Source organism: Burkholderia pseudomultivorans (assembly GCF_902499075.1).
Classification (GTDB): domain Bacteria; phylum Pseudomonadota; class Gammaproteobacteria; order Burkholderiales; family Burkholderiaceae; genus Burkholderia; species Burkholderia pseudomultivorans.
In genome coordinates this window covers 1-56,445 of record NZ_CABVPP010000047.1, presented here as the reverse complement: position 1 = coordinate 56,445, position 56,445 = coordinate 1, and the positions used below count along the sequence as shown (strand labels likewise).

General features: G+C 68.3%; 53 protein-coding genes, 1 tRNA gene and 1 riboswitch (1 of these 55 only partly in view). Of the genes, 28 read left to right on the top strand and 26 right to left on the bottom strand.

The features are described from left to right. From paaE to BST28156_RS25320, 4 genes are all read left to right on the top strand, one after another. Nucleotides 1–1,037, top strand: partial view of a 1,2-phenylacetyl-CoA epoxidase subunit PaaE gene (gene paaE / locus BST28156_RS25335; protein WP_174903650.1) — the 3' portion only. 52 nt of this gene lie to the left of the window's left edge; 1,037 of the gene's 1,089 nt are visible here — the last part of the coding sequence; its start codon lies beyond the left edge, outside the window; it ends in the stop codon at nt 1,035–1,037. A gap of 132 nt (nt 1,038–1,169) precedes the next feature. Then, nucleotides 1,170–1,985 (top strand): DUF1835 domain-containing protein, encoded by an 816-nt coding sequence (locus BST28156_RS25330; RefSeq protein ID WP_174903649.1) that lies wholly within the window; start codon nt 1,170–1,172, stop codon nt 1,983–1,985. A gap of 16 nt (nt 1,986–2,001) precedes the next feature. Further along, the gene (locus BST28156_RS25325) at nt 2,002–2,607 is read left to right on the top strand and encodes a TetR/AcrR family transcriptional regulator (RefSeq protein WP_060246023.1); all 606 of its coding nucleotides are present in this window, start codon (nt 2,002–2,004) and stop codon (nt 2,605–2,607) included. A 222-nt stretch (nt 2,608–2,829) separates the two neighbouring features. After that, entirely contained in the window at nt 2,830–3,477 is a 648-nt protein-coding gene (locus tag BST28156_RS25320; RefSeq protein WP_060246022.1) for a GNAT family N-acetyltransferase, read from the top strand. A 53-nt stretch (nt 3,478–3,530) separates the two neighbouring features. On the opposite strand, the gene BST28156_RS25315 is transcribed toward BST28156_RS25320, so the two are convergent. Continuing rightward, the gene (locus BST28156_RS25315) at nt 3,531–4,055 is read right to left on the bottom strand and encodes an Lrp/AsnC family transcriptional regulator (protein WP_060246021.1); all 525 of its coding nucleotides are present in this window, start codon (nt 4,053–4,055) and stop codon (nt 3,531–3,533) included. Nucleotides 4,056–4,255: 200 nt separating this feature from the next. On the opposite strand from BST28156_RS25315, the gene hppD reads away from it, so the two are divergent. Next, the gene (hppD, locus tag BST28156_RS25310) at nt 4,256–5,353 is read left to right on the top strand and encodes a 4-hydroxyphenylpyruvate dioxygenase (RefSeq protein ID WP_009691328.1); all 1,098 of its coding nucleotides are present in this window, start codon (nt 4,256–4,258) and stop codon (nt 5,351–5,353) included. A gap of 107 nt (nt 5,354–5,460) precedes the next feature. On the opposite strand, the gene BST28156_RS25305 is transcribed toward hppD, so the two are convergent. Further along, nucleotides 5,461–5,655, bottom strand: coding sequence for a hypothetical protein (locus BST28156_RS25305; protein WP_009691327.1), 195 nt, complete (start codon nt 5,653–5,655; stop codon nt 5,461–5,463). Between the two features lie 321 nt (nt 5,656–5,976). Between BST28156_RS25305 and BST28156_RS25300 the strand changes: the two genes are divergently transcribed. Then, nucleotides 5,977–9,564, top strand: a complete 3,588-nt coding sequence (locus BST28156_RS25300; protein ID WP_174903648.1) for an indolepyruvate ferredoxin oxidoreductase family protein — start codon at nt 5,977–5,979, stop codon at nt 9,562–9,564. A gap of 141 nt (nt 9,565–9,705) precedes the next feature. Here BST28156_RS25300 and BST28156_RS25295 read toward each other — a convergent pair whose 3' ends face one another. Next, nucleotides 9,706–11,976 (bottom strand): NADP-dependent malic enzyme, encoded by a 2,271-nt coding sequence (locus BST28156_RS25295; protein ID WP_174903647.1) that lies wholly within the window; start codon nt 11,974–11,976, stop codon nt 9,706–9,708. A gap of 456 nt (nt 11,977–12,432) precedes the next feature. On the opposite strand from BST28156_RS25295, the gene BST28156_RS25290 reads away from it, so the two are divergent. The 6 genes from BST28156_RS25290 (at nt 12,433) to BST28156_RS25265 (ending at nt 19,225) form a co-directional block, all read left to right on the top strand. Then, complete coding sequence (locus tag BST28156_RS25290) at nt 12,433–13,119, top strand: orotate phosphoribosyltransferase (RefSeq protein ID WP_009691322.1); 687 nt, start codon at nt 12,433–12,435, stop codon at nt 13,117–13,119. Between the two features lie 250 nt (nt 13,120–13,369). Further along, nucleotides 13,370–13,963: a YbhB/YbcL family Raf kinase inhibitor-like protein gene (locus tag BST28156_RS25285; protein WP_174903646.1), complete on the top strand. Its 594-nt coding sequence runs from the start codon at nt 13,370–13,372 to the stop codon at nt 13,961–13,963. A gap of 228 nt (nt 13,964–14,191) precedes the next feature. Then, complete coding sequence (gene argC / locus BST28156_RS25280; protein WP_060246017.1) at nt 14,192–15,142, top strand: N-acetyl-gamma-glutamyl-phosphate reductase; 951 nt, start codon at nt 14,192–14,194, stop codon at nt 15,140–15,142. A 427-nt stretch (nt 15,143–15,569) separates the two neighbouring features. After that, a complete protein-coding gene (locus BST28156_RS25275) occupies nt 15,570–16,994 on the top strand; it encodes a DUF2957 domain-containing protein (RefSeq protein ID WP_174903645.1) in 1,425 nt (474 codons plus the stop codon). A 139-nt stretch (nt 16,995–17,133) separates the two neighbouring features. After that, a complete protein-coding gene (locus BST28156_RS25270; RefSeq protein WP_060246015.1) occupies nt 17,134–18,375 on the top strand; it encodes a DUF2957 domain-containing protein in 1,242 nt (413 codons plus the stop codon). A 16-nt stretch (nt 18,376–18,391) separates the two neighbouring features. Beyond that, nucleotides 18,392–19,225, top strand: coding sequence for an OmpW/AlkL family protein (locus BST28156_RS25265; protein ID WP_009691315.1), 834 nt, complete (start codon nt 18,392–18,394; stop codon nt 19,223–19,225). A 184-nt stretch (nt 19,226–19,409) separates the two neighbouring features. On the opposite strand, the gene BST28156_RS25260 is transcribed toward BST28156_RS25265, so the two are convergent. After that, nucleotides 19,410–20,336, bottom strand: coding sequence for a LysR family transcriptional regulator (locus BST28156_RS25260; protein ID WP_174903644.1), 927 nt, complete (start codon nt 20,334–20,336; stop codon nt 19,410–19,412). Nucleotides 20,337–20,433: 97 nt separating this feature from the next. On the opposite strand from BST28156_RS25260, the gene BST28156_RS25255 reads away from it, so the two are divergent. After that, nucleotides 20,434–21,741: an MFS transporter gene (locus BST28156_RS25255; protein WP_174903643.1), complete on the top strand. Its 1,308-nt coding sequence runs from the start codon at nt 20,434–20,436 to the stop codon at nt 21,739–21,741. Between the two features lie 69 nt (nt 21,742–21,810). Here the strand turns inward: BST28156_RS25255 and BST28156_RS25250 are convergent, their stop codons facing one another. Both BST28156_RS25250 and BST28156_RS25245 read right to left on the bottom strand, forming a co-directional pair. Next, the gene (locus BST28156_RS25250) at nt 21,811–22,452 is read right to left on the bottom strand and encodes a LysE family translocator (RefSeq protein WP_060246012.1); all 642 of its coding nucleotides are present in this window, start codon (nt 22,450–22,452) and stop codon (nt 21,811–21,813) included. Between the two features lie 73 nt (nt 22,453–22,525). Continuing rightward, a complete protein-coding gene (locus tag BST28156_RS25245; protein WP_060246011.1) occupies nt 22,526–23,395 on the bottom strand; it encodes an NAD(P)-dependent oxidoreductase in 870 nt (289 codons plus the stop codon). A gap of 85 nt (nt 23,396–23,480) precedes the next feature. On the opposite strand from BST28156_RS25245, the gene BST28156_RS25240 reads away from it, so the two are divergent. Further along, the gene (locus BST28156_RS25240; protein ID WP_174903642.1) at nt 23,481–24,239 is read left to right on the top strand and encodes a Mut7-C RNAse domain-containing protein; all 759 of its coding nucleotides are present in this window, start codon (nt 23,481–23,483) and stop codon (nt 24,237–24,239) included. Between the two features lie 78 nt (nt 24,240–24,317). On the opposite strand, the gene BST28156_RS25235 is transcribed toward BST28156_RS25240, so the two are convergent. Continuing rightward, a complete protein-coding gene (locus BST28156_RS25235; RefSeq protein ID WP_060246009.1) occupies nt 24,318–24,551 on the bottom strand; it encodes a hypothetical protein in 234 nt (77 codons plus the stop codon). Between the two features lie 381 nt (nt 24,552–24,932). Between BST28156_RS25235 and BST28156_RS25230 the strand changes: the two genes are divergently transcribed. From BST28156_RS25230 to BST28156_RS25215, 4 genes are read left to right on the top strand one after another with little or no spacing between them, the layout of a single operon-like run. Continuing rightward, nucleotides 24,933–26,138: an efflux RND transporter periplasmic adaptor subunit gene (locus tag BST28156_RS25230; protein ID WP_174903641.1), complete on the top strand. Its 1,206-nt coding sequence runs from the start codon at nt 24,933–24,935 to the stop codon at nt 26,136–26,138. A gap of 10 nt (nt 26,139–26,148) precedes the next feature. Then, nucleotides 26,149–26,847, top strand: a complete 699-nt coding sequence (locus tag BST28156_RS25225) for an ABC transporter ATP-binding protein (RefSeq protein WP_060246007.1) — start codon at nt 26,149–26,151, stop codon at nt 26,845–26,847. Nucleotides 26,848–26,868: 21 nt separating this feature from the next. Further along, complete coding sequence (locus BST28156_RS25220; RefSeq protein ID WP_174903640.1) at nt 26,869–28,023, top strand: ABC transporter permease; 1,155 nt, start codon at nt 26,869–26,871, stop codon at nt 28,021–28,023. Between the two features lie 9 nt (nt 28,024–28,032). After that, nucleotides 28,033–29,199: an ABC transporter permease gene (locus BST28156_RS25215; protein WP_060246005.1), complete on the top strand. Its 1,167-nt coding sequence runs from the start codon at nt 28,033–28,035 to the stop codon at nt 29,197–29,199. Between the two features lie 16 nt (nt 29,200–29,215). Here BST28156_RS25215 and BST28156_RS25210 read toward each other — a convergent pair whose 3' ends face one another. Continuing rightward, entirely contained in the window at nt 29,216–30,547 is a 1,332-nt protein-coding gene (locus BST28156_RS25210) for a carotenoid oxygenase family protein (RefSeq protein WP_174903639.1), read from the bottom strand. Nucleotides 30,548–30,563: 16 nt separating this feature from the next. Continuing rightward, complete coding sequence (locus tag BST28156_RS25205; protein ID WP_174903638.1) at nt 30,564–31,193, bottom strand: DUF2239 family protein; 630 nt, start codon at nt 31,191–31,193, stop codon at nt 30,564–30,566. 314 nt (nt 31,194–31,507) lie between these two features. On the opposite strand from BST28156_RS25205, the gene BST28156_RS25200 reads away from it, so the two are divergent. Continuing rightward, nucleotides 31,508–32,848, top strand: coding sequence for an MFS transporter (locus BST28156_RS25200; protein ID WP_174903637.1), 1,341 nt, complete (start codon nt 31,508–31,510; stop codon nt 32,846–32,848). A 60-nt stretch (nt 32,849–32,908) separates the two neighbouring features. Further along, nucleotides 32,909–34,318: an enolase C-terminal domain-like protein gene (locus tag BST28156_RS25195; protein WP_174903636.1), complete on the top strand. Its 1,410-nt coding sequence runs from the start codon at nt 32,909–32,911 to the stop codon at nt 34,316–34,318. A 119-nt stretch (nt 34,319–34,437) separates the two neighbouring features. Here BST28156_RS25195 and BST28156_RS25190 read toward each other — a convergent pair. The 5 genes from BST28156_RS25190 to BST28156_RS25170 all read right to left on the bottom strand — a co-directional run bounded on the left by BST28156_RS25190 (nt 34,438) and on the right by BST28156_RS25170 (nt 36,923). Further along, nucleotides 34,438–34,513: transfer RNA gene (locus BST28156_RS25190), tRNA-Ala, on the bottom strand. Between the two features lie 99 nt (nt 34,514–34,612). Further along, entirely contained in the window at nt 34,613–34,954 is a 342-nt protein-coding gene (locus BST28156_RS25185; RefSeq protein WP_174903655.1) for a c-type cytochrome, read from the bottom strand. An 11-nt stretch (nt 34,955–34,965) separates the two neighbouring features. Continuing rightward, nucleotides 34,966–35,766: a BON domain-containing protein gene (locus tag BST28156_RS25180; protein ID WP_060246033.1), complete on the bottom strand. Its 801-nt coding sequence runs from the start codon at nt 35,764–35,766 to the stop codon at nt 34,966–34,968. A 17-nt stretch (nt 35,767–35,783) separates the two neighbouring features. Then, nucleotides 35,784–36,368 carry an SIS domain-containing protein gene (locus BST28156_RS25175; protein ID WP_060245995.1) on the bottom strand — a complete coding sequence of 195 codons (585 nt, stop codon included), beginning with the start codon at nt 36,366–36,368 and terminating at the stop codon, nt 35,784–35,786. 126 nt (nt 36,369–36,494) lie between these two features. Further along, the gene (locus tag BST28156_RS25170) at nt 36,495–36,923 is read right to left on the bottom strand and encodes a YraN family protein (protein ID WP_174903654.1); all 429 of its coding nucleotides are present in this window, start codon (nt 36,921–36,923) and stop codon (nt 36,495–36,497) included. 46 nt (nt 36,924–36,969) lie between these two features. Here BST28156_RS25170 and rsmI point away from each other — a divergent pair, with 46 nt between their 5' ends. Further along, nucleotides 36,970–37,848, top strand: coding sequence for a 16S rRNA (cytidine(1402)-2'-O)-methyltransferase (gene rsmI, locus BST28156_RS25165; RefSeq protein ID WP_174903635.1), 879 nt, complete (start codon nt 36,970–36,972; stop codon nt 37,846–37,848). 105 nt (nt 37,849–37,953) lie between these two features. Here rsmI and BST28156_RS25160 read toward each other — a convergent pair whose 3' ends face one another. Beyond that, the gene (locus BST28156_RS25160) at nt 37,954–38,562 is read right to left on the bottom strand and encodes a septal ring lytic transglycosylase RlpA family protein (protein WP_060245992.1); all 609 of its coding nucleotides are present in this window, start codon (nt 38,560–38,562) and stop codon (nt 37,954–37,956) included. Here BST28156_RS25160 and BST28156_RS34850 point away from each other — a divergent pair. From BST28156_RS34850 to BST28156_RS25140, 4 genes are all read left to right on the top strand, one after another. Beyond that, the gene (locus BST28156_RS34850) at nt 38,444–38,758 is read left to right on the top strand and encodes a hypothetical protein (RefSeq protein WP_230960561.1); all 315 of its coding nucleotides are present in this window, start codon (nt 38,444–38,446) and stop codon (nt 38,756–38,758) included. The genes BST28156_RS25160 and BST28156_RS34850 overlap by 119 nt on opposite strands. A gap of 463 nt (nt 38,759–39,221) precedes the next feature. Next, nucleotides 39,222–39,866, top strand: coding sequence for an MBL fold metallo-hydrolase (locus BST28156_RS25150; RefSeq protein ID WP_060245991.1), 645 nt, complete (start codon nt 39,222–39,224; stop codon nt 39,864–39,866). After that, nucleotides 39,863–40,522, top strand: a complete 660-nt coding sequence (locus BST28156_RS25145) for a 3'-5' exonuclease family protein (RefSeq protein WP_060245990.1) — start codon at nt 39,863–39,865, stop codon at nt 40,520–40,522. The genes BST28156_RS25150 and BST28156_RS25145 overlap by 4 nt, the downstream gene beginning before the upstream one ends. A gap of 80 nt (nt 40,523–40,602) precedes the next feature. Then, nucleotides 40,603–41,073 (top strand): Lrp/AsnC family transcriptional regulator, encoded by a 471-nt coding sequence (locus tag BST28156_RS25140; protein WP_011882933.1) that lies wholly within the window; start codon nt 40,603–40,605, stop codon nt 41,071–41,073. Nucleotides 41,074–41,097: 24 nt separating this feature from the next. Here the strand turns inward: BST28156_RS25140 and BST28156_RS25135 are convergent, their stop codons facing one another. The 3 genes from BST28156_RS25135 to BST28156_RS25125 form a co-directional block, all read right to left on the bottom strand. Beyond that, on the bottom strand, nt 41,098–42,246 hold the full coding sequence (locus tag BST28156_RS25135) for a cation diffusion facilitator family transporter (protein WP_174903634.1): 1,149 nt from the start codon (nt 42,244–42,246) through the stop codon (nt 41,098–41,100). Nucleotides 42,247–42,505: 259 nt separating this feature from the next. Further along, on the bottom strand, nt 42,506–42,799 hold the full coding sequence (locus tag BST28156_RS25130) for an H-NS histone family protein (protein ID WP_060245988.1): 294 nt from the start codon (nt 42,797–42,799) through the stop codon (nt 42,506–42,508). A gap of 358 nt (nt 42,800–43,157) precedes the next feature. Further along, on the bottom strand, nt 43,158–43,817 hold the full coding sequence (locus BST28156_RS25125) for a HugZ family pyridoxamine 5'-phosphate oxidase (protein WP_174903633.1): 660 nt from the start codon (nt 43,815–43,817) through the stop codon (nt 43,158–43,160). Between the two features lie 283 nt (nt 43,818–44,100). On the opposite strand from BST28156_RS25125, the gene BST28156_RS25120 reads away from it, so the two are divergent. Beyond that, a complete protein-coding gene (locus BST28156_RS25120; RefSeq protein ID WP_174903632.1) occupies nt 44,101–45,303 on the top strand; it encodes an MFS transporter in 1,203 nt (400 codons plus the stop codon). 129 nt (nt 45,304–45,432) lie between these two features. Here BST28156_RS25120 and BST28156_RS25115 read toward each other — a convergent pair whose 3' ends face one another. Then, the gene (locus BST28156_RS25115; RefSeq protein ID WP_060245985.1) at nt 45,433–46,575 is read right to left on the bottom strand and encodes a branched-chain amino acid ABC transporter substrate-binding protein; all 1,143 of its coding nucleotides are present in this window, start codon (nt 46,573–46,575) and stop codon (nt 45,433–45,435) included. Nucleotides 46,576–46,992: 417 nt separating this feature from the next. After that, nucleotides 46,993–48,072, bottom strand: a complete 1,080-nt coding sequence (locus BST28156_RS25110; RefSeq protein ID WP_060245984.1) for an NAD(P)H-dependent flavin oxidoreductase — start codon at nt 48,070–48,072, stop codon at nt 46,993–46,995. A 262-nt stretch (nt 48,073–48,334) separates the two neighbouring features. On the opposite strand from BST28156_RS25110, the gene BST28156_RS25105 reads away from it, so the two are divergent. Together BST28156_RS25105 and BST28156_RS25100 are read left to right on the top strand one after the other, a co-directional pair. Continuing rightward, the gene (locus BST28156_RS25105; RefSeq protein ID WP_174903631.1) at nt 48,335–49,027 is read left to right on the top strand and encodes a dienelactone hydrolase family protein; all 693 of its coding nucleotides are present in this window, start codon (nt 48,335–48,337) and stop codon (nt 49,025–49,027) included. Between the two features lie 80 nt (nt 49,028–49,107). After that, entirely contained in the window at nt 49,108–50,580 is a 1,473-nt protein-coding gene (locus BST28156_RS25100; protein ID WP_174903630.1) for an amidase, read from the top strand. Between the two features lie 84 nt (nt 50,581–50,664). Here the strand turns inward: BST28156_RS25100 and metF are convergent, their stop codons facing one another. The 6 genes from metF to flhF form a co-directional block, all read right to left on the bottom strand. Continuing rightward, nucleotides 50,665–51,495: a methylenetetrahydrofolate reductase [NAD(P)H] gene (gene metF / locus BST28156_RS25095; protein WP_060245981.1), complete on the bottom strand. Its 831-nt coding sequence runs from the start codon at nt 51,493–51,495 to the stop codon at nt 50,665–50,667. A 19-nt stretch (nt 51,496–51,514) separates the two neighbouring features. After that, nucleotides 51,515–51,868, bottom strand: coding sequence for a phage holin family protein (locus tag BST28156_RS25090; RefSeq protein ID WP_009688873.1), 354 nt, complete (start codon nt 51,866–51,868; stop codon nt 51,515–51,517). Nucleotides 51,869–52,026: 158 nt separating this feature from the next. Then, complete coding sequence (gene ahcY / locus BST28156_RS25085) at nt 52,027–53,445, bottom strand: adenosylhomocysteinase (RefSeq protein ID WP_060245980.1); 1,419 nt, start codon at nt 53,443–53,445, stop codon at nt 52,027–52,029. Between the two features lie 34 nt (nt 53,446–53,479). Beyond that, nucleotides 53,480–53,594, bottom strand: a riboswitch (S-adenosyl-L-homocysteine riboswitch). A gap of 76 nt (nt 53,595–53,670) precedes the next feature. Then, complete coding sequence (locus BST28156_RS25080) at nt 53,671–54,405, bottom strand: RNA polymerase sigma factor FliA (protein WP_040126439.1); 735 nt, start codon at nt 54,403–54,405, stop codon at nt 53,671–53,673. A gap of 22 nt (nt 54,406–54,427) precedes the next feature. Further along, nucleotides 54,428–55,246, bottom strand: coding sequence for a MinD/ParA family ATP-binding protein (locus BST28156_RS25075; protein WP_060245979.1), 819 nt, complete (start codon nt 55,244–55,246; stop codon nt 54,428–54,430). Then, nucleotides 55,239–56,445 (bottom strand): flagellar biosynthesis GTPase FlhF (gene flhF, locus BST28156_RS25070; RefSeq protein ID WP_174903629.1); only part of this gene is annotated, 1,207 nt, incomplete at its 5' end. The genes BST28156_RS25075 and flhF, both read right to left, overlap by 8 nt.

Below are 56,445 nucleotides of genomic sequence, written 5' to 3'. Positions count from 1 at the left end.
CCGCCGACGCCGTGACCGTCTCGTTCGACGTGCCGCCCGAGCTGCGCGACGCGTACCGCTTCACGCAGGGCCAGTTCGTCACGCTGAAGACCCACATCGACGGCGAGGAGACGCGCCGTTCGTATTCGATCTGCGTCGGCACGACCGACTACGACCGCGACGGCGAGCTGCGCATCGGCATCAAGCGCGTGCGCGGCGGCCGCTTCTCGAACTTCGCGTTCGACACGCTGAAGCCGGGCCACACGATCGACGTGATGACGCCGGACGGCCGCTTCTTCACGCACCTGAACGCCGATCACGGCAAGCAGTACGTCGCGTTCTCCGGCGGCTCGGGGATCACGCCGGTGCTCGCGATCGTGAAGACGACGCTCGAACTCGAGCCGCGCAGCACGTTCACGCTGATCTACGGCAACCGCAGCGTCGACGCGATCATGTTCGCGGAGGAGCTGGAGGACCTGAAGAACCGCTACATGAACCGCTTCGTCCTGTATCACGTGCTGTCGGACGACCTGCAGGACGTCGAGCTGTTCAACGGCGTGCTCGACGAGGCGAAGTGCGCGGCCTTCCTCGCCACGCTGGTGCCGGCCGACACGATCGACGAGGCGTTCATCTGCGGCCCCGCGCCGATGATGGACGCGGCCGAAGCCGCGCTGAAGGCGGCCGGCGTGCCGCCGGCGAAGGTGCACGTCGAGCGCTTCGGCTCGCCGCTGCCGCAGGCCGGCGTGCCGGTCGTCGAGATCACCGAGCAGACGCCCGCTGCCGAGCTCGAAATCGTGCTCGACGGCAAGAAGCGCAAGCTGCGCCTGCCGTACGAGGGCGTGAGCCTGCTCGATGTGGGCCTGCGCGCGGGCCTCGCGCTGCCTTACGCGTGCAAGGGCGGCGTGTGCTGCACGTGCCGCGCGAAGGTCGTCGAAGGCGAAGTCCGGATGGAAAAGAACTACACGCTGGAGGAGCAGGAAGTGAAGGACGGTTTCGTGCTCACCTGCCAGTGCCATCCGGTCAGCGACAAGGTGGTCGTGAGCTTCGACGAGCGTTGACCGGCGTCGCGTCGCGGCGCCGGACGGTTTCTCGTCGTCACACATCTCGCTTACACTAGGGGCCGCCGGCCGACTGGACGCGTCTCGCAGCGTCCAGTCCGCCGGCGGTTTTCTTTTGTTGACGACAGGCCGATGAGTACCATTCACGTGATTCAGGGCGGCACCGCCGCCGCGTCGCTGCGCGAGGCACTCGCGCAAGCCGGACGCGACGAGCGCGTCGTCGGGTTGCTCGACGATCTCGGCGTCGGGCCGCTGAAGGGCGCCGACGAGGCGTCCGACACGCGCGCGACGTTCTGGCAGCGCGTGCTCGGCGACCAGATTCCCGACTGGAAGGCGGAAGTCGAACAGGAATTCGCGCGCCTCGACCAGCTCGCGATGGACACCGGCCAGGTGGTCGTGTGGCATGCGCCGAGCGTCGGCGACAAGCTGCTGCTGCGCCGCGTCGCCTATCACCTGCGCAACGTGCCGCAGCGCCTGAACGAAGTGCGGCTGTCCGCCGCCGACCTCGACGCGCCGCAGCGCGCGTCGCTCTCGCGCGCCGACCAGGCCTGCTCGACCGGCATGTTCTCGCCCGCGCAGCTGGGCCGGAAGCGGCCGGCGGCCGCGCCGATCTCGGTGCTGCGCATCGGCCGCCTCGCGCTCGAATGGCAGGAAGCGAAACACCTGAACGCCGAGCTGCGCTACTGGGTCAGCAACACGATCAAGAGCGGCCACTACGCCGATCTCGACGCGCTGATCCTCGCGCGCGCGGAAGCCGGCTGGCGGCCCGCGCGCCACCTCGTCGGCAGCATCATGGCCGACGCCGACCGCGGCGGCCTGTTCGTCAGCGACTCGATCGCCTGGTGGCGCTGCCGCGAACTCGCGGCGGCCGGCCGGCTCGAGCTGCAGGACGACGCGCCCGCCGCCCTCCCCACCACGCAGCTGCGCGCGGCAAGCGCGCACCGCTGATCTTCCGCATTCGACCATGGCCCGTACCCGAGCGCCCGACCACGAATCCCAGCGCGAGCAGATCCTCGATCTCGCCGCCGACAAATTCGCGCAGACGAGCTACCCGAGCACGTCGATGTCCGATCTCGCGACCGCGAGCGGCACGTCGAAGGCTCGCCTCTATCACTATTACGAGAGCAAGGAAGCGATCCTGTTCGACCTGCTCGACCGCTACACGAAGCGGCTGATGCTGATCATCGCGGAGGTCGAAGGCGCGAGCCAGCGGCGCGGGCTGACCGAGCGCGAGGCGTTCGCGGCGCTGGTGCGCGCGTTCCTCGCCGAATACGAGACGTCGCACAGCCGCCATGTCGCGCTGCTCAACGACGTGAAATACCTCGAGGACGCGCAGCGCGAAATCGTGCTCGACCGCCAGCGCGACATCGTCGCGGCATTCTCGCGCCAGCTCGCGCGTGCGTATCCGGACCGCATTTCGAAGGAAAACCAGACGTCGGTCACGATGATGGTGTTCGGGATGATCAACTGGACCTTCACGTGGCTGAAACCGGGCGGCCGCCTCGGCTACCGCGACTTCGCCGAACAGGTGATCGACATGATCGAGCGCGGGCTGTCGAGCGCGGGCTGATTGCCGCGCAGCAACAAGCGTTGCGCGGCGGGTACACTGCGACAGCCCGCCGCGAATTTCATATGATGAATTATAAATTCGTTAAAAATCAAATAGATATTGCATTAACTAAGCGGATTTAGAATTCATCCTCAGTGGGAGGTACGGGTTTTCCCTGATCCAAGGACCTCCGGTCGGGTAAAATGCTGCTGCATTGCACAACCCGCTACTGAGGAACCCACGATGAACACGCAATTCGACGGCTCGGCCGATGTTCTCGGCACGGCCGGCAGTGCGCCGGTTCTCGTCAGGGAACTGGCTTCCAAAGATCGTGAGCGCATGCTCACCCACTTTCTCTCGCTCGACGAAGAGGACCGCCTGCTGCGCTTCGGCCAGATGGTGCCCGACCACGTGATCGAGAACTATGTCCGCACGATCGATTTCGGCCGCGACACCGTGTTCGGCGTATTCGACCATGCCCTCGAACTGGTCGGCGTCGGCCACCTGGCCTACCTGCCGGCCGAAGGCGACAAGCGCACGGCCGAGTTCGGCGTGTCGGTGCTCGAAAGCGCGCGCGGCCGCGGCGTCGGCACGAAGCTGTTCGAGCGCGCGGCGATCCGCAGCCGCAACACGCACGTGACGATGCTGTACATGCACTGCCTGTCGCGCAACGCAACGATGATGCACATCGCGAAGAAGTCCGGGATGCGGATCGAATACGCGTACGGCGAGGCCGATGCGTACCTGTCGCTGCCGCCGGCCGATCACTCGACGATCATCGCCGAGATGCTGCAGGAACAGGCTGCGGTGTTCGACTACGCGCTCAAGCGCCAGGCGCACCGCACGTCGAAGTTCATCGAATCGCTGATGCCCGCCGCGCTGACGGCGTAATGTCGGCCAGCCGGACGCCCCGAAGGCGTCCGGCCTCTCCCCCCGCCTCCCCGCTAGCGCACCGACCGGATCGGCAGCGCCGTCGTCTCCTTGAAGCATTCGAGCGAAAAGCTCGTCTTCACGTCGATCACCGACGGATGGTGCAGCAGATGCTCCTGCACGAAGCGGGAGAAATGCGCCATGTCCTCGACCTGCACGCGCAGCAGATAATCCATGTCGCCCGTCATCGCGTGGCACGCGACCACCTCCGGCCACGCCTGCACGGCCGCGCGAAACAGTTCCGCATGGGTCGCGCCCGCGCGCGCCGAGGTTTCGTCGACGCGCACCGGCACGACGCCGCCACGCTTTTCGAGCCGCACGCTCACGTATGCGAGCAGGTCGAGCCCGAGCTTCTGCGGGTTCAGCAGCGCGACGTAACCGGTGATCACGCCGATCTCCTCGAGCCGCCGGATCCGCCGCAGGCACGGGCTCGGCGACAGGTTCACGCGCTCGGCGATCTCCTGGTTCGACAGGCGGCCGTTCTCCTGAAGAATCGCCAGGATCCGCCGGTCAATGGCATCCAATTCGGCTTGCGCCATCTTCTGCCCTCATAAGGTTGTTTCAAGGCTGGAAATTGCGCCATCGTAGGCACGGACGATCAAATTCGCAAGTTTCCGCTCACCGTCGCCCGCTACACTTTGTCGCACGGACTCATTCGTTGCGCGCGTCGCCGCGCATCACCCTCGACATGGGACCGGCGGCGTTTTCGCCTCGCCCCGGCCGACTCAGGAGACAGAGCATGCAGATCCCCAACTGGGACAATCCCGTCGGCACCGACGGCTTCGAATTCATCGAATACACGGCGCCGGACCCGAAAGCGCTCGGACAATTGTTCGAACGGATGGGTTTCACCGCGATCGCGCGCCACCGCCACAAGGACGTGACGGTCTACCGCCAGGGCGACATCAACTTCATCATCAACGCCGAACCCGATTCGTTCGCGCAGCGCTTCGCGCGGCTGCACGGCCCGTCGATCTGCGCGATCGCGTTCCGCGTGCAGGACGCCGCGAAAGCGTACAAGCACGCGCTCGAACTCGGCGCGTGGGGCTTCGACAACAAGACCGGCCCGATGGAGCTGAACATCCCGGCGATCAAGGGCATCGGCGATTCGCTGATCTACTTCGTCGACCGCTGGCGCGGCAAGAACGGCGCGCAGCCGGGCGCGATCGGCGACATCAGCATCTACGACGTCGACTTCGAGCCGATCCCGGGCGCGAATCCGAACCCGGCCGGCCACGGCCTCACCTACATCGACCACCTGACGCACAACGTGCATCGCGGCCGCATGCAGGAATGGGCTGAGTTCTACGAGCGCCTGTTCAACTTCCGCGAAGTGCGCTACTTCGACATCGAAGGCAAGGTCACGGGCGTGAAGTCGAAGGCGATGACGTCGCCGTGCGGCAAGATCCGCATCCCGATCAACGAGGAAGGCTCGGACACGGCCGGCCAGATCCAGGAATACCTCGACGCATACCACGGCGAAGGGATCCAGCACATCGCGCTCGGCACGAACGACATCTACGGTGCGGTCGACGGCCTGCGCAGCAAGGAAGTGAAACTGCTCGACACGATCGACACCTATTACGAGCTGGTCGACCGCCGCGTGCCGAACCACGGCGAATCGCTGGAAGAACTGAAGAAGCGCAAGATCCTGATCGACGGCGCGCGCGACGACCTGCTGCTGCAGATCTTCACCGAGAACCAGATCGGGCCGATCTTCTTCGAGATCATTCAGCGCAAGGGCAACCAGGGCTTCGGCGAAGGCAACTTCAAGGCGCTGTTCGAATCGATCGAACTCGACCAGATCCGCCGCGGCGTCGTGCAGGACAAGGCCTGACGCATCGCGGGCGTTCGCCGCGTCGACGGCACAAAGAAAAAGGGCGGGAATCGCAGGATTCCCGCCCTTTTGTCATTTCGGCGCGACCGGCCGGCCGCGCGACCGGATCAACGCACGTTCGCCTTCGGCGCGGCGACGCGCGCGACGGACGGCTGCGCGTCGGCGTCCTGTGCCGCCGCGATCTGGCGCATCTGCGAGCCGGCTGCCGCCAGGGCGCTCGCGCCTTGCGCGCGCACCGGGCCGGTCATCGAGAAAAACGCCGCGGACACGATCAGGAAACTCTGGATATGGCGTGTGTTCATTGCACCTCCTGTAAAACTGCCGGCGCCTCCCCGGCCGCGTCGAAACAAATCGATACGATCGGGCACCTCCGGCAGGCCGACAAGATTAACGGCATTTGCTAGCAGATGGGGCCAGCTTTACATGCTTTTACATGCTGTAACGCGCCGCCCCTGGCGCCTGCGGTGCTGCACCGCAGTAATTTTGTCCGCACGCGGCGGGTTTATCCCAGTGCTACCATCACTGAAAACCGGCCAATATGCCGGCCACTGCCGACGCGTCCACAAGATGCCGAAGCAATCGAAGTTTTGGTGATCCCAAACTGTGGGTGGAGGAGACTGTTAATGAATGCCCCGCTAGACGCAGGCCAACGCGCATCGCTCGAAGCCGCGCTGAAGTCCGTCACGCTTGACGACAAATACACGCTCGAACGCGGCCGCGCGTACATGAGCGGCATCCAGGCCCTCGTGCGCCTGCCGATGCTCCAGCAGGAACGCGACCGCGCCGCCGGCCTCAACACGGCCGGCTTCATCTCCGGCTATCGCGGCTCGCCGCTCGGCGGCCTCGACCTGTCGCTGTGGAAGGCCAAGCAGCACCTGGCCGCCCATCAGATCGTCTTCCAGCCCGGCCTCAACGAAGATCTCGCCGCGACCGCCGTGTGGGGCTCGCAGCAGGTGAACCTGTATCCCGGCGCGAAGTACGACGGCGTGTTCGGCATGTGGTACGGCAAGGGCCCGGGCGTCGATCGCACCGGCGACGTCTTCAAGCACGCGAATTCGGCCGGCTCGTCGAAGCACGGCGGCGTGCTGGTGCTCGCCGGCGACGACCACGCGGCGAAATCGTCGACGCTCGCGCACCAGTCCGAGCACATCTTCAAGGCCTGCGGGCTGCCGGTGCTGTTCCCGTCCAACGTGCAGGAATATCTCGATTTCGGCCTGCATGGCTGGGCGATGAGCCGCTATTCGGGCCTGTGGGTCGCGCTCAAGTGCGTGACCGACGTCGTCGAATCGTCGGCATCGGTCGATATCGACCCGCATCGCACCGAGATCGTGCTGCCGACCGATTTCGTCCTGCCTGAAGGCGGCCTGAACATCCGCTGGCCCGACCCGCCGCTCGTGCAGGAAGCACGGCTGCTCGACTACAAGTGGTACGCGGCGCTCGCCTACGTGCGCGCGAACAAGCTCGACCGCATCGAGATCGATTCGCCGAACGCGCGCTTCGGGATCATGACGGGCGGCAAGGCGTACCTCGACGTGCGCCAGGCGCTGACCGACCTCGGCCTCGACGACGAGACCTGCGCGCGGATCGGCATCCGGCTCTACAAGGTCGGCTGCGTCTGGCCGCTCGAAGCGCAGGGCGCGCAGGCGTTCGCACGCGGCCTCGACGAAATCCTGGTCGTCGAGGAAAAGCGCCAGATCCTCGAATACGCGATCAAGGAAGAGCTGTACAACTGGCCGGACGCGCAGCGCCCGCGCGTGTACGGCAAGTTCGACGAGAAGGACGGCGCCGGCGGCGAATGGTCGGTGCCGATGGGCAACTGGCTGCTGCCCGCGCACTACGAGCTGTCGCCCGCGATCATCGCGAAGGCGATCGCGACGCGCCTCGACAAGTTCGAGCTGCCGTCGGACGTTCGCGCGCGCATCGCCGCGCGCATCGCCGTGATCAACGCGAAGGAAATGGCGCTCGCGAAGCCGCACGTGCAGACCGAGCGCAAGCCGTGGTTCTGCTCGGGCTGCCCGCACAACACCTCGACCAATGTGCCGGAAGGCTCGCGCGCGATCGCCGGCATCGGCTGCCACTACATGACCGTGTGGATGGACCGCAACACGAGCACCTTCAGCCAGATGGGCGGCGAAGGCGTGCCGTGGATCGGCCAGGCGCCGTTCACCGACGAAAAGCACGTGTTCGCGAACCTCGGCGACGGCACCTACTTCCACTCGGGCCTGCTGGCGGTGCGCGCGGCGATCTCGTCGAAGGCGAACATCACGTACAAGATCCTGTACAACGATGCGGTCGCGATGACGGGCGGCCAGCCGGTCGACGGCGTGCTGACCGTGCCGCAGATCACGCACCAGCTCGCGTCCGAAGGCGCGAAAAAAATCGTGATCGTCACCGACGAGCCCGAAAAATACGACGACAAGAAGGCGCTGCTCGCGCCGGGCGTGACGATCCATCATCGCGACCAGCTCGACGACGTGCAGCGCGAGCTGCGCGAGATCGAAGGCACGACGATCCTGATCTACGACCAGACCTGCGCGACCGAAAAGCGCCGCCGCCGCAAGCGCGGCGCGTATCCGGACCCGGCCAAGCGCGTCGTGATCAACGATGCGGTGTGCGAAGGCTGCGGCGACTGCTCGGTGCAGTCGAACTGCCTGTCGGTCGAGCCGCTGGAAACCGAATTCGGCACGAAGCGCCAGATCAACCAGTCGAGCTGCAACAAGGACTTCTCGTGCGTGAAGGGCTTCTGTCCGAGCTTCGTCACGGTCGAAGGCGGCCAGTTGAAGAAGCCGAAGGCGGTTTCGGTCGACGGCAGCGCACTGCCGCCGATCCCCGAGCCGATGCTGCCGGCAATCGAACGCGCGTACGGCGTGCTCGTCACCGGCGTCGGCGGCACCGGCGTCGTGACGATCGGCGCGCTGCTCGGGATGGCCGCCCACCTGGAAAACAAGGGCGTGACCGTGCTCGACGTGACCGGCCTCGCGCAGAAGGGCGGCGCCGTGATGAGCCACGTGCAGATCTCGCATGCGCCGACCGACATCCACGCGACGCGGATCGCGATGGGCGAAGCGGATCTCGTGATCGGCTGCGACGCGATCGTCACGGCCGGCGACGAGTGCACGTCGCGGATGCGGCACGACGCGACGCGCGTGGTCGTCAACAGCGCGCAGACGCCGACCGCCGAGTTCATCAAGAACCCGAACTGGGCGTTCCCGGGCTCGTCCGCCGAACGCGACATCCGCGCGGCGGCCGGCGACCGCGTCGACTTCGTCGATGCGAACCGCTTCGCGGTCGCACTGCTCGGCGACGCGATCTACACGAACCCGTTCGTGCTCGGCTACGCGTGGCAAAAGGGCTGGCTGCCGCTGACGCTCGCGTCGCTCGAACGCGCGATCGAGCTGAACGCGGTGTCGGTGGAAAAGAACCGCGCCGCGTTCGACTGGGGCCGTCGCGCCGCACACGATCTCGCGAGCGTGCAGCAGGCCGCGGCCGGCGACGCGCGTCCCGCGCAGGGCGCGACGGTGATCGCGCTGCACACGAAGAAGGCGGTCGATGCGCTGATCGCGAAGCGTGTCGAATTCCTGACCGCGTACCAAAACGCCGCGTACGCGGCGCGCTATGCGGCATTCGTCGACAAGGTGCGCGCGGCCGAGCGCGCGCTGTCGGACGGCGACATGCAGGAGCCGCTGACCGAGGCGGTCGCGCGCAACTTGTTCAAGCTGATGGCATACAAGGACGAATACGAGGTCGCACGGCTGCAGTCCGACCCGGCGTTCCTCGCGCGCCTGTCCGCGCAGTTCGAAGGCGACTGGAAGCTGAAGTTCCACCTCGCGCCGCCGCTGCTCGCGAAGAAGGACGCGCACGGCCATCTGGTGAAGAAGGCGTACGGCCCGTGGATGATGCCGGCGTTCCGGCTGCTCGCGAAAGCGAAGTTCCTGCGCGGCACCGGCCTCGATCCGTTCGGCCGCACCGAGGAGCGTCGCACCGAGCGCGCGCTGATCGGCGAGTACCAGGCGCTGATCGACGAGGTGCTGGCGAAGCTGAACGCAGCCAACCGCCCGCTCGCGCTCGAACTGGCGGCGCTGCCGGACGGCATCCGCGGCTACGGCCACGTGAAGGAGAACAACCTGCGCGCGGTACGCGTGAAGTGGAACACGCTGCTCGCGCAATGGCGTTCGCCGACGGGCGGCCAGACGCGCCAGCAGGTCGCGTAGCCGCGACGCGCGGCGGGCGCTCTCGGTCCGGACGTCCGCCCTGCTTGCCGTACTGACGCATCGCGATAAAAAAAGCCACGGAACCCAGGGTTCCGTGGCTTTTTTGTTGCGCCGCGCAGAGAGCGCGGCACACGCGGACGCTTACTTCGTGTTCACGTTCGCGGCGGCAACGGCCGTCATGTTGATGATCCGGCGCACGGTCGCGGCCGGCGTCAGGATGTGGACCGGCTTGGCCGCGCCGAGCAGGAACGGGCCGACCGTCACGCCTTCGCCGCCGACCATCTTCAGCAGGTTGTACGCGATGTTCGCCGCTTCGACGTTCGGCATGATCAGCAGGTTCGCTTCGCCCGACAGCGTGGTGCCCGGGAACGCGGCCTTGCGGACCGCTTCGGACAGCGCCGCGTCGCCGTGCATTTCGCCGTCGACTTCCAGCTCCGGTGCGCGCTCGACGATCAGCTTGCGGGCGTCGGCCATCCGGCGCGACGACGCCGACGGCGCGCTGCCGAAGTTCGAGTTCGACAGCAGCGCGGCCTTCGGCACGATGCCGAAGCGCTCGATCTCGGCCGCGGCCTGGATCGTCATGTCGGCGAGCTGTTCGGCGCTCGGCAGTTCGTTCACGTACGTGTCGCACACGAACAGGTTGCGGCCCGGCAGCATCAGCAGGTTCATCGCCGCGAAGTGCTCGGCGCCCTTCGCGCGGCCCAGCACCTGCTCGATGAACTTCAGGTGGCTGTGGTACGTGTCGATCATCCCGCAGATCATCCCGTCCGCGTCGCCCAGGTGCACGAGCATCGCGCCGATCAGCGTGTTGAACTTGCGCAGCGCGGCCTTCGCGACTTCCGGCGTCACGCCGTCGCGCGCACCGATCTCGTGGTACGCCTGCCAGTAGCGGTGGTAGCGCGTGTCGTCTTCCGGATTGACGATCTCGAAATCGACGCCGGCCTTCAGCTTCGAGCCGATCTTCGCGAGACGCATCTCGACGACCGACGGACGGCCGATGATGATCGGCTTCGCGATCTTCTCGAGCAGCACGAACTGCGCGGCGCGCAGCACGCGCTCGTCCTCGCCCTCGGCGAACACGATGCGGGCTTCGGCCTTCTTCGCGGTCGCGAACACCGGGCGCATCACCATGCCGGTGCGGTAGACGGTCGCGCCGAGCTGCTCGCGGTACGCGTCCATGTCCTGGATCGGACGCGTGGCGACGCCCGAATCCATTGCGGCCTGGGCCACGGCCGGCGCGATCTTGATGATCAGGCGCGGATCGAACGGCTTCGGAATCAGGTATTCCGGCCCGAATTCGAGCGAGTGGCCTTCATAGGCCTTGGCGACCTCCTCGCTCTGGTCGGTTTCCTCGGCCAGCTCGGCGATCGCGCGCACGCAGGCGAGCTTCATCTCTTCGGTGATCGTCGTCGCGCCGACGTCGAGCGCACCGCGGAAGATGAACGGGAAGCACAGCACGTTGTTGACCTGGTTCGGGTAGTCCGAACGTCCGGTCGCGACGATCGCGTCCGGGCGCACGGCCTTCGCGTCTTCCGGGCGGATTTCCGGTTCCGGGTTCGCGAGCGCCAGGATCAGCGGCTTGTCGGCCATCGTCTTGACCATGTCCTGCTTCAGCACGCCCGCGCTCGAGCAGCCGAGGAACACGTCGGCCCCGTGGATCGCGTCGGCCAGCGAGCGCGCGTCGGTGGTCGCCGCGTAGCGCTGCTTCGACGGGTCGAGATTGCCGCGGCCTTCGTAGATCACGCCCTTCGAATCGGCGACGAGGATGTTCGACTTCGTCAGGCCGAGGTTCACCAGCAGGTCCAGGCACGCGATCGCCGCGGCGCCGGCGCCCGAGCACACGAGCTTCACGTCGGACAGCTTCTTGCCGACCACCTTCAGGCCGTTCAGGATCGCGGCCGACGCGATGATCGCGGTGCCGTGCTGGTCGTCGTGGAAGACGGGGATCTTCATGCGCTCGCGCAGCTTCTGCTCGATGTAGAAGCACTCCGGCGCCTTGATGTCCTCGAGGTTGATGCCGCCGAGCGTCGGCTCGAGCATCGCGATCGCCTCGACGAGCTTGTCGGGGTCGGACTCCGACAGTTCGATGTCGAACACGTCGATGCCCGCGAACTTCTTGAACAGGCAGCCCTTGCCTTCCATCACCGGCTTCGCGGCGAGCGGGCCGATGTTGCCGAGGCCGAGCACGGCGGTGCCGTTGGTCACGACGCCGACGAGGTTGCCGCGCGACGTGTACTTCTGCGCGTCGAGCGGATCGGCGTGGATCGCCTCGCACGCGGCCGCGACGCCGGGCGAATACGCGAGCGACAGATCGAGCTGGTTCGACAGCGGCTTGGTCGGCGTGACCGAAATCTTGCCGGGTTTCGGGTTCTGGTGATAGGCGAGTGCGGCCTGTTTCAGTTGTTCGTCCATGATTGACCTGCGAGCGACTTACGGAATTGTGACGACCCGGTACACAGCACCTCGAGCCGCGTCTGCTTGAATCGAACGGATAATCGACTGCGAGACGGCCGCGACGCGCCGGATCGGCACGCCATCGAACCTTGGCGGGTGGCAAGAAGGAGATGCAAAGTACGGAACGATTTCTAAGGGTCGCTTAGTGTACACCCCCGTGGATGACGCGCGTTGCTGCGGCACGGCATGCCCGCCATCAGCCTGCCGGCGCAGGCGGCCCGCTTGTTTCACCGGTGGCGAGCGGCCGGGCGAACCTGCGCGAATTCCGCCGAAAACCGCCCTGAATCGGGTAAAATTGCGGGCTACGCGCGCAGCGATGCAATCGGCCCGCCGATCGCACCCCGCCCCCTGGCGGGCTCCCCTGCTGCGCCACCGGGCCGCGCCCGCTCCTCGCTCATCACCCAAGGAATGCCCATGACAGGCTACGATCGTCAGTCGATCTCGGATACGACCGCCAAAATCCTGCTCGAAGTGCAGGCGGTGCACTTCAACGCCGAAAAACCGTTCATCTTCACGTCCGGCTGGGCGAGCCCCGTCTATATCGACTGCCGCAAGCTGATTTCGTATCCGCGCGTGCGCCGTGCGCTGATGGAAATGGCTGAAACGACGATCATGCGCGACGTCGGCTTCGAGCAGATCGACTCGGTGGCGGGCGGCGAGACGGCCGGCATCCCGTTCGCGGCATGGCTCGCGGACCGCATGATGGTGCCGATGCAGTACGTGCGCAAGAAGCCGAAGGGTTTCGGCCGCAACGCGCAGATCGAAGGCCATCTGGAAGAAGGCTCGCGCGTGCTGCTGGTCGAAGACCTGACGACCGACAGCCGCAGCAAGATCAACTTCGTCAACGCGCTGCGCACCGCGGGCGCGACGGTGAACCACTGCTTCGTGCTGTTCCACTACAACATCTTCAAGGAAAGCGTGTCGGTCCTGAAGGACATCGACGTCGACCTGCACGCGCTGGCGACGTGGTGGGACGTGCTGCGCGTCGCGAAGGCTTCGGGCTACTTCGAGACCAAGACGCTCGACGAAGTCGAGAAATTCCTGCACGCGCCGGCCGAATGGTCGGCCGCGCACGGCGGCGCGACCGGCGCACCGGCGTAATGCCGCGCCGGCCGCTGCGCCGGCACGACGACTGAAAAACCGCTCGCAGCGTCGCGAGCGGTTTTTTTTTCGCCCGGCGGCCGCGGCCGCAGCGGCGATCGACGGCCCGCCCCGCCGCGATACACGGGCTTCGTTCATCCAACCCCTAATGCTAGACTTGATCCGTCACCGCCATCATCTTCGCGGGCAACGCACCACGCCAACCTTGCCGGGCTGCTCGGCCCGGCCCACGTGACGGGAGAAGCGCCATATGCGTGTGGATCGCCGGATCGCTGCGCCTGCGTCTTCGGGTCGTCCGCCCGCATTCGTCATTCCGCTCGTCTGCGTTGCGCTGCTCGCGTCCGTGGCCGTGCACGCGGAAGGGGCGTTCACCGTATCGAGCGAGGACCTGCCGAGCGGCGGCCGCATCGGCAACGCGAACGTGTTCGACCGCGGCGACTGCAAGGGCGCGAACCGCTCGCCGCAGCTGAGCTGGCGCAATCCGCCGCCCGGCACGCGCGGCTACGCGGTCACGATGTTCGACCCCGACGCGCCCGGACACGGCTGGTGGCACTGGGCCGTCGCGAGCATCCCCGCCACCGTCACGAGCCTGCCCGCCGACGCGAGCGCGTCCGGCTTCCTGCGGCGCATCGGCGCGAGCGAAGCGCGCAACGACTTCGGGAGCGACGGCTACGGCGGCCCGTGCCCGCCGCCCGGCAAGCCGCATCGCTACGTGATCACCGTCTATGCGCTGAAGGGCATGGACCTGCGCGTCGCGCAGGGCCGCCCCGCGCCGATGTTCGAGCATGAGATCGATACGCAGACGCTCGGCACCGCGCGGCTCGTCGTCCATTACGGGCGATGACCGGCAGCCAATACCCGACGATTCAATATTCCGTCACGCTGGCGATGCACGATGGGACCGCGCGGTCGGCGTCCCCGGCCGATGCCGTGCGCCCGCCGCGCGGGCGCACGTCAAAGGGACACAAGAGACCGCGGATCGTCTTTTTTCGGCCCGTGCGGTGCAGGGCCGCCGGATGAGGTCTTAAAATGTCGGTTTTCGGGCGCCGCCCCCCGTTTCAGTGAGAGCGAAATGAGCACCAAAGTTTTTGTCGACGGCCAGGAAGGCACGACCGGCCTGAAGATCTTCGAATACCTGGCGGCGCGCAACGACGTCGAAGTCCTGCGCATCGACGAAGCGAAGCGCAAGGATGTCGACGAGCGCCGCCGCCTGATCAACGCGTCGGACGTCACGTTCCTGTGCCTGCCGGACGTCGCGTCGCGCGAATCGGCGTCGCTGGTCGAGAACCCGCACACGACGCTGATCGACGCGAGCACCGCGTTCCGCACCCACGCCGACTGGGCGTACGGCCTGCCCGAACTGACCCGCACGCAGCGCGAGAAGATCCGCACGTCGAAGCGCATCGCGGTGCCGGGGTGCCACGCATCGGCGTTCGTGCTCGCGATGCGTCCGCTCGTCGACGCCGGCATCGTCGCACCGACGTTCGCCGCGCACAGCTACTCGATCACCGGCTACAGCGGCGGCGGCAAGTCGATGATCGCCGACTACGAGAACGCGGCGGCGGCCGGCAAGCTCGCGAGCCCGCGCCCGTATGCGCTCGGCCTCACACACAAGCACCTGCCGGAAATGGCCGCACACACGGGCCTCGAGCACGCGCCGATCTTCACGCCGATCGTCGGCCCGTTCCTCAAGGGCCTCGCGGTGACGACCTACTTCACGCCCGCCCAGCTCGCGAAACGCGCGACGCCGCAGGACGTGCAGCGCGTGTTCGCCGAATACTACGCGGACGAAGCGTTCGTGCGCGTCGCGCCGTTCAACGCGGACGCGAATCTCGACGGCGGCTTCTTCGACGTGCAGGCGAACAACGACACGAACCGCGTCGACCTGTTCGTGTTCGGCAACGACGAGCGCTTCGTCACGGTCGCGCGTCTCGACAACCTCGGCAAGGGTGCGTCGGGCGCCGCGATCCAGTGCATGAACATCAACATCGGCGCGGCCGAGGACACCGGCCTCAAGCGCTGATCCACGCCGCACGCGATGCAAAGCCGGCCGCTGGCCGGCTTTTTTTATTCGCGCGAAGCAATAAAAAATTCAGTCAACGCATTTACAAATATTTACAAGCTTTCCATTGCGCGATTGCCGCCGAATTAAATCCCCGCCCGTTTCTCCAGTCAATCCCGAATAGGGATAAACCGGATGTGCGCCGCTTTAAACGCTGCCGTTATAGGCTCCAAGGCCCTCCGACCGCGGGGCGAACGTGGCATCGCCCCCACTCGACCGCCCTTTCGAGGCCGCGCCGCCGTTTTAATTCTTACTGAAAGCCACATCCGGCAAGGATTCAAAATCCGACTTCCGTTTCAATCGTCTTTTTTAGACGAGTTCATCAATTGACAGCAAAAATCGCTGAAGCGACATTAGCTCGCACAATTAAACGATTGGAGACAGCGGCATGTCGCACACCTTATCGAAGGGGGTGGCAACGGCCTTTGCCATTGCCCCTTTGCTGGTCGCCTGTGGTGGGGGGGATTCCGGCGGCGCACCCGCGCCGATCGACGCGCCCCAATGTTCCGGTTCGAGCTGCGGCACGCAAGGGCCGCCGCCGTCGCAGCCCGTCAACGGCGCGCTGTGCCCGGCCGACGCCGATATCGTGAAGAGCACGTATCTCGGCGGCGCCGGTAGCGGCGAGATCGTCAGCGTCAACATCGACGCGGTCGCGATGACCTACACGCTCAAGTGGCTCGAATCGCCGATCCCGCTCGCGACGGGCACCGTCACGCCGAGCCGCGCCGGCACGACGATCACCGGCAAGGTCATGCATCCGCCGACCGGCACGCTGCCGACCGCCGAGCAGACGCGCTGCGCGTTCATCCTGACGCCGGGCACCGGTACGGCGCCGAACGGGTCGACCTATTCGACCGCTGCCGACTTCAACCAGGCGAACCCGCCGATGCTGCTCGTCGGCATGGGCGTCGCGGGCGGCGGCATTCCGGGTGCGACGGTCCAGTACGACGGGCTGACGATCATTCCGGGCGTGCTGCAGAACGTCGGCCAGGTGCCGAACCGCCATTTCGACTTCTACCCGTTCCTCGGCTTCGCGAACACGACGACCGATCTTTCGAAGCTGCCGGGCACGTACAACGCGCTGATCTATCACCTCGTGCCGTCCGGCAACTACGCGACGAAGGGCTCGAACTCGAGCGAAACGTTCGACGCGAACGGCGCCTGTACGTCGACGAGCTCGGGCGGCTGCCAGACCACCGGCAATCCCTGGACCGTGAACACGGCGAACGGCGGCTACTTCGACAGCACGAAGGCGCCGCAGACGCTGCCGCAAACGCAACTGCCGCTGATCGGCGCGACCGGCAAGTCGGCGACCGCGCACATGGTGCTCGGCCAGCTCAACGGCGCGACCGTGCCGGTGATCGTGCGCACGGGCAACGTGAACCTCGGCACGGCGCCGCTGCACACCGACGCGCAGGTCGACGACGAGTCGGGCATCGCGGTGCTCGGCGCGGCAACCGCGATCACGTCGGGCGCGATCGACGGCGGCTACGCGGGCGCGGACTCGAACTTCAAGTACACGGCTGCGCTGATCCGCGGCAGCAACGCGTCGTTCATCAACCCGTCCACGCAGGCCGAGGAAGACGGCTTCACGCTCGACTACGGCCAGACGACGCCGGGCCTGCTGGGTGCGACCACGACGCCGCCGAGCGGCGCGAGCTATCCGTCCGCATCGGGCGTGGTGATCGCGACGGGCGGGCTGTATGCGGCGCTGATCCAGGGCACGGTGAACGGCGGCGTCACGTCGACGTCGGCGAATTCGTCCACGTCGTCGACGCCGTACTTCGGCGTGGGCGCGCAGATCAGCAAGTAGCGATCGGGGGCGCGGCGGCGGCGACCGTCGCCGCGCGAAGCTGAAAGGCGCCCGGCACGGCGCCGGCAGGACGAGCACAAGCCACAGAAGCGGCCGACAGGGAGCTGGCCGCCGCACAAGACAAATCTGGAGGAGCAACATGAAGCGCAACCTCATTCTCGCGGCCGCCTTGACCGCCCCCCTTCTTTCGGCCTGCGGCGGCGGCGACGACAATCCGCCGCCGCTCGTCGAAGACCGGCTCTGCCCCGCGTCGCTCGACTACAGCACCGTGTTTACCGGCGGCGCGGGCAGCGGCGAACTCGCGAAGGTCCAGCTCGACACCACCAAGATGACTTGGCAGGTCACCTATGTCGAATCGCCGGTGCCGCAGACGACCGGCACCGTCGTACCGACCCGCGCGGGCACCGTCGACAGCGGCACGCTCACGCAGGAAACGCTGCTGCCGACCAACAAGCTGAACCAGTGCGCGTTCCGCCTGAACGGCGCGAGCCTCGACCCGTCGCGTCCGGCGCGGATCTTCGTCGGCGAAGGCGTCGCGGGCGGCACGATTCCCGGCAAGGAAATCCAGTTCAACGGCGTGCTCGGCCAGGCCGCGGTGCCCGACACGAAATTCCCGTACTACCCGTTCATCGGCTTCTCGTCGATCGAAACCGACATCACGAAGGTCGCCGGCACGTACAGCCACATCGGCTTCGGCGAAGTGCCGTCGCAGAACTTCGCGCCGGCGTCGATCGACGCGAAGGTGACGATCAACGCCGACGGCTCGTGGACCAAGTGCGACACGACCGGCCAGTTCGCGGGCGGCGCGTGCACGCAGCAGGGCACGAACTTCGTGCAGTCGGCCGACGGCAGCGGCGCGTTCCAGTCGAACAACTACGCAAGCCAGCTGAAGCCGACGCTGTCGGCGACGCCGCAGGGCAAGGGCTTCATGATCGTCGGCAAGCTGCGCAACCAGCTGGTGCCGATCCTCGTGCGCACGGGCGTCGCGAACCCGAACCCGACGCCGGACAGCAACGGCGTGCCGGGCCTGACCGCCGACGACGAATCGAGCATCTCGATCCTCGCGCCGCAGACGGCGATCGCTGTCGGCTCGCAGAACGGCGAGTACATCGGCGTCGACAGCCAGTTCGACTATCGGACCACCGCGCTGATCAACACGCAGGCCACGCTGCTCGATCCGTTCAACGCATCGCAGGCGTCGCTCGCGACCGCGCTCGACCTCGACTACACGCAGAAAGTGCCGGGCACGGTCACGACGATCCACTCGGGCGCGAGCAGCTCGACGCCGACCGGCAAGTTCATCTTCACGGGCGGCGTGTTCGGTTTCCTCGACAACGCGGGATCGACGCCGTATTTCACGATCGGCGCGTTCGTCCAGTAAGCGGAGGGAAGCCGTGATGAAGAAGACCCTTCTGTGCGCGGCGGCCGGCGCCGCCGTGCTGGCGCCGCTCGCGGCGCACGCGCAGAGCGCCGGCAGCAACGTCGTCACGCTCGGCTGGTTCCACGTGATGCCGCAGCAAAGCAGCACGCCGATGACGACCAACGTCGCGCCGACGCCGATCAACACGCCGCTGCGCCTGCCGCCGTCGTTCACGTCGCCGGGCACCGGGCTGCACACGAGCGGCGCGGACACCGTCGGCCTGACCGTCAGCCACTTCCTGACCGACCATATCGCGGTGACGTCGGTGGCCGGCGTGCCGCCGGTGTTCAAGGTGTCGGGCCAGGGCACGATCAAGCCGCCGGGCCCTGCCGGCGCGCTCGGCTCGCAGAACATCGGGCTCGCGTCGGTCAACCCGATCGTGAAGAGCGTGCGGCAATGGAGTCCGGCCGTGCTGCTGCAGTACTACTTCGGGCAGGCGACCGCGAAGTTCCGGCCGTTCCTCGGCCTCGGCGTGTCGTACAACTGGTTCAGCGACCTGCAGCTCAACACCAACTTCATCAAGCAGACGCAGGACAACCTCGGCGCGATCCTGGCCGCGGGCGCGGGCAAGCCGGGCACGACGTCGGTGGAGGCGAAGGCGTCGTCGTCGTGGCAGCCGGTGTTCAACGCGGGCCTGCAGTACAACATGACCGAGCATTTCGGGCTGGTCGCATCGGTGACCTATATCCCGCTGAAGACCACGTCGACGGTGACGATCAAGGCGGCCGACGGCACCGTGCTGGCCGAATCGAAATCGGAGCTGAAGGCCGATCCGATCATCAGCTACGTCGGGATGACGTACAAGTTCTGACGCCGGCAGTCGAAGGCGCAACGCGCGCTGCGGAGACACCGCAGGCAAAAAAAAGCCCGCCTAGGAGGCGGGCTGAATCCATATCAGAGGAGACATGGAGGAGACAGGTGCAACTATAGCGAATCGGTTTCCGCAATGCAACATTTCCGTAGAGAAAATAAGGATTTTCCCTCGAATGCAGACTCTAGACCGCGATTGCATCTGACCCCCTCGCCACTTCCCGCTTCAGCACGTCGGCCAGCGCGTCGCGCAGCAGCGCGACAGGCCGCATCAGCCGGCCCGGCAGCGCGCCGTGCACGGTCCATACGTTGATCCGCGTCTCGATCCCGACCGTTTCCACCACCTTCAGCGCGTCGCGATGCGCGCTGCGCGCCAGCGCGTTCGGCGGCGCGATGCCGATGCCCGCGCCGCGCGCGACCAGCGACAGCTGCAGCTCCGAGCCGAACGCCTCGACCGCCACGTCGAACGGCAGCCCGGCCGCGCCGAGCGCGCGGCTCAGCGCCGAGCGCATGCCGCAGCCGTCCTGGCTCAGCACCCACGGGAAACCGGACAGCGTGTCGAGCGTCAGCGGGCCGTCCGGCAACGGGAAGTCGCGCGCGGCGACCAGCACCGTCGGCTGCGTGCCGAGCAAGGTCGCGACGAGCGTGTCCGGCAGCGCCGCACTGGCCGGCACCATCACGGCGGCCATGTCGAGCGTGCCGCGTTCGACGCTTTGCACCAGCGCCGGCGACCAGCCGGCCGTTACGCGCAGCGTCAGGCGCGGAAACGCTTCGCGCAGCCGGTCGATCGGCCGCTCGAGCGCCAGTTCCGACAGGAACGGCGGCACGCCGATGCGCAGTTCGCCGGCCGGCTCGCTGTCCGGCGTGCCGGCCGCCATCAGCGCGTCGACCGCACACAGCACGTTGCGCGCCAGCGCATAGACGTCGCGCCCGGCGGCAGTCGGCTTCAGCGGCTTGCTCTGCCGGTCCAGCAGCGGCACGCCGAGCAGCGTTTCGAGGTTCTGCACGCGCCGCGTCAGGCCCGGCTGCGTCAGATGGAGCTTCGCGGCGGCGGCCACCATCGAGCCGCTGTCGACCACCGCGACGAACGCCTGGAGATCACGCGTATTCAAAACAATCTCGCATAATCATGTTAGACATATTTCAATTGTCGCATAAACACCGGCCGCCTACGATGGGATTTCCTTCGACTACCGCTCCAGGCTTCCGATGAACTGCCCTGCTCCTTCTCCTTCCTGCCCGGCCGCCGCCCGCGAACCCGACCGCACCGCCGCCCGCGTCGCCGCGCCGCCCACCCTGAGCGCCGGCATGACGCTCTTTTTCGCCGCGACGGTCGGCGTGATCGTGATCGACCTGTTCGCCGCACAGCCGCTGACCGGCCCGATCAGCGCCGACCTGCACCTGCCCGCCGGCCTGGCCGGCCTCGTCGCGATGCTGCCGCAGCTCGGCTATGCGGCCGGTCTCGTGCTGCTGGTGCCGCTCGTCGACCTGCTCGAGAACCGCCGCCTGATCGTAACGACGCTCGCGATGTGCGCGGCGATGCTCGCGCTGCCGGCGTTCACGCATTCGGGCGTCGTGTTCCTGCTCGCGACGCTGGTCGCGGGCGCCGCGTCGAGCGTGATCCAGATGCTGGTGCCGATGGCCGCGTCGATGGCGCCCGAAGCGCAGCGCGGCCGCGCGGTCGGCAACGTGATGAGCGGGCTGATGCTCGGCATCCTGCTGTCGCGGCCGCTCGCGAGCCTGATCGCGGGCTCGGTCGGCTGGCGCGCGTTCTATGCGCTCGCCGCGCTCGCGAACCTCGCGATCGCCGCCGTGCTCGCGTTCCGGCTGCCGTCGCGCCGCCCGTCGGTGACGGCCGGTTATCGCGCGCTGCTCGCGTCGATGGGACGCCTGCTGGCCGACGAACCCGTGCTGCGCCGTTACGCGCTGTCGGCCGCGCTCGCGATGGCCGCGTTCAGCGCGTTCTGGACCGCCGTCGGGCTGCGGCTCGCGCAGCCGCCGTTCGGCTTCGACCTGCACGGGATCGCGCTGTTCGCGTTCGCCGGCGCGAGCGGCGCGATCGTGACGCCGCTCGCCGGTCGCGCGGGCGATCGCGGCCGTGGACTAGCCGCGCAGCGGATCGCGCACGGCGCGATGCTCGTGGCGCTGGCCGTGCTCGGCATCGCGGGCGCCGGCTGGTTCGGCTTCGACGCGCATGCGCATCGCGGCGTCGCGCTCGCGCTGCTGGCCGGCGGCGCGGCGCTGCTCGATGCGGGCGTGATCACCGACCAGACGATCGGCCGCCGCGCGATCAACCTGCTGAACCCGGCCGCGCGCGGGCGCCTGAACGGGCTGTTCGTCGGATTGTTCTTCGTCGGCGGCGCGATCGGCGCGGCGCTGGCCGGCAGCGCGTGGGCGTGGGGCGGATGGGGCGCGGTGTGCGGCGTCGGTTTCGCGTTCGCGGGCGCGGCCGCCGCACTCGGCCTGACGGCCGGGCCCGCAGCCGATGCGGCGGGACTGCCGGACGCGCGGCCCTGAAAACACGAACGCCCCGCCCTGTTGCGAGGGACGGGGCGTTCGGCGGGCCGGCGCGACGCCGCCGCGCAATCAGTGCCGGACCAGCGCCATCATCGCGCCGAAGCCGACGAACAGCCCGCCGGTCAGCCGGTTGAAGATCTTCGCGACGCTCTGGCTCTTCAGCGTCGCGCCGATGCGCGTGCCGAACGACGCATAGACGAGATACCAGCTGACCTCGATCACTGCGAACGTGACGACGAGAATGCCGAACTGCGGCAGCGTCGGCTCGGCCGCGTTGATGAACTGCGGCAGCAGCGCGGCCGCGAACAGGATCGCCTTCGGGTTGCTGCCCGCGACCAGGAAGCCGTTGCGGAACAGCGCCCAGCGCGACGCCGGCGCGGCCTGGCGCGACACGGTCTCGACGTCGGCGGCCGGCGCATCGTCGTCGACGCGCGCGCGCCACGCCTTCACGCCGAGGTAGACGAGATAGGCCGCGCCCGCGTAGCGCAGCGTGTCGAACATCGCCGGCCACGCTTCGAGCACCGCGCCGAGGCCCGCCGCCGATACCGACAGCATCAGCACCAGCGCGGCGAGGCAGCCGGCCATCGTCGACGATGAGCGGCGCAGCCCGTGCCGCGCGCCGTGCGTCATCACGAGCAGCATGTTCGGGCCCGGAATCGCCGACACGACGAACACCGTCGCCACGAAAAGCCACCACGTATGCAGGTTCATCACCGCTCCCGACCGAAAGAAGAATGAAAACGTCGATTATGCCGCGCGCGACGCGCTTCTGTCGCGCGCCGCGTCAGCGGCCCGCGCGCCGCAGCGCGGCTTCGCCGAGCACCGCGAAGTCCTGGTCGCCGCCGCCGTGCGCGAGCGCGTCGAGCAGGCTGTCGCGCACGACGCTCGCCACCGGCAGCGGCACCGACGCGGCGTCGCCGGCTTCCAGCGCGAGCCGCACGTCCTTCAGGCCGAGGCGCGCCTTGAAGCGCGCCGGCTCGTAGCGGCGCTCGGCGATCATCGCGCCGTAACCTTCGTAAACCGGTCCCGGAAACACGCTGCCGGTGATCACGTCGAGGAAATCGCGCATCGCGACGCCGTGCGCGCCGAGCAGCGCGGACGCCTCGCCGAGCGTCTCGATCGCCGAGGCGAGCGTGAAGTTCGCCGCGATCTTCGCGACGTTCGCGTGCTGCGGCAGCGAGCCGAACCGCCAGGTCTTCTGGCCGATCGCGTCGAACAGCGGCTGCACGCGGTCGATCGCCTCCGCCGGACCGCCCGCCATGATCGTCAGCCGCGCGGCGGCCGCGACGTCGGGCCGCCCCATCACGGGCGCCGCGACGTAGTGAAGGCCGCGCGACGCATGCGCGTGCGCGAGCGATTCCGCGAGCGCGACCGACACCGTCGCCATGTTGACGTGGATCAGCCCGCGCGGCGCCTGTGCGAGCAGCGCGTCGTCGAAGACCGCGCGCGCGGCCGCGTCGTCGGCGAGCATCGAGAACACCGCGTCGCCGCGGAACGCGTCGGCCGGCGTGTCGACGATCTGCGCGCCGAGCGCGGCGAGCGGCTCCGCGCGACCGCGCGACCGGTTCCACACCCGCACCGCGTGCCCCGCCTTCAGCAGGTTCGTCGCGATGGCCTGCCCCATTTCACCCAGCCCGATAAATCCGAGATCCATTGCCCGCTCCTTCGACCGTGAAGCGGCGAGTAAAACACAGATGCGGGTCGCGTGCAGGGTCCGCACACGATGCGATACTGCGCGGATGGCGACCGCGACCTTCCGCTTCCACGGCGAACTGAACGCATTCCTCGCGCGTGCGCAGCGCGACCGGGCGTTCGCGCACGCGTGCGCGCGCGACGCGACCGTCAAGCATGCGATCGAGGCGCTCGGGGTGCCGCATACGGAAATCGGCCGGCTCTGCGTGAACGGCGCACCGGCCGCGCTCGAGCGGCCGCTCGACGACGGCGATCGCGTCGACGCGTATCCGGAGCGCGCGCAACCCGCGCCCGATGCGCCGCGGCCGGCCGAATGGCGCTTCATCGCCGACGCGCACCTGGGCGGGCTCGCGCAACTGCTGCGTCTCGCGGGTTTCGACACCTGCTACGACAACCATTACCGCGACGACGAGATCGCGGCAATCGCCGCACAGGAGGGGCGGATCGTGCTTACGCGCGACCGCGAGCTGCTCAAGCGGCGCGCGATCGCGCGCGGCTGCTACCTGCACGCACAGCAGCCGGCCGAACAATTGCGCGAGCTGTTCGCGCGGCTCGATCTCGCGCCGTACATGCGGCCGTTCCGGCTGTGCCTGCGCTGCAATGCGCCGCTGCACGCGCTCGACGCGGCCGCCGCGGCGCCGCGCGTGCCGGCCGGCGTGCGGCAGCGGCACCGTCGCTTCGCCGCGTGCGACGTGTGCCGGCGCGTGTTCTGGGAGGGTTCGCACTGGCGGCGCATGCGCTCGGTGGTCGATGCGATGCGCGCGCCGCCACCACCGCCGCCGCAGTCCGACGAATCCGACGCCTGAAAAAAACAAACCCCGCATGCCGAAACATGCGGGGTTGTCCGACGGCTGGCCGGCAGGGCCGGCTCCGTGGCGGCGCGCTTAGTTCTGCGCGCCTGCGTCGTTCGTGCCGGCTGCCGATGCGGCGGCGGCCTTCGCCTTGCCCTTGGCCGAACCGTGGCGCTTCAGCTGGTGCTTCGGCTTGCTGTGATCCTTCTTGGCCGGTGCCGGCGCAGCGGCCGACGTGTCGGCTGCCGGCGCGGACGCCTGTGCGAATGCCGAAACCGATGCGAGAGCGAATGCTGCGGTCATGATCGATGCGAGCGTCTTCTTCATTGTTCTTCCTTTAGCGGAGAAATAATTCAAACGTACCGGTACGAAAAGATGCGAGGCATTCGCATCGGAGCGCCAGGTCGCGTCGCAGCTGCCGGCCTTCGCCGATCCGCCGCGACAAATACTGACGCACTGGCACCATAACGCATCGTCTTCGCGGCAAGTTGACACGCAGCTTGCGTTTTCGGGTTTTCCCCGAGGCGCCGGTTCGCCGGCGCGGCACGGCCGCGGGCGGCTTCCCGGGCGACCCGGCACACCGCCCGGCGACTCGCCCAACCCGTTCTCGCGCCGTTCGCCGCGACGCTATACTGGGCGACCTTCCGTCCCTTTCCATGGAATCCGGATCGCGGCCGGTCGCTAGACCGCCGCCACGAGGCGCCCAAATTGCCCGATCACAATCTGGACAAACTGAAAATCGACCGGCGTCCGCTCGCCGCGCCGCCGCCGCGGCGCCGCTGGGTCCGCTATGCGGTCGCCGCCGCGATCGCCGTCGTTGCCATCGGCGCCGGCATCGCGCTCACCGGCCGGCCGACCGTCGAGACGACGGCCGTGACCTCCGCCTACCCGTACCAGAACGACACGCAGCTCAATGCGACCGGCTACGTCGTGCCGCAACGCAAGGCCGCGGTCGCATCGAAGGGCCAGGGGCGCGTCGAATGGCTCGGCGTGCTCGAAGGCACGCGCGTGAAGAAGGACGAGATCATCGCGCGCCTCGAGAGCGACGACGTGCGGGCGTCGCTCGCGCAGGCGCTCGCCCAGGTCAAGGTCGCACGCGCGAATCTCGCGCTGCAGCAGGCCGAGCTGAACGACGCGGAAATCGCGCTGCGCCGCTCTGCCGCGCTCGCGCCGAAAGGTGCGGTGCCGGCCGCGCAGTACGACTCCGACCGTGCCCGCGTGAACAAGGCGCGCGCGTCGGTCGACAGCGACGCGGCCGCGATCGCGTCGGCGCAGGCCAACGCGCAGGCGGCCCAGGTCGCGGTCGACCAGACCGTGATCCGCGCGCCGTTCGACGGCATCGTGCTCGCGAAGCACGCGAACGTCGGCGACAACATCACGCCGTTCTCGTCCGCGTCGGACAGCAAGGGCGCGGTCGTGACGATCGCCGACATGGACACCCTCGAGGTCGAGGCCGACGTCGCCGAGTCGAACATCGCGAAGATCCGCGCCGAGCAGCCGTGCGAGATCCAGCTCGACGCGCTGCCCGACCTGCGCTTTGCGGGCCGCGTGTCGCGCATCGTGCCGACCGTCGACCGCTCGAAGGCCACCGTGCTCGTCAAGGTCCGCTTCGTCGACCGAGACGACCGCGTGCTGCCCGACATGAGCGCGAAGATCGCGTTCCTGTCGAAGCCGCTGTCCGCGCAGGACCGGCGGCCGGTGACGGCCGTGCAGGCCGGCGCCGTCGTCGAGCGCGACGGCCGGCCGGTCGTATTCGTCGTGAAGGACGACGCAGTGCGCGCGGTGCCCGTGACGAAGGGCGCGCGGATCGGCGAACTCGTCGCGATTGGCGGCGTGAAGCCGGGCGACACGGTCGTGCTCGCGCCGGGCCCGAAGCTGAAGGACGGCGCGAAAGTGACCGTCGCGAAGAAGTAGCGGGAGGCGCGTGAGCGAAGCGCCGCCGCCCCTCGTCGAGATCAGCCACGTCGCGAAATCGTACCGGCGCGGCAATCAGCGCGTGCCGGTGCTGACCGACATCACGCTCGACATCGGCGAAGGCGAATTCGTCGCGCTGATGGGGCCGTCGGGCTCCGGCAAGAGCACGCTGCTGAACCTCGTGGCCGGCATCGACCGGCCCGACGCCGGCGAGCTGCGCGTCGGCGGGCTCGACATCACGCAGCTCGCGGAGGCGCAACTGGCCGAATGGCGCGCGGCCAACGTCGGCTTCATCTTCCAGTTCTACAACCTGATGCCGGTGCTCACCGCGTTCGAGAACGTCGAGCTGCCGCTGATGCTCACGCACCTGTCGCGCCGCGAGCGGCGCGAGCGTGTCGCGCTCGTGCTCGACATGGTGAATCTCGGCGACCGCACCAGCCACTACCCGTCCGAGCTGTCCGGCGGCCAGCAGCAGCGCGTCGCGATCGCGCGCGCGCTGATCACCGATCCGGCGCTGATCGTCGCCGACGAGCCGACCGGCGACCTCGACCGCGCGTCGGCCACCGACGTGCTCGCGATGCTGCAGCGGCTGAACGCCGAGCTCGGCAAGACCATCATCATGGTGACCCACGACGCGCACGCGGCCGCCGCCGCGAACACGCTCGTGCATCTGGAAAAAGGGGAGCTGATCGATGGGCACGCGGGCTGAGCGTCGGCGGGAGCGCGCACGATGTTCGTGCTGAAGCTGATTGCGCGCAATGCGCTGCGGCACCGGCTGCGCACGCTGCTGACCGTGCTCGGGCTGACCATCGCGGTGCTCGCGTTCGGGCTGCTGCACACCGTCGTCGACGCGTGGTACGCCGGCGCGGCCGCCGCGTCCAGCGGACGGCTCGTCACGCGCAACGCGATCTCGCTCGTGTTCCCGCTGCCGGTCAGCTACGAGAACCGGATTCGCGGCGTCGACGGCGTGACGGCCGTGGTGCGCTCGAACTGGTTCGGCGGCATCTATCGCGACCCGAAGAACTTCTTCGCGAGCTTCGCGGTGTCGGACAACTATCTCGACCTCTACCCCGAATTCATCGTGCCCGCGCAGCAGCGCGCCGACTACGATCGCGACCGCCGCGGCTGCCTGGTCGGACGTCAGCTCGCGACACAGTTCGGCTTCAAGGTCGGCGACGTGATCCCGCTGAAGGGCACGATCTATCCGGGCACCTGGGACTTCGTCGTGCGCGGCATCCTCGACGGCCGCGACGATTCGACGATCACGCGCCAGTTGGTGTTCCACTGGGACTACCTGAACGAAACGGTGCGCAAGCGCACGCCGAAACAGGCCGACCAGGTCGGCGTGTTCGTGCTCGGCGTCGCGAACCCCGACGACGGCGCAGCGATCGCGCGCAACGTCGACGCGGCATTCCGCAACTCGCTCGCCGAAACGCTGACCGAGACCGAACAGGCGTTCCAGCTCGGCTTCGTCGCGATGTCGAACCAGATCATCGCGGCGATCCGGCTGGTGTCTTACGTGGTGATCCTGATCATCATGGCCGTGATGGCCAACGCGATGGCGATGAGCGCGCGCGAGCGCACCGCCGAATACGCGACGCTGAAGGCGCTCGGCTTCGGGCCCGGCTTTCTCGCGCTGCTGGTGTTCGGCGAGTCGGTCGTGATCGCGGTGGCCGGCGGCGCGCTCGGAATGCTCGCGACCTCGCCGGCCGCGAGCGCGTTCAAGCAGGCGGCGGGCGGCATCTTCCCGGTATTCAAGGTGTCGACGCAGACGCTCGCGCTGCAGGCGGCCTGCTCGCTCGCGATCGGCCTCGCGGCCGCGCTCGTGCCGGCCTGGCAGGCGGCGCGCGTGCGCGTCGTCGAAGGCCTGCGGGCGATCGGCTAGGGACCGGCGATGGCGATCCCGCTCACCTACGTCGCGCGCAACCTGTGGGCCCGGCGCCTCACCACCGCGCTGACCGCCGGCGGGATGGCGCTCGTGATCTTCGTGTTCGCGACCGTGCTGATGCTCGACGCGGGGCTCACGCAAACGCTCGTCTCGACCGGCGAACCCGACAACGTCGTCGTGATCCGCAAGGGCGCCGAAACCGAGATCCAGAGCGCGATCGACCACCAGCAGGCCAATGCGCTCGAGATGCATCCGTCGGTCGCGCTCGGCGCCGACGGCCGGCCGCTCGTGTCGAAGGAGGCGGTCGTGCTGATCTCGCTCGTGAAGACCTCCACCGGCAAGCCGTCGAACGTCGTGATCCGCGGCGTCTCGCCGTCCGGCCTCGCGCTGCGCCCGCGCGTGCGGCTCACGGCGGGCCGCATGTTCGCGCCGGGCTCGTCGGAGATCGTCGTCGGCAGCGCGATCGCGAAGGGTTTCAGCGGCACGCAGCTCGGCGACCGCCTGCATTTCGCGCAGCGCGACTGGACCATCGTCGGCGTGTTCGACGCGGGCGGCAGCGGCTTCGATTCGGAGATCTGGGGCGACGTCGACCAGCTGATGCAGTCGTTTCGCCGCACCAGCTATTCGTCGATGGTGCTGCGCATCCCGAGCGCGGACGGCTTCGCGCGCTTCAAGGCCGACATCGACGTGGACCCGCGCCTGACCGACGAGGCGAAGCGCGAGCAGGCGTTCTACGGCGACCAGTCGAAGGCGCTGTCGACGTTCATCAACATCCTCGGCATCACGCTGTCGACGATCTTCTCGATCGCCGCGATGATCGGCGCGATGATCACGATGTATGCGTCGGTCGCGAACCGCGTCGCCGAGATCGGCACGCTGCGCGCGCTCGGCTTCAAGCGCACCAGCGTGCTCGTCGCGTTCGTGCTCGAGGCGCTGCTGCTCGGCTTCGTCGGCGGCGTCGCCGGGCTCGCATGCGCGTCGCTGATGCAGTTCGCGTCGTTCTCGACGACCAACTTCCAGACCTTCTCCGACCTGTCGTTCCGCTTCGTGCTGACGCCGGCGATCGTCGTGAAGACGCTGCTGTTCTCGCTCGTGATGGGGCTCGTCGGCGGCTTCCTGCCGGCGCTGCGCGCCGCGCGGCTGAACATCGTCGACGCGCTGCGCGCGCAGTGACGCGCAACCGCGCCGCTCAGCGCTCGCGCGGCACCCACGCGCCGTGGAAGCCGGCCGGCACGCGGCGCGGCAGATGCACGGTCGCGAGCGGCCCCACGTCGATCGCACGCGCGTCGAGGATCACGACGTCGCTCGTATCGGTCGCCGCGCGGTACACGATCACCAGCAGCCAGCCGTCGTCCTCGTCGACGCCGCCCGGACGCGGCACGAACACGGGCTCGCCGTTCTGGTCGCCGGGCGGCACCGCGTAGCGCGTGGTCGTGCCGTTCGCATGGTCGAAGCGCATCACGCCGCGCATCTCCGCGCCGTTCGGCTGCTCGGCCGCGTACAGGTATCGGTAGCGGCGCCCGGTCCGGCGCTCGTTGATGCGCGGCAGCTCGATCCCGCCGTCCGCGAGCGGCCCTTCGTCGATCAGTCCGTTCGCCGTGTCGATCACGTAGCGCCACAGCTCGCCGACCGGGTTGTCGGCAAAGCGCCCCGTGCGCGCGTCGAGCCGCAGGAACGACGGATAGCGCACCGCATCGAGCACGATGCATTCCGCATCGCAGTCGTATGCGTTCACGACGTGCAGGATGAAGCACGGCTCGACGCCGAACCAGCGCACGTCGCCGCCGTGGCGCGGCAGCACGCCGATGCGCGCGTCGCGTTCGTCGTGCCAGCGCAGCGGCATCCGATGGCCTTGCTTCAGCAGCGAGAAGTCGTAGCCGACGTTCAGGTCGAGCACCAGGCTGCGGGTTTCGGTGATCGCGAGATCGTGCATCATCGACGGCGCGGGCAGGTCGATCGCGAGATCGACGCGCTGCACGCCGTGCACGTCGGCGACGCCGTAGCGCAGCCGCGGCGCGCGCCAGTCCGCGTGAAACGCGATCAGCTCGCCGGTCGACGGGTCGACCTTCGGATGGGCGGCCATCGCGCCGTCGAAGCCCGCGTGCCGCGCCGGCGCGCCGAGCGAATCGAGCGCGGCGGTGATCGCAAACGGCGCGCCGCCGTCCGACAGCGCGAGCAGTTCGCCCGCATGCTGCAGCACGCTCACGTTCGGATTGGTGTCGGGCAGATGCGGCACCTGCGCGGGCGCATGCACGGCGGCCCAGCGCTGCGTGCGCGCCCAGCGGTTCCGGTAGCCGGCCGCACCGCCGTTTTCGAACGCGATCGCATGCAGCATCGCGGCTTCCGGCCACCACGACAGCATGTCGCTCCCTTCGAAGCGGCCGCCCGGCGGATTGGGGCCGTTGCGCAGCAGCGTGCCGTCGAGTTCGCGCGGAATGGCGCCCGTCGCGCGCAGGTCGACGAAGTCGACCTCGTCGGCGACCGGCGCGATCGCGCCCCGGTTCAGGTCGAATGCGGTCATTGCGTCGCATGCTCCGTCAACGGTCTTCGGTGTAGCGCGGCAGGTCGCCGCGCGCCAGCGCGAGCGCATGGTCGCGCACGTCGTCCGGCCAGCCGGCGATCAGCTCGGCCATCCGAACGAGGTCGTTCGCGTACAGCATGCGCGCCGCCTCCTCGAAGCCGGGCAGGTCGCCGGCCAGCGCCGACATGAAGTGATAGGCGCGCGCCTGCGCGTCGCGCCGCCGGTCGGCGGCCGCATGCGTGCGCCGCGCGTCCTCGACGAGCTTGCGCAGCGCGACCGATGCACCGCCCGGCTGCGCGGCGAGCCATTCCCAGTGACGCGGCAGCAGCGTGACCTCGCGCGACACGACGCCGAGCTTCGGCCGGCCGCGGCCGCGCTGTTCGCTCGCGGCGGCGGGATCGACGGCGATGCCTGCGGCGTCGGCGTCATCCGGCGGCGCATAACGCGCGCGGACTTCATCGACCGTGCCGCGCAGGTCGAGGTCGATCGAGCGCCCCGTCGCATCGTCAAAGATCAGGACCGTACCGGCCATTCCGTCGCCGGCAACGCGCTTGACCGCGAGCGCCACCGTCGCGAGCGGGCCCGACGCGAGCCGCCGGTGGCCGTCGAAGGCCGTGCAGGAAGGAACGAGTGTGGAAGAGGTCATCGTGGTCGCCCTCGGAACGGGTTCGGTGATTGGAATGTCGCCATTTTTATCCGGGTATAAATGCAGTGTCAATATCACCCGGATAAAAATATGGCATAGGCGCGCCTGCCTCTTCCGTCCGTCGATCGATTCAAATGCTGAATCGATCAAGTCAGGAATTGGCATGAAACCGGAATATCCACCGTGCCAGAATGACCCGCACGCCGCACACTCGCACCGCGGCGTCCGGTCGCCTGCGGCCGGCATCCGACAACCCGATCGCGCGCACATGGATGCGCGCGACGGCGCCTTCCGCGTCCCGGAGGAGACAAGTCATGAATCCGCTTCACGCGCTGCCGGCGTCCGCGTCGGCGACGGCCCGGCGCACACGCGTGCGCTGGCTCGTGCTGGCCGTCCTGTTCGCGATCACGACGATCAACTACGCGGATCGCGCGGCGATCGCGATCGCGGGGCCGAGCCTCGCCCGCGCGCTGCATCTGAACCATGTGCAGATCGGCTTCATCTTCTCCGCGTTCGGCTGGTCGTACGTGATCGCGCAACTGCCGGGCGGCTGGCTGCTCGACCGCTACGGCTCGCGCGTCGTCTATGCGTTCAGCATCTTCTTCTGGTCGCTGTTCACGCTGCTGCAAGGCGCGATCGGCTTCTTCGGCGGCGCGGCGGCGTTCGCGCTGCTGTTCGGGCTGCGCTTCCTGGTCGGTGCGGCCGAAGCGCCGTCGTTCCCGGCCAACAGCCGGATCGTGTCCGCATGGTTCCCGGCGCCCGAGCGCGGCACCGCGTCGGCGATCTTCAATGCCGCGCAGTACGCGGCGACCGTCGTGTTCGCACCGCTGATGGGCTGGCTCGTGCACGCGTTCGGCTGGCAGTCGGTGTTCGCGGTGATGGGCGTGCTCGGCTTTGCGCTCGTCGCGATCTGGAACCGCACCGTCTACGATCCGAAGGACCATCCCGGCATCAACCGCGCGGAACTCGACTATCTCGCCGAAGGCGGCGCGCTCGTCAACATCGACCAGGCGACCGGCCGCCGCGACGACGGCCCGTCGCTGCATCACGTGAAGGCGCTGCTGAAGAGCCGGATGCTGATCGGCGTGTACGTCGCGCAGTACTGCATCAACGCGCTCACCTATTTCTTCATCACGTGGTTTCCCGTCTATCTGGTGCAGGCGCGCGGGATGTCGATCCTCAACGCGGGGCTCGTCGCGTCGATCCCGGCCGTGTGCGGCTTCCTCGGCGGGATCCTCGGCGGCGTCGTGTCCGACGCGCTGCTCAGGCAGGGCCGCTCGCTGTCGGTCGCGCGCAAGGTGCCGATCGTGATCGGCATGCTGCTGTCGATGTCGATGCTGGTCTGCAACTACACCGACTCGCCTGTGCTGGTCGTGCTGTTCATGGCGCTGTCGTTCTTCGGCAAGGGGCTCGGCGCGCTCGGCTGGGCCGTCAACGCCGACACCGCGCCTCGCCAGATCGCGGGGCTGAGCGGCGCGCTGCTCAACACGTGCGGCAACCTGTCCAGCATCACGACGCCGATCGCGATCGGCTATATCGTCGACCGCAGCGGCTCGTTCAACGGCGCACTCGTCTACGTCGTCGCGCACGCGCTCGTCGCGGTGATCTGCTACGTGTTCGTCGTCGGCGAGATCCGCCGCGTCGAGCTTGATTGAACGGCGCGGGCCGCGCCGGTCCGTCCGGCGGTCCGCGCGAACGGAACCAGGAGCGAACCGATGTCCGAAACCCGCCATGCCGGCACGCCGCGCGTCACACGCATGCAGGTGATTCCCGTCGCCGGCCGCGACAGCATGCTGCTCAACCTGTGCGGCGCACACGCGCCGTACTTCACGCGCAACCTCGTGATCCTCGAGGACAGCAGCGGCCGCACGGGCGCGGGCGAGGTGCCGGGCGGCGAAGGCATCCGCCATGCGCTCGAACGGATGACCGATCGCGTGGTCGGCCAGCCGATCGGGCGCTACCAGGCCACGCTGAACACGGTGCGCGCAGCGCTCGCCGGCACGGGGCCGGGCGCCGGGCGCACGATCCGGCACGAGGTCACGTCGGCCGGCGAAGCGGCCGTGCTGCGCCAGCCGCACGAGATCAACCTGCGGCTCGACAACGTGATCACCGCGATCGAGGCGGCGCTGCTCGACCTGCTCGGCCAGTATCTCGACGTGCCCGTCGCGGCGCTGCTCGGCGAAGGGCAGCAGCGCGACGCGGTGCCGATGCTCGCCTACCTGTTCTATATCGGCGACCGGCGCCGCACCGACCTGCCGTACCGCGACGAGGCGCACGCATCGGACCCGTGGTTCCGGCTGCGCAACGACGAGGCGCTGACGCCGGCCGCGATCGCGCGGCAGGCCGAGGCCGCGGTCGAGCGCTACGGCTTCGCCGATTTCAAGCTGAAGGGCGGCGTGATGGCCGGTGCGGACGAGCTGGAGGCGATCGCGGCGATCAAGGCGCGTTTCCCGGACGCGCGCGCGACGCTCGATCCGAATGGCGCGTGGTCGCTCGACGAAGCCGTCGCGCTCTGTCGCGGCCAGGGCCACCTGCTCGCCTATGCGGAAGATCCGTGCGGACCGGAAGCCGGCTATTCGGGCCGCGAGGTGATGGCCGAATTCCGCCGCGCGACGGGCATCCCGACCGCGACCAACATGATCGCGACCGACTGGCGGCAGATGGATCATGCGGTGCGGCTGCAGGCGGTCGACATCCCGCTTGCCGACCCGCACTTCTGGACCATGCAGGGTTCGGTGCGGCTCGCGCAGCTGTGCCGCGACTGGGGCCTGACGTGGGGCTCGCACTCGAACAATCACTTCGACGTGTCGCTCGCGATGTTCACGCACGCGGCGGCCGCCGCGCCCGGCACGATCACCGCGATCGACACGCACTGGATCTGGCAGGAAGGCGATGCGCGGCTCACGCGCGAGCCGCTCGCGATCGTCGGCGGCAAGGTCGCCGTGCCCGAGCGGCCGGGGCTCGGCATCGAGCTCGACATGGCGCAGGTCGAGGCCGCGCATGCGCTGTACCGGCAGGTCGGCAGCACCGCGCGCGACGATGCGATCGCGATGCGTTACCTCGTGCCTGGGTGGACGTACGATCCGAAGCGGCCGAGTTTCGGGCGCGGCGAATGGCGGAAGTAAAGGCGGCAGCGGGGACGAAGGTCGGGAGGGATACAGCGGGAAACACGTAACCGCGCATTCCCGCGCTTCAATGCAAAAAACCCCGCCGGGCATCGCCCGACGGGGTTTTCAAATTCTGTTGGTGGAGCGGAGGAGGATCGAACTCCCGACCTTCGCATTGCGAACGCGACGCTCTCCCAGCTGAGCTACCGCCCCAACAGTCCATCATCATACACACGCTTTTCCGCGCTTGGCAATAGGGTTCTCCCGAGCCATTTTTTGACGCGTACCGCCGGCCCGCGCCGGCCTCGCGCCTCACTTCTGCGGTGCGCCCGCGAGCACCCATTCGACGACCGAACGGATGTCCGCATCGCTCATGCGCGGATGCGCGGGCATCGGAATCGCGCCCCAGACGCCGGAGCCGCCCTCCTTCACCTTCTTCGACAGCTTCGCCACCGCCTGCGGATCGGCCTTGTAGCGTGCCGCGATGTCCTTGAACGACGGACCGACGAGCTTGCGGTCGACCGCATGGCAGCCCATGCACGCGTTGCTGCGCGCGACCTTCAGGCCGTCGCCGACGTCCGCGTGCGCGACCGCGCCGGCCATCAGCGCCGCGGCCGCGACGCCCTGCACCATCCGTTGCTTCATCGACTTCATCTTCCCAGCCTTCATTGCGGAGCCGCCTTCGGATTGCCCGGATGCACGTTCGACGAATTCGAGATCGGCGCGGGCGGCTGCAGCGGCGTGGACTGCACCGACGCATCGGGCACCGCGCCGACCGTCGCGGCATCGGCCGGCGCCGCGGCGGCCTGCGCGCCGGCGGCATCGCTTGCCGGCGTGGCGGCCTGCAGCGCCTGCGCATCCTGCGGCTTGATGTACTGGAACACCTTCACGACCTTCTCGACACCCGGCACCTGGCTCGTCGCTTCCGCGCCGCGGTTGCCCTCGTCGACCGTCACGAGGCCCATCAGGTAGATGTTGCCGCGCTCGCTGACGACCTTGTAGTTGTTCGCCGAGATCCCCTTCGTCGCGATCAGTTCGGACTTCACGCGCCCTTCGAGATACGAGTCGTTCGCGCGCGACGACAGCGACGACGCCGGCTCGACCGACAGCTCGTTGACGATCCCGTTCACGTTGTTGATGCCGCGCACGATTTCCTCGGCGCGCTGCTTGGACGCATCGTTCGGCACCTCGCCGGTCAGCAGCACGCGGCGGTTGAACACCGTCACGTTCACGTGCGACTGGTCGGGCAGCCCGTTGTTGATCTGCGTGAGCGACTTGACCTGGATCTCGCGATCCTCGGTCTGCGCGCCGAGCGTGCGGCGATCGGTTGCGATCAGCGCGCCGCCGCCGGCCGCCGCACCCACCACTCCGAGCACACAGCCCTGCAGCGACACGGCCAGGCCCGCCGTCAGCGCGGCGAGCAGCGTGGTTCTGACGAGCGTCTGTTTGACGCGGCTTTGATTCATCGACGGCTCTCCTTCGTTCAATCCTCACCCAGCAGCATCGCGTCGATGCCGTCGCACAGGCAGTGGATGGTCAGCAGATGGACTTCGTGGACGCGCGCCGCCCGCTCGGCGGGCACGTTGATCGGAATATCGGTGTCGGACAGCGCGGCCGCGACCGCATGGCCGCTGCCGCCGGTCAGCGCGACGACGGTCATCTCGCGCTCGTGCGCCTCGTCGATCGCCGCCAGCACGCGCGGCGACGCGCCGCCCGGATCGAGCACCAGCAGGATGTCGCCGGTCTGCCCGAGCACGCGCACCTGCTGCGCGAACAGCTGCTCGGCAGCGGCCGCCCCCGTGAGCCCGCCCTGCGACGCATCGGTGGCCAGCGCGATCGCGGGCAGGCCCGGGCGCTCGCGCTCGAAGCCGCCGACCAGCGACACGGCGAGGTAATGCGCGGCGGCAGCCGACGGGCCGTCGCCGCAGGCGACGATCTTGTTGCCGTTCGCCAGCGCGGCGAACATCGCGTCGACCGCGGCCGCGATCGGCAACGACAGCGCGTCGGCCGCTTCGGCGAGCAGCGCGACGCTGTCGTGAAAATGTTGCTGAATACGTTCGACTGACATCGATTCCTGGTGAACTGGGCGCGTGACGCATCTCGCGCGACATCGTGGGTGCGGCGAGTTTACCGTACTCCGGCGCCCTGTCCGGGGGGTTGGCAAGAACTCTTTACATCTGGTCACAGCTCGCGGCTACGCGTCGTCGGTACGAAATGCGTCACGCAGCCACACGAGCCGACCGGCCTCGAACGCGACGACGTCGAAACGGCACGCCGCGCGCGGGTCGTGCCGCGCCCAGAAGCGCTGCGCCGCCGCGACGAGCCGCCGCCGCTTGCGCCAGCCGACGCTCGCGGCTGCGCCGCCGTGCCGGCTGCTGCGCCGCGCACGCACCTCGACGAACACGAGCGTGCCGTCCGCGTCGCGCATCACGAGATCGAGCTCGCCGCCGCGCATCGTCACGTTCGCCGCGACGAACGCGAGCCCGCGGCGCGCGAGGAACTGGCGCGCGCGCAACTCGAATGCGGCACCGACCGGCTTGGATCGCGCCGCGCCGGAAAAGTTGTCGCGCGCATGCGCCGCACCGCGCCGCTCATCCGGCGCGGGTGCCGCCGCGTGGCACAATGCCGTCCTTGTTCCGCTTGCGCCGCGATTGCGTGCATTGCCTGCCATGACTGCCCTCCTCGAACTCGCGCATACGCAGCACTATCCGGACGCCGCGCTCTACGTGGTCGCGACGCCGATCGGCAACACCGCCGACATCACGCTGCGCGCGCTGCACGTGCTCGGTCTCGCCGACCGCATCGCCGCCGAAGACACCCGCAACACGGGCCAGTTGCTCGCCCGCTACGGGATCTCGAAGCCGCTCGTCGCGGTGCACGAGCACAACGAACGCGAAGCGGCGCTGCGCGTGATCGAACTGCTGCGCGCCGGCGAGCGCGTCGCGTACGTGTCGGACGCCGGCACGCCCGGCATCTCGGACCCGGGCGCGCGGCTCGTCGACGCCGTGCGCGCGGCCGGCTTCGCGGTGATTCCGCTGCCGGGCGCGAGCGCGGCCGTGACCGCGCTCAGCGTCGCGGGCGACTGGGCCGGCGCGTTCACGTTCGCCGGCTTCCTGCCGCCGAAGGCGAAGCAGCGCGCGAGCGCGCTGCAGGCGCTGGTGTCACATCCGTATGCACTGGTGTTCTACGAAGCGCCGCACCGGATCGCCGACACGGTCGCGGCGCTCGCCGAAGCGTTCGGCCCCGCGCGCCGGCTGCTGATCGCGCGCGAACTGACCAAGCTACACGAGCAGTTGTTCCAGGGCACGCTGGCCGAAGGACAGAGCTGGCTCGACGCGGACGCGAACCGTCAGCGCGGCGAATTCGTGCTGGTCGTCGAAGGCGCGCCGGACAACGGCGGCACCGCCGACGACACCGCGCACGACGCGCTGCTCAGGCTGCTGCTGGAAGAAGTGCCGGTGAAGAGCGCCGCGAAGCTCGCGGCCGCGCTGACCGGCGCGTCGCGCAATGCGCTGTATGCGCGCGCACTGGCACTGAAGGAAGGTTGACGAACCGTCAACGAGCGGCGGGCCGGCGCAACGAAACGCCGGCGCCCCGGAACGACGAAGGGCTGCCTCGGGCAGCCCTTTTGCATGAGCGGACGATCCGCCGTATTACTTAGCCGAGATCGACGCGAACATCTCGTCGCGCGCCTCGCGCGCTTCCTGCGGCGACAGCCCTTCGATCTTCACGCGGCCGGTGCCGGCGTGCACGAGGCCGATTACCTTCGCCGCCGCATACGACAGGTCGAGCACGCGACCGCGCTTGAACGGCCCGCGATCGTTGACCTTCACGACGACCCACTTGCCGGTCGACGCGTTCGTCACCTTGATGTACGACGACAACGGCAGCGTGCGGTGCGCGGCGGTGAAAGCGTTCATGTTGAAGCGCTCGCCGTTCGCGGTGCGGCGGCCGTGGAAGTCCTTCCCGTACCACGAGGCTCGGCCCGTCTGGCGGAAATCGGACACGTCCTTGCCGTCGATCGGCTCGGCGTCGGCCAGCGACGACTTCTTCGCGTCGCTGCTGTCGGCGGCCGGCATCGATGCCAGCGCGGAATCGAAATTCAGTTGCTGCTTGTCGTCGTCCGCCTTCGCGGCGGCGGTCTTGTCGACCGCTTTCTTCTGGTTCACGCTGCCGGTGGTCTGGCTGGGTGGCACCGCACAGCCCGTCAGCGCAAAAAATAACGCAATGGTCCCGAATCGACTCGGAAATCGTAAATTCATCGACGTGTCGCCTTCTGGTTCGGGCCGCGACTCCACAACGCTGTTCTCAACGCTGACATGCGACCCGGACGGCAAATGCGTGCACGCCCCGCTCGAACGCGAGCAGGCGGCGGCTTGCATGGGCGCGGCTTTCGTCTCTGCCGCAACCGTCCTGATTAGCTTTCACGTCTGGCGCAACCTGTCCCCGGCAGCCTGACCAGACCCCACATGCCGCCATCGAACATGGCTTTCACGTTCGCGCGCGTCGATACAGCCAACGCACAGGAACGGCGGCACAGGCCTCATCCGGCGGCGCGGCAGCAAGGCCGCAGGCGGGCGCGCAGCACCCGGCCGGACAAGACGTGAGCACCGAATGCTCGGTGCTGGATACACCGCCGGACTCCCCGGCGGCTGATGCTTGACGGTGAATCCGACGCCCCTTTTTAACGGGGCCGAAACACCAGCGAATTGCGTGAAATTCACGCGCAATGGGGCGCATTATACATAAATCAAAAGTGCTGCCGGAAAAACGCCCCGCGCGGACCATTGATTCTCACTATGGCGGTAACAATCGGGATGCTCAGGGATTGCCCGCACACGCACCGCGCATGCACCGCCGCACGGGCGGCAGGCAGCTCGCGCGACCGGTACAATCGATCCTTTTAGCCGCCGGTGCCTCCATGAAAGTCACGCTCATCCCGGTCACGCCGTTCCAGCAGAACTGCTCGCTGCTCGTCTGCGAGAAGACCGGCCGCGCCGCCGTCGTCGATCCGGGCGGCGATCTCGAACGGATCGAACAGGAGATCGCGCGACAGAACGTGCAGGTCGAGAAGGTGCTGCTCACGCACGGGCACATCGATCACTGCGCGGGCGCGAAGACGCTCGCGACGCACTACGGCGTGCCGATCGAGGGCCCGCAGGAAGACGAGCGCTTCTGGATCGAGAAGCTGCCGATGCAAAGCGAACGCTTCGGCTTCCCGGCCGCTGAAGCGTTCGAGCCGGATCGCTGGCTCAACGACGGCGACACCGTGCAGTTCGGCGACGAAACGCTCGAGGTCTATCACTGCCCGGGCCATACGCCGGGCCACGTGGTGTTCTTCAGCCGCGCGCACCGCGTCGCGATCGTCGGCGACGTGCTGTTCGCGGGCTCGATCGGCCGCACCGATTTCCCGCGCGGCAACCACGCGGACCTCGTCCGCTCGATCAAGGAGAAGCTGTGGCCGCTCGGCGACGACGTCACGTTCGTGCCGGGTCACGGCCCCGTGTCGACGTTCGGCGACGAGCGCCGCACGAACCCGTTCGTGTCGGACAAGGTGTTCGGATGAACCAGGCCGCCATCCCGGAAATCTACGTCAGCACCGACGTCGAGGCGGACGGCCCGATTCCCGGCCCGCACTCGATGCTGAGCTTCGCGTCGGCCGCCTATACCGAGGACAAGCAGCTGATCGCGACCTTCTCGGCGAACCTCGAGACGCTGCCGGGCGCGCACGCGCACCCGGTGCAGGAAGCGTGGTGGAAGACCGAGCCCGAAGCATGGGCCGCGTGCCGGCAGGACCTGCAGGCGCCCGAGGCCGCGCTCGTCGCGTACGTCGAGTGGGTCGAGGCGCTGCCCGGCAAGCCGGTGTTCGTTGCGATGCCGGCCGGCTTCGATTTCACGTTCATGTTCTGGTACATGATGCGCTTCGCGGGCCGCTGCCCGTTCTCGTGGTCGGCACTCGACATCAAGACGCTCGCGTTCGCGATGACGGGCCTGCCGTACCGCAAGGCGATCAAGCCGCGCTTCCCGAAGCACTGGTTCGACGATCACCCGCACACGCACGTCGCGCTCGACGACGCGATCGAACAGGGCGCACTGTTCTGCAACATGCTGGCGGACCTGCGGCGGCAGCAAGCCGCGCTGGCGGGGCTCGCGGTGTCCGACACCGATCGTTCGGAACAGGCGGGCGCGGGACAAAATCCCACGGATCCGCGCGCAAATTAGCGAATCTCGCTCAGCAGCGGCGCGTCAGATTGCCTTTCCTTTCCCGGCCCTCTAACATTCAGCGTGTTGTAGGCTGCCACATGGAGGCGCAGGTGACGCTCGATTCCTTTTCGCAAAAAATCCTTCGCCTGTTGCAGCTCGACGCGCGTCGTTCCGTCCAGGAAATCTCCGACCAGGTCGGCCTGTCGAGCACGCCGTGCTGGCGCCGCATCAAGGACATGGAGCAGTCGGGCGTGATCCAGCGCTATACCGCGCTGCTCGATCGCGAGAAACTCGGATTGCACGTGTGCGCGCTCGCGCACGTGCACCTGACGCGCCACAACGAAGGCGGCGTCGAGCAGTTCGAGCGCGAGATCTCGACCTGTCCGGAAGTCACCGAGTGTTACAGCACGACCGGCGAAGCCGACTACATCCTCAAGATCGTCGCGCCCGACATCAAGGCCTACGACGTGTTCCTGCACGAACGCATCTTCAAGATCCCGGCCGTGTCGCAGGTGCGCACCAGCGTCGTGCTGCGCGAAATCAAGTTCGATACGCAGCTGCCGCTGTGACGCGACGCGCGCGGGCGCGGCGTTTCACGCCGGCAGCGCGCGCGTGAAGCCGATCCGGCGCGCACCGAACTGGCGCTTCAGCGCATCGACGTCGAGCCGGCCGGCCAGCGCCGCGGCGTCGCCCGAATCGGCCGCGAGCGTCACGTCGATCTCGAGTCCCGTGCTCAGGTAATGCAGGTTGATCGCGCTCGCGCGCAGCCCGCGCTGCGCGAGCGCGGCCTCGATCCGCGTCGCGATTTCGCCGCGCGGCGGCAACGCGAGCGCCGGACGGCGCGCCGCATCGTTCTCGGGATCGACGTGAATCAGCGCGTCGAGCACGCGCGGGTCCGACAGCACGCGTGCGCGCGCCGTTTCCGCGATGTAGTGGCCTTCCGATACCGAGATCATCGGATCGACCAGGATGTGCGCGTCGACGAGCGCGGCGTCGCCCATCTTGCGCGTGCGCAGGTCGTGCACGTCGCGCACGCCGGGCGTCGCCGCGAGCAGCGCGCGGATCTCGGTGGTGTCGGCCGTGTCGAGCGCGCGGTCGGACAGGTCCTGCAGCGCGTCATAGCCGAAGGTCCAGCCCATCCGCGCGACCATGAAGCCGACGATCGCGGCCGCGATCGGGTCGAGCAGCGTGAAGCCCGCGAGGCTGCCGACGATGCCGATCGCGACGACGAGCGACGACGCGGCATCCGAACGCGCATGCCATGCGTTCGCGACCAGCATCGCCGAGCGCACGCGCCGCGCTTCGCGCAGCATGTAGCGGAACAGCGCCTCCTTCGACACGAGCACCGTGACCGCGACAAGCAGCGCCGAGAAATGCACGGGCGGAATGTCCTCCAGATGCACGAGGCGCTCGCCGGCCCGCCACAGCATGCCGATCCCGACCGCGATCAGGATCGCGCCGAGAAACATCGACGCGACGGTCTCGTAGCGGGAGTGGCCGTAATTATGGTCGGCGTCCGGCAATGCACCGCTATGCCGATTCGCAACCAGCACGACAAAATCGGAGACCAAATCCGAAATAGAATGCACGCCGTCAGCAATCAATGCCTGCGAATGCGCAATCACCCCGACGGCAATCTGAAATGTCGCAAGTACGACATTCAGCACGATACTGACGAGGGTGCTCTTGCGTGCGACCGCGTGCTTATCTGCGCTTTGCGCGTCGCCGGTAAACGTGGACATGGAAATATGAGATATCGGAACGGATACGGAATTCTATCAAGGCACCTTGGCCGAACGTCCCGATAACCCTAAATTTTTCATTTAAATCAACCGCTTATGCGAACGGCTCGTATTTTCATTCACACTCGAAGCTGACACTTTTATGACAACGGCTGAGTGCCGGCCGTCACCTCCGCCATCTTCTGCATCTCGAAAACAAAAGAGCCGCGTACCTGAACGGTCACGCGGCTCCTCCGAGCGGTACAACTTAAACAGGCACTTAAATCGCAAACTCTTCGCGATTCTTGCCGGCGATCCAGCGCGGCGGCTTGCCGCGGCCCGACCACGTTGCACCCGATTCGGGGTCGCGGTATTTCGCTGCCACGCCTGCGCGCGGACGGCCGACCTTGCCCGGCTTCGCACGGCCAAGGCCGAGTTCGACCGGCGAAAAGCCGTAGTCGGCGATTTTCTGCTTCACGTCATTCAGCACTTCGGCGTATTCACGCGCCTTCGCTTCTTCGATTTGCTTCTCCAGCTTCTCCCGCTGGGCCAGCAGGTCCTTGTAAGAAGACATAGTTTCCCTTTCTATCTGACCAATGGCGCCGGTCTGCAGCCAGCTCACCATTCATGAAATATATGTGCCTCGGATTTTCGAAGGCAGAGATTAGCACAAAAAAGAATTGAGACAAGCGGGATTCATGAAAATCCCGAGACTCATTGTAATTCACACACGTCATTTTGACCGGGTGCGGCCTTTTCTCAAAAATGTTGCGTCCTTCCACAGAGATTAGGACATTAGCGTTCATCCATTAGGCCTATCAGCATACGCAATTACCCTGTATGCGAAAAAATCGAAGCTTTCATCCGGCGACAGGTTGACTAAATCGAATGGCCCGCAGCATTCGACGCATGCATGCCGGCACCCCGCGACATCACGCCACATCCCGCGCGCTCGCGATCAGCCGCTCGCGCAGCGCGCCGACGTCGGTCTGCGGCGCGTCGAACGGCACTCGTACGCGGCGGCCGTCGCGGCGCCAGTCGGCGCCGTGGCGGTCGACGCCGAGCAGTTCGAGCCCGTCGCGGCGCGCGGCGCTCGCATCGTACGCGTCCCATAGCGCACGTTCGTCGTCGAACGCGAGCGGCGGCAGCGCGTCGAGATCGGCGCCGTCGACCCAGCCCATCCGGCCGAACCCGCCGATATAGCGCAGCCGTTCGACCTCGAGCGCCCAGAACGTGAAATCGCCGAGCGCGAGATAGCGCGCCGCGTCCGGTTCGTAGCGCCGGTAGCGCGCGGCGACGTGAGGATCGTCGCCGAGCGGCACGAAGCGGCCGAGCATCGTCGCGCGCTCGGCATTCAGCACGTCGCCGTCGGGCGCGTCGACGACCAGGAAGCCCGCGCGCGGATCGGCGACGAGATTGCGCGTGTGCTCGGCGAGCGCGCTCACGAGAATCACCGGCCGATGGCCGGCATCGGGCGCGAACGGCACGACCGTCGGATACGGAAAGCCCTGCGGGTCGCGCGAATGGGTCGACAGCGTGCCGAGCGCGCAGCGGTGCAGCAGGTGCAGGGCGAGGGCGGGATCGATGTTCAAGGGGGACTCCTGCGATCGAAAGGCCGGGGCGGCGTGCCGGGCACGCCGCATGCGCACCGATGTTACTCGCGCAGGCGCGTGCCGCACATCGGCCGGAGTGCCGCGCCGCCCGACGCGACGCGACCCGACGCGACGCGACGCGACCCGGCGCACCTGGCCGCCCACCGCGCTCGCCGCATCGCCCCGCCGCTCGTCGACCCGGCAAGCAAGTAAGCGGTTCGATAGAATCGGACAAATCCGCCGCGCGCCCCGCGCCCGCGCATTTTTTTCTGACGAGCCTTCCGTGTCCGACTCCTCCCCCGATCTCGCCGCTGCGCCCGACGCGCATCGCCGGCTGTCCCTGCCGGTTCGCCAGCGCGCACGCACCGCCACGATGGCGCTGTTCTTCGTCGCCGGCATGATGTACGCGTCGTGGGGCGTGCACGTGCCGACCGTGCGCGACAAGTTCGCGCTGAGCCCGGGGCTGCTGTCGATCGCGCTGTTCGCGGTCGCGGGCGGCTCGATCGCCGCGATGCTGACGATCGCGCGCTGGATCGCGCGCGTCGGCTCGCGCACCGCGTGCCTCGCCGGCGGCCTCGTGATGGCCGCATGCGCGGCGCTGATCCTCGTCGTGCCCGACTACGCGATGCTGCTCGCGGTGCTCGCGCTGTTCGGCTTCTCGATGGCGACGCTCGACGTCGCGATGAACGCCGAGGCCAGCGCGGTCGAGCTCGCGCTCGGCCGGCCGATCATGTCGTCGTTGCACGGGATGTTCAGCATCGGCGGGATGTCGGGGGCGGCGGCCGGCGGTGCGCTGCTGTCGGCGGGTATGGCGCCGGCCGCGCATCTCGCGCTCGCGGCGGCCGCGAGTGCCGCGGTGCTCGTCGCCGCGAGCCCGGCCGTGCTGCCGCACGTGCCGCATCACGCACACGCGCACGGCGGCGGCAACCGCTGGCGCTCGCCCGCGCTGTGGATGCTCGGCGGCATCGCGCTGGTCGCACTGATCGCCGAAGGCGCGATGTACGACTGGGCGACCGTCTACATGCGCGACGTCGTCGCGGCCAGCCCCGCGGCCGCGAGCGCCGCCTATGCGGCGTTCTCGGGCGGGATGGCGGTCGCGCGCTTCGCGGGCGACGCCGTGCGTGCGCGCTTCGGCGCGCCGCAGCTGGTGTTCGCGAGCGCGTCGCTCGCGTGCGCGGGCATGGTCGGTGCGCTGCTGATGCCGCAGCCGGCCGTCGTGCTGACCGGCTTCACGCTGATGGGCATCGGCCTCGCGAACATGATGCCGGTGCTGTTCGCGGCCGCCGCGCGCGTGAAGGGCATCCACGCGGCGGAAGGCCTCGCGCACGTGGCGGGGCTCGCGTATTTCGGACTGCTGTTCGGTCCGGTCGTGATCGGCGCGGTCGCGCAGGCGGCGAACCTGACGCTCGGACTGTCGGTCGTCGCGCTGTGCGCGGCGCTCGTCGCGGCCGTCGCGCCGCGGGTGCTCGCCCATCTGAAGATCTGACGGCGCTGCGGCACCGCCGCCGTTCGCCGCTTCGCGCAGCGCGCCGCGCCGGCATATCGGCCCGCCCAAAAGAAAGCGCGCATGCGTTCCCGCATGCGCGCTTCCACCCCTCCGGTCGACCGCTTCTTATTACATCTTCACTTCGTCGAGCAGCGTCTTCTTGCCGCCCTTGTAGTTGTACAGCGAGATCACGCCGTGCTGCAGGTCGCCCTTCGAATCGAAGGTCGTCGTGCCGATCACGCCCGTGTAGTTGGTCGCCGGCATCGCGGCGAGGATCTTCGCCGGATCGGTCGAGTTCGCACGCTTCATCGCGTCGACGATGATGTACACGGCGTCATACGTGAACGGCGCATAGATCTGGATCGGCTGGCCGAAGCGCTTCTCGTACTTGGCCTTGAACGCGCCGCCGCCCGGCATCTTCTCGAGCGACGCACCGGCTTCCGAGCACACGACGTTGTCGGTCGCGTCGCCGGCCAGGTCGGCCAGCTTTTCCGTGCACACGCCGTCGCCCGCGAAGATCTTCGCGCGCAGGCCGAGCTGCTTCGCCTGCTTCGCGAACGGGCCGCCGGTGGCGTCCATGCCGCCGTACATGATCGCGTCCGGGTTCTCGCCCTTGATCTTCGTCAGGATCGCGCGGAAGTCGACCGCCTTGTCGTTGGTCGCGTCGTGCGACATCACCTTCAGGCCGAGCGCCTTCGCCTTCTTCTCGAATTCGTTCGCGAGGCCCTGGCCGTACGCGGTCGAATCGTCGACCACCGCGACGCTCTTGATGCCCTTCGAATGCGCGTAGTTCGCGAGTGCCGGACCCTGCTGCGCGTCGGTCGCAACGACGCGGTAGGTCGTCTTGAAGCCTTGCTGCGTGTAGGCCGGGTTGGTCGCCGACGGCGAGATCTGCACGATGCCCGCATCGCTGTAGATCTTCGAGGCCGGGATCGAGGTGCCCGAGTTCAGGTGGCCGACCACCGCGACGACCTTGTCGTCGACCAGCTTCTGCGCGACCTGCGTGGCCTGGCGCGGGTCGGCCGCGTCATCCTGCGGATCCAGCTGCAGCGTGATCTTCTGGCCGCCGATCGTCAGGCCCTTGGCGTTGATCTCCTCGACCGCGAGACGTGCACCGTTTTCGTTGTCCTTGCCCAGGTGTGCAATGCCGCCCGTCAACGGAGCGACGTGGCCGATCTTCACGACCTGATCGGCGAACGCGTTGCCTGCAGCTGCGGCGCACAGCATCGCCGCCGCGGTGATCGGCAACAGCTTTTGCATCTTGATATTCATTGTGAGTCTCCAGTTTCGGTCCCAATAAACGCCATCGCCCGGTGCCCCGCTGCCATCCCTGTGTTTGCAATCACTGGACGATTCGCCGGTTGCATCGTTCATGCACTTGGCCTCAAGCACGTGAATACGGCCGCTTTTAACGGCCGCACCCGTACTTGCGCGCAAGTGTAGGTGATCAAATTAATTTGTGGGACTTTTTTGGGGTAGTGGTAACACTACCGATGCGGGCACTTTCGAATGACTGCTCGGAAATCGCGGCGAGGCCCGCCGGATAAGGGTTTCCGCTAATTTCTCGCGGTTTTTTGAAAGCTGGTTTTAAAGCATTCCCGCGTCATTTCGAATCGGTATTTTGTGCGCGGGATCATTGAATGAAACGCGCGTGACAACACGCGCGTTTCAGCGCCGGTACGCGCGCGTTCAGGCCGCCGTCGCGCGCCATTCGGCGTCGAGCGCGTCGACCAGCTGCGCGGTCGTCAACGCATCGCCGCGACGCCGCGCGAGCGGCGCGCCCTGCCCGGCCCACAGCGACAGGTAGTCGCCGTCGTTCGCGCGCGCGGCGGCCTGGCGCAGCGGCTGCGTCAGCGCGTTCTGCACCGGATACGGCGCGACGTCGTCCAGGCGCTCGCCGAGGCGCGCCATCAGCGTGTTGCGCAAGCCGCGCGCATGACGCCCGCTGATCGCGCGCGTGACCTGCGTCGACGTGTCCGTGCACGCGAGCAGCCGCGCCTTCCAGTCGGCCGCGATCGCGCTTTCCGCGCAGGTCAGGAACGCGGTGCCGAGCTGCGCGGCCTGCGCGCCGAGCGCGAGCGCGGCCGCGATGCCGCGGCCGTCCATGATGCCGCCCGCGGCGAGCACCGGCAGGTCGGTCGCGTCGACCAGCTGCGGCACCAGCGCGAGCGTGCCGATCAGTGCATCGTCGGCCGCGCCGATGAAGGTGCCGCGATGGCCGCCCGCTTCCGCGCCCTGCGCGCACAGCGCGTCGGCGCCGGCCGCCTGCCAGGCGAGCCCTTCGGCGACGTGCGTCGCGGTGCCGATCACGTAGGTGCCGGCGGCCTTCAGGCGTGCGACGTCGGCCGCGTCGAGCACGCCGAACGTGAAGCTCGCGACCGGCACGCGCAGCGACACGAGCCGGTCGAGCTGCGCGCGGAAGTCGGGCGCAAAACGCGCGGGCGCGACACCGGGCGGCAGCCCGAGCGTCGCGTTCAGCGGGTCGATCGCCGCGAGCGCGCGCGCGACGGTCGCCGCATCGGGCGTCGCGTCGGGCAGCACGAACAGGTTGATCGCGAACGGGCGATCGGTCGCCGCGCGAATCGCGGCGACCTCGGTCGCGAGACGGTCGGGCTCGAACGCGGCGGCGCCGAGGCTGCCGAGCGCGCCGGCGTTCGACGCGGCGGCGACCATCGCGGCCGTGGTCGCGCCGACCATCGGCGCCTGCACGAGCGGCACGCGCAAGCCGAAACGTTCGGCGAACGGAGTGGAAAGGAGACGAGCGGACATGGCGGATCCTTCGGGGACGAGAGGCGAAAGCGCCTTGTAAAAGCGCGTACTTCGACTCTATCGAAGTGGCGGGCTGCCGAAAAATGAATAATCGAGATCGAAACGATCGCTGTGCGAGAAGCGCCGGCGCAGTGCGGCCGCCGCCCGCACCCGACCTGCGCGGCGCTTGCGCGTGCGCTGCAGCACCGCACGATTGGTGGCACACTAACCCGCCCTCTTTCCACGGCGCGCGTCGCGCGCCTCGTTCGCCAGGAGTTCAAACGTGACTGCCCAATGGATCGACATTCCGACCGGTAACGACAGCTTCGGCGGCTACCTCGCGCTGCCCAGGCGCGGCAAGGGCCCTGCCGTCATCATCATCCAGGAGATCTTCGGCGTGAACGCGCACATCCGTGCGGTCGCCGACCAGTATGCGGCCGACGGCTACGTCGCGCTCGCGCCGGACGTGTTCTGGCGCACGCAGCCGCGCGTCGAGCTGACCTACGAAGGCGCGGATCGCGACAAGGGCATCGAGCTGATGAGGAAGACCGACATCGGCCTCGCGGTCGCGGACGTCGGCGCGGCGGCCGATGCGCTGCGCGCCCGCGCCGAGGTGGCCGGCAAGGTCGCGGCGATCGGCTACTGCTTCGGCGGCCAGCTCGCGTATCGCGCGGCGGCGACCGGCAAGCTCGACGCGGCGGTCGCGTACTACGGCGGCGGCATCCAGAACGCGCTCGATCTCGCGGGCAAGGTCACGCAGCCGATCCTGTTCCATTACGCGGAAAACGACCACGGGATTCCGCTCGACGCCGTCGAGCAGGTGAAGGCCGCGTTCGCCGGCCGCGACAACGCCGCGTTCCACGTCTATCCGGGCGCCGAGCACGGCTTCAACTGCACCGACCGCGCGTCGTACAACCAGCGCGCGTCGGCGCTCGCGCACGGCCGCACGCTGACGTTCCTCGCCGAGCATCTGTAAGCCCGCCGCGGGCCCGCGCAGCGCGCCGGGCCCGCGTTATCCTCTGTCCATCGCCATACGTCACAACGGGGGTGACAGCGATGCACCCGGACTATCTCGCGCATGACGCGATCGGCCTCGCCGCGCTCGTGCGCGAACGCAAGGCCAGCCCGCTCGAGCTGCTCGACGCCGCGATCGGGCAGGCCGAGGCGGTCAACGGCGCGATCAACGCGATCGTGCTGCAGGATTACGACGCCGCGCGCGCCCGCGCTGCTGCTACGGCGGCGCTCGATGCGCCGTTCGCGGGCGTTCCCTATCTCGTCAAGGATCTCGGCGCGGCCGTCGCCGGGCTGCCGCTGTCGATGGGCAGCCGGCACTACCGCTACTTCGTGCCCGGCGACGACTCGCCGGTGATCGCGCGCAGCCGTGCGGCGGGGCTCAACGTGTTCGGCAAGACCAACACGTCGGAGATCGGCCAGATGCCGTACACCGAGCCCGCGCTGTTCGGCGCGTGCCGCAACCCGTGGAACCTCGACCATACGCCCGGCGGTTCGAGCGGCGGCGCGGCGGCCGCCGTCGCGGCCGGCGTCGTGCCGCTCGCGCACGCGTCGGACGGCGGCGGCTCGATCCGGATTCCCGCGTCGTGCTGCGCGCTGTTCGGCCTCAAGCCGAGCCGCAACCCGGCGCTCGTCGACCTGCCGAGCAACGGCGAGCTGGTGGTCCAGCACGCGCTGTCGCGCAGTGTGCGCGACAGCGCGCTGCTGCTCGACGTGACGACCGGCCAGACGCTGCCGCCCGGCGCGCCCGGCACCTTCCTCGGCGCGCTCGATACGCCGCCCGGCCCGCTGCGGATCGGCCTCGTCGTCGATCCGATGCTCGCGCCGGCGCTCGACGCCGACACGCGCGCGGCGCTCGACGACGCGGCCGCGCTGGTCGAATCGCTCGGCCATCACGTCGAGCCGGCGACGCTGCCGATCGACTACGCGCGCGCAGCCGAAACCTTCCTCACGCTGTGGGCGACGATCGCCGAGGAAATGGTGCTCGGCGCGCGCTCGCTGACCGGCCGCACGCCGCGGCGCGGCGAGTTCGAGGCCGCGACCTGGGCGATGGCTGCGGTCGGCCGGCACCTCGCACGCGCGCGCCTGCCGGACGTGCTCGAATGGCAGCGCCAGCTCACCGTGCAGGTCGCGGGCGTCGTGTCGCGCTACGACGCGATCCTGTGCGCATCGCTCGCAGGCCCGCCGGTGAAGATCGGCGCGCTGCAGCCGACGCCGCTCGAAGCCGCGCAGATGCGGCTGGTCGCGACGCTGCCGGCCAGGCCGCTGCTGAAGGAGCTGCTCGCGAAGGCTTCGCAGAAGGCGTTCGCATGGGCCGGCTGCACCGAGCTGTTCAACCTGACGGGACAGCCTGCGATGTCGGTGCCGCTCTACTGGAACGCGCGCGGGCTGCCGATCGGCGTGCAGTTCGCCGCGCGCCACGGCGACGACGCGCTGCTGCTGAAGCTCGCGCGACAGCTCGAGCAGGCGCGGCCGTGGTTCGAGCGCCGCCCGCCGCTGATGCAGGCGCAGCGCTGACGCGCGGCACGCCAGCGAAAGGCGAAAAAAAAACCGCCGGCCGGAGCCGACGGGGCTTGCATGCAGGCAACCGCGGCCCGACGCTTACGGGTCGAGCCGTTCGCAGATCGTCTTCGTCGCGGCCGCCGCGTTCAGCGTATAGAAGTGCAGCCCCGGCACGCCCGCGTCGATCAGGCGCTGGCACAGGCCGGTGACGACATCCGCGCCGAACGCGCGAATCGACTCGCGATCGTCGCCGAAGCTCTCGAGCCGGCGCGCGACCCAGCGCGGCACTTCGGCGCCGCACATCTCCGAGAAGCGCATCAGCTGCGAGAAGTTCGTGATCGGCATGATGCCCGGCACGATCGGCACGTCGACGCCGAGCTTGCGCGCATCGTCGACGAAGCGGAAATACGCGTCGGCGTTGAAGAAGTACTGCGTGATCGCGGAATTCGCGCCGGCTTTCACCTTGCGCGCGAAGTTCTCGAGATCGGCCTTCGGCGAACGCGCCTGCGGATGGTATTCCGGATAGCCGGCGACTTCGATGTGGAACCAGTCGCCATGCTCCGCGCGGATGAAGCTGACGAGTTCCGACGCATAGCGCAGCTCGCCGACCGCGCCCATCCCGGACGGCAGGTCGCCGCGCAGCGCGACGATGTGGCGGATGCCGTACGAGCGGTACTGGTCGAGGATCGCGCGCAGGCTGTCGCGCGACGAGCCGATGCACGACAGGTGCGGCGCGGCCTCGAGGCCGTCCTTCTGCATGTCGAGCACGGTATCGAGCGTGCCCTGCTGCGTCGAGCCGCCGGCGCCGAACGTCACGGAGACGAATTTCGGCTTCAGCGGCAGCAGTTGCGCGCGGGTCGCGCGCAGCTTCTCGACGCCGTCCGCCGTCTTCGGCGGAAAGAATTCAAACGAGAGTTCGATCGGTTTCATGATTCGGGGGGTTGGGCCCTCAGCCGATGTTGCGCTGGCCGAAAATGAGTGCGGACAGCAGCCACGACACGATGCTGTACAGGATCGAACCGAAGAACGCGGACCAGAACCCCGACACCTCGAAACCCTTCAGCAACGACGACGCGAACCAGAAGCACAGCGCGTTCACGACGAGGATGAACAGCCCGAGCGTGACGATCGTGACGGGCAGCGTCAGCAGGATCAGCACCGGACGGATCACCGTGTTGATCAGGCCGAGCACGACCGCGATGATCAGCGCGGTGCCGAAGCTCTTGATATGGATCGACGGCACGAGGTACGTGATGATCAGCAGCGCGAGGGCATTGATGACCCAGGTGAGGATGAGGCTCATGGTGTGCTCCGGTTCTTCGTTGGTCGATCAGTGGCCGCCGGCGCCGGCCGGCCCGCGCGCCCGAGGGCGCGACGCACCGGTCCGGCCGGATGAGGCCCGCGCCGCCGGGTCGGGCGCGCCGCAGCGCGGCGCACCCGACCCGGCGACGGCGGCGCGCATCAGTAGCGGTAGTGGTTCGGCTTGAACGGGCCTTCCTTCGAGACGCCGATGTACGCAGCCTGTTCGTCCGACAGCACCGACAGGTTCGCGCCGATGCGCGCGAGGTGCAGGCGCGCGACCTTTTCGTCGAGATGCTTCGGCAGCACGTACACCTTGTTCTCGTACTGGTCGCCGCGCGTGAACAGCTCGATCTGCGCGAGCGTCTGGTTCGCGAACGAGTTCGACATCACGAACGACGGGTGGCCGGTCGCGCAGCCGAGGTTCACGAGGCGGCCTTCGGCCAGCAGGATGATGCGCTTGCCGTCCGGGAAGATGATGTGGTCGACCTGCGGCTTGATGTTTTCCCACTGGTACTGGCGCGTCGACGCGACGTCGATTTCCGAGTCGAAGTGGCCGATGTTGCAGACGATCGCGTTGTGGCGCATCGCCTTCATGTGATCGTGGTTGATCACGTGGTAGTTGCCGGTCGCCGTCACGAAGATGTCGGCCTTGTCGGCCGCGTATTCCATCGTCACGACGCGGTAGCCTTCCATCGCCGCCTGCAGCGCGCAGATCGGATCGATTTCGGTGACCCACACGGTCGCACCGAGGCCGCGCAGCGACTGCGCGCAGCCCTTGCCCACGTCGCCGTAGCCCGCGACGACCGCGACCTTGCCCGCGATCATCACGTCGGTCGCGCGCTTGATGCCGTCGACCAGCGACTCGCGGCAGCCGTACAGGTTGTCGAACTTCGACTTGGTGACCGAATCGTTCACGTTGAACGCCGGGAACGGCAGGCGGCCGTCCTTTTCCATCTGATACAGGCGGTGCACGCCGGTCGTGGTTTCCTCGGTCACGCCCTTGATGTGCGCGAGGCGCGTCGAGTACCAGGTCGGGTCGGCGTCGAGGTGCTTGGCGATCGACTTGTACAGCGCGACTTCTTCCTCGTTGGTCGGCTTCGCGATCACCGAGCGATCCTTCTCGGCCTTCGAGCCGAGGATCAGCAGCAGCGTCGCATCGCCGCCGTCGTCGAGGATCATGTTCGCGAATTCGCCGTTCGGCCATTCGAAGATGCGGTGCGAGAACTCCCAGTATTCGTCGAGCGATTCGCCCTTGAACGCGAACACCGGCGTGCCGGCCTCGACGATCGCGGCAGCTGCGTGGTCCTGCGTCGAGAAGATGTTGCACGAGGCCCAGCGCACGTCCGCGCCGAGCGCCTTCAGCGTCTCGATCAGCACGCCCGTCTGGATCGTCATGTGCAGCGAACCGGCGATGCGCGCACCCTTCAGCGGCTGCTGCGCCTTGTATTCGTCGCGGATCTGCACGAGGCCCGGCATTTCGGTCTCGGCGATGTTCAGTTCCTTGCGGCCCCAGCCGGCAAGCGCCATGTCGGCGACGACGTAATCCTGGGAAGCTTTCGAATCGATAATGGCGTTCATCACGCCCTCCTTTCTAAAAAAGTTCTAGAAATTGGTGACGTGAGCGCCGTTCAGGAGGCGAAGCCGGCGAACAAAGCCGCGCCGGCGCCTGGTGAAGCCTTCCGAGCCTGGCGGACGCAGAACGGTCCGTCGCAACGCTCCTCGGAAAACGGGAGGGATTGTAGCAAATCGGCGCGACGAATGCGTACCCGCGCGGCGTCGACGCGCGCGGGCGCAATCAGAGGGTCAGGTCTCCGCGCCGACCCACGCCTGCTCGCGCAGCCGCGCGCGCAGGCGCGCGACGGCCTGGCTGTGCAGCTGGCACACGCGCGACTCGCTGACTTCGAGCACCGCGCCGATCTCGCGCAGGTTCAGCCCGCGCTCGTAATAGAGCGACATCAGCAGCTTCTCGCGCTCCGGCAGCCGCTCGATCGCCTCCACCAGCGCGCCGCGCAGATGGTCGTCGAGCAGCGCCGACAACGGATCGGCGTGATCGACGCGATAGCGGTCGAGGAACGGTTCGTCGTCGGCCGCGCGGTCGAAATCCTCGTAGTAGATCAGCTGGCTGCCGTGCAGGTCCTGCAGCATCCCCTGATACTCGTCGAGCGGCATGTTCAGGTGCTGCGCGATCTCGGCTTCGCTGGCCGCGCGGCCGAGCTGCTGCTCGACCTGGTGCACCGCGTGCTCGACCTCGCGCGACGTCTTGCGCAGGCTGCGCGGCAGCCAGTCGTTGCTGCGCAGCTCGTCGAGCATCGCGCCGCGAATCCGCTGCGTCGCATAGGTCTCGAACTGCGCGCCCTGGTCTTCCTTGTAGCGGCCGGCCGCATCCATCAGGCCGATCATGCCGGCCTGGATCAGGTCGTCGAGATCGACGCTCGCCGGCATCTTCGCGACGAGCTGCAGCCCGAGGCGGCGCACCAGCGGCGCGTATTGCGCGAGCACGTCGGCCTGCGAGATCTTTCCTTGAGCGTTGTACATCATGGCTCTCTCCTTCCGGTGGCGCTCAGACGGCGTGCGCCGTGCCCGCCTCGTACGACGGTTGCGCGCCGGGGCGAACCTCGCGCCCCGCGCCCGGCCGCGGACGCATCGGCCAGTACAGCAGGTCGGCGGCGATCTGCCGGTAGTCGCGCGCGGCGGACGACGACGGGAATGCGTCGACCGCGGTGCGCGTCAGCGCGCGGGCATGCTCGACGAGCGGATCGGCGCTCACGCAGCCCGCGTCGGCGATCGACACCGTCAGGTAGCGGCTGGCGACGCCCGCGAGGTTGTCGAATGCGGTCTTCGCGTCGACCGCGCTGCCGATGTGGTTGGTCAGCACGCGGAACTGCGCGATCGCGTGCGCGAAATGCAGGCGCTTCATGCACGCGTAGGCCTCGGTGATCGCCTGCGCGGCCACCCGCGTGACGACCAGCACGTCGTGCGCTTCGCGCGCGAGTGCCGACAGCGTGCCGTCGGCGCCGAGTTGCGCGTCGACCAGCACGATGTCGGCCTGGCCGTCGACGAAGTCGCCCAGCTGCGCGTCGCTGTAGCCGGCGCGCGCGAACCGCGCGGCCGCGCACAGCCCGAAGCCGGCGGCCACCCGCGTGCGCTCGCCGTCGCGCAGCCACGCGCCCGCGAGCGTCGCGGATGCCGAATGCACGTCGGCGCGCTCGTCGACGACGAGCACGTCCTTGCCGAGCGCGGCCAGCGCGGCGGCCACGTTCACGACGGTCGACGTGCAGCCGACCCCCGCCGGCCCGCCGGTCACCGCGACGATGCGCGACGTACGCCCGGCCAGCAGGCGCCGCAGCCCTTCGGCCTGGTCGATGATTCGTTTATCCAAAACGCACCTCGTGCAGATCGGCGGTGGCACGTGCGGTCAGCGCGGAAAGCAGCGTCGGCATGTCCTCGTCTTGCGGCACGAAGGGCGAGCCGTCGCGCGGCACACAGAACGCGCTTTTCAGCAGGAATTTGGTCGTCGCGACATACAGGTTCTCCGGCACCTTCTGGCCGGTCGACACGTAGTGCACGGGCAGCTTGTAGCGGATCACCGTGTCGAGCGCGCCGCCGAGATGGGTCGCCTCGTCGAGCTTCGTCAGGATGCAGCCGGCCAGGTCCGGCGCCGCCGCGTGCGGATGCTGGCCCGCGCTGCGGTAGGCCTGCACGACCTCGTTGAGCGTGTCGCCGTGGCTCGTCGCGTTGAGCAGCAGCAGGCGCTGCACCGGCGCGTTCGCGCCGTGCAGCATCGCGATCTGGTCGGACACCGCGCGGTCGCGCTGGCTCATCCCGATCGTGTCGATCAGCACGATGTGCTTGTTGCGCAGCTCGGACAGCGCGAGCGCGAGATCGCCCGCGTCCTTCACCGCGTGCACCGGCACGCCGAGGATCTTGCCGAAGATGCGCAGCTGCTCGTGGCCGCCGATCCGGTAGCTGTCGGTCGTCAGCAGCGCGACCTTGCTCGCGCCGAAGCGCATCACGCAGCGCGCGGCGAGCTTCGCGGTGGTCGTGGTCTTGCCGACGCCGGTCGGCCCCATCAGCGCGAACACGCCGCCGCGCTCCATCAGCGCATCCTCGCTGCCGAGCACCGGCAGGTTCGCCGCGAGCACCGACTGCGCCCATTCGACGGCGGCGTCGAAGCGCTGCGCGCCGTCGCCGGCCGGCAGGTTGTCGACCAGCATCCGCACCAGCTGCGCGGAGAAGCCGGCCGCGAACAGATGCCGCGTCAGCGCGCCGTGCACCGGGCTGCGGCGCTGGCGGTCGTGCCACATCAGGTTGTCGAACTGCGCTTCCATCATCCCGCGCAGCGCGCCGAGCTCGTTCATCACCGTGTCGTTGACGATCTGCTCGACGCCCGATTTCACTGCGTCGGCGACCGCAGCGGCTGCCTCGGCGGACAGGCGCGGACGCTCGGACGGCTTCGCGGCGGGTGATGCGGGCGGTTCCGGCGCGCGCGGGGCAGCGGCCGGGATGCGGCGCTCGGCATCGCGCACGACGTCGCGCGCCCAGTCGGCCGGCGGCGCTTCCTGCGGCGCGCGTGCGGCG

Coding starts and splice junctions, on each gene's coding strand:
- BST28156_RS25100 (WP_174903630.1), top strand. CDS start 49,108: ATGCACCCGGACTATCTCGCGCATGACGCGATCGGCCTCGCCGCGCTC.
- BST28156_RS25320 (WP_060246022.1), top strand. CDS start 2,830: ATGAACACGCAATTCGACGGCTCGGCCGATGTTCTCGGCACGGCCGGC.
- BST28156_RS25315 (WP_060246021.1), bottom strand. CDS start 4,055: ATGGCGCAAGCCGAATTGGATGCCATTGACCGGCGGATCCTGGCGATT.
- BST28156_RS25325 (WP_060246023.1), top strand. CDS start 2,002: ATGGCCCGTACCCGAGCGCCCGACCACGAATCCCAGCGCGAGCAGATC.
- BST28156_RS25200 (WP_174903637.1), top strand. CDS start 31,508: ATGAATCCGCTTCACGCGCTGCCGGCGTCCGCGTCGGCGACGGCCCGG.
- metF (WP_060245981.1), bottom strand. CDS start 51,495: ATGAAACCGATCGAACTCTCGTTTGAATTCTTTCCGCCGAAGACGGCG.
- BST28156_RS25285 (WP_174903646.1), top strand. CDS start 13,370: ATGCGTGTGGATCGCCGGATCGCTGCGCCTGCGTCTTCGGGTCGTCCG.
- BST28156_RS25290 (WP_009691322.1), top strand. CDS start 12,433: ATGACAGGCTACGATCGTCAGTCGATCTCGGATACGACCGCCAAAATC.
- ahcY (WP_060245980.1), bottom strand. CDS start 53,445: ATGAACGCCATTATCGATTCGAAAGCTTCCCAGGATTACGTCGTCGCC.
- BST28156_RS25185 (WP_174903655.1), bottom strand. CDS start 34,954: ATGAAGTCGATGAAGCAACGGATGGTGCAGGGCGTCGCGGCCGCGGCG.
- BST28156_RS25195 (WP_174903636.1), top strand. CDS start 32,909: ATGTCCGAAACCCGCCATGCCGGCACGCCGCGCGTCACACGCATGCAG.
- argC (WP_060246017.1), top strand. CDS start 14,192: ATGAGCACCAAAGTTTTTGTCGACGGCCAGGAAGGCACGACCGGCCTG.
- BST28156_RS25150 (WP_060245991.1), top strand. CDS start 39,222: ATGAAAGTCACGCTCATCCCGGTCACGCCGTTCCAGCAGAACTGCTCG.
- BST28156_RS25330 (WP_174903649.1), top strand. CDS start 1,170: ATGAGTACCATTCACGTGATTCAGGGCGGCACCGCCGCCGCGTCGCTG.
- BST28156_RS25135 (WP_174903634.1), bottom strand. CDS start 42,246: ATGTCCACGTTTACCGGCGACGCGCAAAGCGCAGATAAGCACGCGGTC.
- BST28156_RS25210 (WP_174903639.1), bottom strand. CDS start 30,547: ATGACCGCATTCGACCTGAACCGGGGCGCGATCGCGCCGGTCGCCGAC.
- BST28156_RS25130 (WP_060245988.1), bottom strand. CDS start 42,799: ATGTCTTCTTACAAGGACCTGCTGGCCCAGCGGGAGAAGCTGGAGAAG.
- BST28156_RS25240 (WP_174903642.1), top strand. CDS start 23,481: ATGGCGACCGCGACCTTCCGCTTCCACGGCGAACTGAACGCATTCCTC.
- BST28156_RS25220 (WP_174903640.1), top strand. CDS start 26,869: ATGTTCGTGCTGAAGCTGATTGCGCGCAATGCGCTGCGGCACCGGCTG.
- BST28156_RS25270 (WP_060246015.1), top strand. CDS start 17,134: ATGAAGCGCAACCTCATTCTCGCGGCCGCCTTGACCGCCCCCCTTCTT.
- BST28156_RS25080 (WP_040126439.1), bottom strand. CDS start 54,405: ATGATGTACAACGCTCAAGGAAAGATCTCGCAGGCCGACGTGCTCGCG.
- BST28156_RS25205 (WP_174903638.1), bottom strand. CDS start 31,193: ATGACCTCTTCCACACTCGTTCCTTCCTGCACGGCCTTCGACGGCCAC.
- BST28156_RS25245 (WP_060246011.1), bottom strand. CDS start 23,395: ATGGATCTCGGATTTATCGGGCTGGGTGAAATGGGGCAGGCCATCGCG.
- BST28156_RS25300 (WP_174903648.1), top strand. CDS start 5,977: ATGAATGCCCCGCTAGACGCAGGCCAACGCGCATCGCTCGAAGCCGCG.
- BST28156_RS25275 (WP_174903645.1), top strand. CDS start 15,570: ATGTCGCACACCTTATCGAAGGGGGTGGCAACGGCCTTTGCCATTGCC.
- BST28156_RS25295 (WP_174903647.1), bottom strand. CDS start 11,976: ATGGACGAACAACTGAAACAGGCCGCACTCGCCTATCACCAGAACCCG.
- BST28156_RS25250 (WP_060246012.1), bottom strand. CDS start 22,452: ATGAACCTGCATACGTGGTGGCTTTTCGTGGCGACGGTGTTCGTCGTG.
- BST28156_RS25090 (WP_009688873.1), bottom strand. CDS start 51,868: ATGAGCCTCATCCTCACCTGGGTCATCAATGCCCTCGCGCTGCTGATC.
- rsmI (WP_174903635.1), top strand. CDS start 36,970: ATGACTGCCCTCCTCGAACTCGCGCATACGCAGCACTATCCGGACGCC.
- BST28156_RS25265 (WP_009691315.1), top strand. CDS start 18,392: ATGAAGAAGACCCTTCTGTGCGCGGCGGCCGGCGCCGCCGTGCTGGCG.
- BST28156_RS25305 (WP_009691327.1), bottom strand. CDS start 5,655: ATGAACACACGCCATATCCAGAGTTTCCTGATCGTGTCCGCGGCGTTT.
- BST28156_RS25215 (WP_060246005.1), top strand. CDS start 28,033: ATGGCGATCCCGCTCACCTACGTCGCGCGCAACCTGTGGGCCCGGCGC.
- BST28156_RS25255 (WP_174903643.1), top strand. CDS start 20,434: ATGAACTGCCCTGCTCCTTCTCCTTCCTGCCCGGCCGCCGCCCGCGAA.
- BST28156_RS25115 (WP_060245985.1), bottom strand. CDS start 46,575: ATGAATATCAAGATGCAAAAGCTGTTGCCGATCACCGCGGCGGCGATG.
- BST28156_RS25140 (WP_011882933.1), top strand. CDS start 40,603: ATGGAGGCGCAGGTGACGCTCGATTCCTTTTCGCAAAAAATCCTTCGC.
- hppD (WP_009691328.1), top strand. CDS start 4,256: ATGCAGATCCCCAACTGGGACAATCCCGTCGGCACCGACGGCTTCGAA.
- BST28156_RS25160 (WP_060245992.1), bottom strand. CDS start 38,562: ATGAATTTACGATTTCCGAGTCGATTCGGGACCATTGCGTTATTTTTT.
- BST28156_RS25235 (WP_060246009.1), bottom strand. CDS start 24,551: ATGAAGAAGACGCTCGCATCGATCATGACCGCAGCATTCGCTCTCGCA.
- BST28156_RS25145 (WP_060245990.1), top strand. CDS start 39,863: ATGAACCAGGCCGCCATCCCGGAAATCTACGTCAGCACCGACGTCGAG.
- BST28156_RS25180 (WP_060246033.1), bottom strand. CDS start 35,766: ATGAATCAAAGCCGCGTCAAACAGACGCTCGTCAGAACCACGCTGCTC.
- BST28156_RS25110 (WP_060245984.1), bottom strand. CDS start 48,072: ATGTCCGCTCGTCTCCTTTCCACTCCGTTCGCCGAACGTTTCGGCTTG.
- BST28156_RS25175 (WP_060245995.1), bottom strand. CDS start 36,368: ATGTCAGTCGAACGTATTCAGCAACATTTTCACGACAGCGTCGCGCTG.